Source organism: Candidatus Cybelea sp., assembly GCA_036489315.1.
GTDB lineage: Bacteria > Vulcanimicrobiota > Vulcanimicrobiia > Vulcanimicrobiales > Vulcanimicrobiaceae > Cybelea.
This window is the reverse complement of record DASXFZ010000048.1, coordinates 1-57,539: the sequence shown is the minus strand read 5'-3', so window position 1 is coordinate 57,539 and position 57,539 is coordinate 1. Positions and strand designations below refer to the sequence as shown.

53 protein-coding genes and 1 tRNA gene are annotated in these 57,539 nt (G+C 62.2%); 31 read left to right on the top strand and 23 right to left on the bottom strand.

Features of this window, described 5'->3' with window-relative positions; all coding sequences use genetic code 11:
• Nucleotides 1-127: 127 nt before the first annotated feature.
• Together VGG51_11110 and VGG51_11105 are read right to left on the bottom strand one after the other, a co-directional pair.
• Nucleotides 128-652, bottom strand: a complete 525-nt coding sequence (locus VGG51_11110; protein ID HEY1883577.1) for a hypothetical protein — start codon at nucleotides 650-652, stop codon at nucleotides 128-130.
• A 310-nt stretch (nucleotides 653-962) separates the two neighbouring features.
• On the bottom strand, nucleotides 963-1,538 hold the full coding sequence (locus VGG51_11105; GenBank protein HEY1883576.1) for a hypothetical protein: 576 nt from the start codon (nucleotides 1,536-1,538) through the stop codon (nucleotides 963-965).
• A 214-nt stretch (nucleotides 1,539-1,752) separates the two neighbouring features.
• On the opposite strand from VGG51_11105, the gene VGG51_11100 reads away from it, so the two are divergent.
• From VGG51_11100 to VGG51_11085, 4 genes are all read left to right on the top strand, one after another.
• Nucleotides 1,753-2,550 (top strand): hypothetical protein, encoded by a 798-nt coding sequence (locus VGG51_11100; protein HEY1883575.1) that lies wholly within the window; start codon nucleotides 1,753-1,755, stop codon nucleotides 2,548-2,550.
• A gap of 322 nt (nucleotides 2,551-2,872) precedes the next feature.
• Nucleotides 2,873-3,418, top strand: a complete 546-nt coding sequence (locus VGG51_11095) for a hypothetical protein (GenBank protein ID HEY1883574.1) — start codon at nucleotides 2,873-2,875, stop codon at nucleotides 3,416-3,418.
• A gap of 297 nt (nucleotides 3,419-3,715) precedes the next feature.
• Nucleotides 3,716-4,948, top strand: a complete 1,233-nt coding sequence (locus VGG51_11090) for a choice-of-anchor tandem repeat GloVer-containing protein (GenBank protein ID HEY1883573.1) — start codon at nucleotides 3,716-3,718, stop codon at nucleotides 4,946-4,948.
• A 95-nt stretch (nucleotides 4,949-5,043) separates the two neighbouring features.
• The gene (locus VGG51_11085; protein ID HEY1883572.1) at nucleotides 5,044-7,839 is read left to right on the top strand and encodes a tetratricopeptide repeat protein; all 2,796 of its coding nucleotides are present in this window, start codon (nucleotides 5,044-5,046) and stop codon (nucleotides 7,837-7,839) included.
• A 372-nt stretch (nucleotides 7,840-8,211) separates the two neighbouring features.
• On the opposite strand, the gene VGG51_11080 is transcribed toward VGG51_11085, so the two are convergent.
• Both VGG51_11080 and VGG51_11075 read right to left on the bottom strand, forming a co-directional pair.
• Entirely contained in the window at nucleotides 8,212-9,156 is a 945-nt protein-coding gene (locus VGG51_11080; protein HEY1883571.1) for a hypothetical protein, read from the bottom strand.
• Entirely contained in the window at nucleotides 9,153-10,187 is a 1,035-nt protein-coding gene (locus VGG51_11075) for a hypothetical protein (protein HEY1883570.1), read from the bottom strand. Before VGG51_11075 ends, VGG51_11080 begins: the two co-directional genes overlap by 4 nt.
• 102 nt (nucleotides 10,188-10,289) lie before the next feature.
• Here VGG51_11075 and VGG51_11070 point away from each other — a divergent pair, with 102 nt between their 5' ends.
• From VGG51_11070 to VGG51_11045, 6 genes are all read left to right on the top strand, one after another.
• On the top strand, nucleotides 10,290-12,950 hold the full coding sequence (locus tag VGG51_11070) for an AAA family ATPase (protein HEY1883569.1): 2,661 nt from the start codon (nucleotides 10,290-10,292) through the stop codon (nucleotides 12,948-12,950).
• A 164-nt stretch (nucleotides 12,951-13,114) separates the two neighbouring features.
• On the top strand, nucleotides 13,115-13,936 hold the full coding sequence (locus VGG51_11065) for a MerR family transcriptional regulator (GenBank protein ID HEY1883568.1): 822 nt from the start codon (nucleotides 13,115-13,117) through the stop codon (nucleotides 13,934-13,936).
• 160 nt (nucleotides 13,937-14,096) lie between these two features.
• On the top strand, nucleotides 14,097-14,507 hold the full coding sequence (locus VGG51_11060) for a nuclear transport factor 2 family protein (GenBank protein HEY1883567.1): 411 nt from the start codon (nucleotides 14,097-14,099) through the stop codon (nucleotides 14,505-14,507).
• A gap of 77 nt (nucleotides 14,508-14,584) precedes the next feature.
• Nucleotides 14,585-16,264 carry an amidohydrolase gene (locus VGG51_11055; protein ID HEY1883566.1) on the top strand — a complete coding sequence of 560 codons (1,680 nt, stop codon included), beginning with the start codon at nucleotides 14,585-14,587 and terminating at the stop codon, nucleotides 16,262-16,264.
• Between the two features lie 314 nt (nucleotides 16,265-16,578).
• A complete protein-coding gene (locus tag VGG51_11050) occupies nucleotides 16,579-18,165 on the top strand; it encodes an ABC transporter substrate-binding protein (protein ID HEY1883565.1) in 1,587 nt (528 codons plus the stop codon).
• 64 nt (nucleotides 18,166-18,229) lie between these two features.
• Nucleotides 18,230-18,889 carry a response regulator transcription factor gene (locus VGG51_11045; protein HEY1883564.1) on the top strand — a complete coding sequence of 220 codons (660 nt, stop codon included), beginning with the start codon at nucleotides 18,230-18,232 and terminating at the stop codon, nucleotides 18,887-18,889.
• Nucleotides 18,890-18,894: 5 nt separating this feature from the next.
• On the opposite strand, the gene VGG51_11040 is transcribed toward VGG51_11045, so the two are convergent.
• The gene (locus VGG51_11040; GenBank protein HEY1883563.1) at nucleotides 18,895-19,245 is read right to left on the bottom strand and encodes a UBP-type zinc finger domain-containing protein; all 351 of its coding nucleotides are present in this window, start codon (nucleotides 19,243-19,245) and stop codon (nucleotides 18,895-18,897) included.
• Between the two features lie 74 nt (nucleotides 19,246-19,319).
• Between VGG51_11040 and VGG51_11035 the strand changes: the two genes are divergently transcribed.
• Together VGG51_11035 and VGG51_11030 are read left to right on the top strand one after the other, a co-directional pair.
• Nucleotides 19,320-19,826 (top strand): nuclear transport factor 2 family protein, encoded by a 507-nt coding sequence (locus tag VGG51_11035; protein HEY1883562.1) that lies wholly within the window; start codon nucleotides 19,320-19,322, stop codon nucleotides 19,824-19,826.
• 30 nt (nucleotides 19,827-19,856) lie between these two features.
• A complete protein-coding gene (locus VGG51_11030; protein ID HEY1883561.1) occupies nucleotides 19,857-20,192 on the top strand; it encodes a hypothetical protein in 336 nt (111 codons plus the stop codon).
• 19 nt (nucleotides 20,193-20,211) lie between these two features.
• Here the strand turns inward: VGG51_11030 and VGG51_11025 are convergent, their stop codons facing one another.
• The gene (locus tag VGG51_11025; GenBank protein ID HEY1883560.1) at nucleotides 20,212-20,391 is read right to left on the bottom strand and encodes a hypothetical protein; all 180 of its coding nucleotides are present in this window, start codon (nucleotides 20,389-20,391) and stop codon (nucleotides 20,212-20,214) included.
• A gap of 150 nt (nucleotides 20,392-20,541) precedes the next feature.
• Here VGG51_11025 and VGG51_11020 point away from each other — a divergent pair, with 150 nt between their 5' ends.
• Entirely contained in the window at nucleotides 20,542-20,868 is a 327-nt protein-coding gene (locus VGG51_11020) for a hypothetical protein (GenBank protein HEY1883559.1), read from the top strand.
• A 3-nt stretch (nucleotides 20,869-20,871) separates the two neighbouring features.
• A complete protein-coding gene (locus tag VGG51_11015; GenBank protein HEY1883558.1) occupies nucleotides 20,872-21,945 on the top strand; it encodes an alkaline phosphatase family protein in 1,074 nt (357 codons plus the stop codon).
• Between the two features lie 12 nt (nucleotides 21,946-21,957).
• Here the strand turns inward: VGG51_11015 and VGG51_11010 are convergent, their stop codons facing one another.
• Both VGG51_11010 and VGG51_11005 read right to left on the bottom strand, forming a co-directional pair.
• A complete protein-coding gene (locus tag VGG51_11010) occupies nucleotides 21,958-22,998 on the bottom strand; it encodes a hypothetical protein (GenBank protein HEY1883557.1) in 1,041 nt (346 codons plus the stop codon).
• A 3-nt stretch (nucleotides 22,999-23,001) separates the two neighbouring features.
• On the bottom strand, nucleotides 23,002-24,900 hold the full coding sequence (locus tag VGG51_11005) for a hypothetical protein (GenBank protein ID HEY1883556.1): 1,899 nt from the start codon (nucleotides 24,898-24,900) through the stop codon (nucleotides 23,002-23,004).
• Nucleotides 24,901-25,053: 153 nt separating this feature from the next.
• Between VGG51_11005 and VGG51_11000 the strand changes: the two genes are divergently transcribed.
• The 5 genes from VGG51_11000 to VGG51_10980 all read left to right on the top strand — a co-directional run bounded on the left by VGG51_11000 (nucleotide 25,054) and on the right by VGG51_10980 (nucleotide 33,175).
• Nucleotides 25,054-25,830: an electron transfer flavoprotein subunit beta/FixA family protein gene (locus VGG51_11000; protein HEY1883555.1), complete on the top strand. Its 777-nt coding sequence runs from the start codon at nucleotides 25,054-25,056 to the stop codon at nucleotides 25,828-25,830.
• A 3-nt stretch (nucleotides 25,831-25,833) separates the two neighbouring features.
• On the top strand, nucleotides 25,834-26,817 hold the full coding sequence (locus tag VGG51_10995) for an electron transfer flavoprotein subunit alpha/FixB family protein (GenBank protein HEY1883554.1): 984 nt from the start codon (nucleotides 25,834-25,836) through the stop codon (nucleotides 26,815-26,817).
• Nucleotides 26,814-28,331: a tetratricopeptide repeat protein gene (locus VGG51_10990; GenBank protein HEY1883553.1), complete on the top strand. Its 1,518-nt coding sequence runs from the start codon at nucleotides 26,814-26,816 to the stop codon at nucleotides 28,329-28,331. Before VGG51_10995 ends, VGG51_10990 begins: the two co-directional genes overlap by 4 nt.
• Nucleotides 28,328-29,356, top strand: a complete 1,029-nt coding sequence (locus VGG51_10985; protein ID HEY1883552.1) for a histone deacetylase — start codon at nucleotides 28,328-28,330, stop codon at nucleotides 29,354-29,356. The genes VGG51_10990 and VGG51_10985 overlap by 4 nt, the downstream gene beginning before the upstream one ends.
• A gap of 72 nt (nucleotides 29,357-29,428) precedes the next feature.
• Nucleotides 29,429-33,175 (top strand): TonB-dependent receptor, encoded by a 3,747-nt coding sequence (locus VGG51_10980; protein HEY1883551.1) that lies wholly within the window; start codon nucleotides 29,429-29,431, stop codon nucleotides 33,173-33,175.
• 12 nt (nucleotides 33,176-33,187) lie between these two features.
• On the opposite strand, the gene VGG51_10975 is transcribed toward VGG51_10980, so the two are convergent.
• The 5 genes from VGG51_10975 to VGG51_10955 form a co-directional block, all read right to left on the bottom strand.
• Nucleotides 33,188-34,228: a hypothetical protein gene (locus VGG51_10975; GenBank protein ID HEY1883550.1), complete on the bottom strand. Its 1,041-nt coding sequence runs from the start codon at nucleotides 34,226-34,228 to the stop codon at nucleotides 33,188-33,190.
• A complete protein-coding gene (locus tag VGG51_10970; GenBank protein HEY1883549.1) occupies nucleotides 34,212-34,682 on the bottom strand; it encodes a zf-HC2 domain-containing protein in 471 nt (156 codons plus the stop codon). The genes VGG51_10975 and VGG51_10970 overlap by 17 nt, the downstream gene beginning before the upstream one ends.
• Nucleotides 34,679-35,194: a sigma-70 family RNA polymerase sigma factor gene (locus VGG51_10965; protein HEY1883548.1), complete on the bottom strand. Its 516-nt coding sequence runs from the start codon at nucleotides 35,192-35,194 to the stop codon at nucleotides 34,679-34,681. The genes VGG51_10970 and VGG51_10965 overlap by 4 nt, the downstream gene beginning before the upstream one ends.
• An 88-nt stretch (nucleotides 35,195-35,282) precedes the next feature.
• Nucleotides 35,283-36,233: an SCO family protein gene (locus VGG51_10960; GenBank protein ID HEY1883547.1), complete on the bottom strand. Its 951-nt coding sequence runs from the start codon at nucleotides 36,231-36,233 to the stop codon at nucleotides 35,283-35,285.
• Nucleotides 36,230-36,784, bottom strand: coding sequence for an SCO family protein (locus tag VGG51_10955; protein HEY1883546.1), 555 nt, complete (start codon nucleotides 36,782-36,784; stop codon nucleotides 36,230-36,232). The genes VGG51_10960 and VGG51_10955 overlap by 4 nt, the downstream gene beginning before the upstream one ends.
• A gap of 59 nt (nucleotides 36,785-36,843) precedes the next feature.
• On the opposite strand from VGG51_10955, the gene VGG51_10950 reads away from it, so the two are divergent.
• Nucleotides 36,844-37,281 carry a MauE/DoxX family redox-associated membrane protein gene (locus tag VGG51_10950; protein HEY1883545.1) on the top strand — a complete coding sequence of 146 codons (438 nt, stop codon included), beginning with the start codon at nucleotides 36,844-36,846 and terminating at the stop codon, nucleotides 37,279-37,281.
• Nucleotides 37,278-37,850, top strand: a complete 573-nt coding sequence (locus tag VGG51_10945; GenBank protein ID HEY1883544.1) for a TlpA family protein disulfide reductase — start codon at nucleotides 37,278-37,280, stop codon at nucleotides 37,848-37,850. Before VGG51_10950 ends, VGG51_10945 begins: the two co-directional genes overlap by 4 nt.
• A gap of 10 nt (nucleotides 37,851-37,860) precedes the next feature.
• Here VGG51_10945 and VGG51_10940 read toward each other — a convergent pair whose 3' ends face one another.
• The 4 genes from VGG51_10940 to VGG51_10925 form a co-directional block, all read right to left on the bottom strand.
• The gene (locus tag VGG51_10940; GenBank protein ID HEY1883543.1) at nucleotides 37,861-38,589 is read right to left on the bottom strand and encodes a hypothetical protein; all 729 of its coding nucleotides are present in this window, start codon (nucleotides 38,587-38,589) and stop codon (nucleotides 37,861-37,863) included.
• A 10-nt stretch (nucleotides 38,590-38,599) separates the two neighbouring features.
• Nucleotides 38,600-39,619: an ADP-glyceromanno-heptose 6-epimerase gene (gene rfaD / locus VGG51_10935; GenBank protein ID HEY1883542.1), complete on the bottom strand. Its 1,020-nt coding sequence runs from the start codon at nucleotides 39,617-39,619 to the stop codon at nucleotides 38,600-38,602.
• A 208-nt stretch (nucleotides 39,620-39,827) separates the two neighbouring features.
• Entirely contained in the window at nucleotides 39,828-42,242 is a 2,415-nt protein-coding gene (locus tag VGG51_10930; protein ID HEY1883541.1) for a TonB-dependent receptor, read from the bottom strand.
• A gap of 62 nt (nucleotides 42,243-42,304) precedes the next feature.
• Nucleotides 42,305-42,862, bottom strand: a complete 558-nt coding sequence (locus VGG51_10925) for a hypothetical protein (protein ID HEY1883540.1) — start codon at nucleotides 42,860-42,862, stop codon at nucleotides 42,305-42,307.
• A gap of 115 nt (nucleotides 42,863-42,977) precedes the next feature.
• Between VGG51_10925 and VGG51_10920 the strand changes: the two genes are divergently transcribed.
• From VGG51_10920 to VGG51_10905, 4 genes are read left to right on the top strand one after another with little or no spacing between them, the layout of a single operon-like run.
• On the top strand, nucleotides 42,978-43,529 hold the full coding sequence (locus VGG51_10920) for a hypothetical protein (protein HEY1883539.1): 552 nt from the start codon (nucleotides 42,978-42,980) through the stop codon (nucleotides 43,527-43,529).
• A gap of 11 nt (nucleotides 43,530-43,540) precedes the next feature.
• A complete protein-coding gene (locus tag VGG51_10915) occupies nucleotides 43,541-44,326 on the top strand; it encodes a TIGR00282 family metallophosphoesterase (protein HEY1883538.1) in 786 nt (261 codons plus the stop codon).
• A 29-nt stretch (nucleotides 44,327-44,355) separates the two neighbouring features.
• Nucleotides 44,356-44,646 (top strand): stage V sporulation protein S, encoded by a 291-nt coding sequence (locus VGG51_10910; GenBank protein HEY1883537.1) that lies wholly within the window; start codon nucleotides 44,356-44,358, stop codon nucleotides 44,644-44,646.
• The gene (locus VGG51_10905; GenBank protein ID HEY1883536.1) at nucleotides 44,636-45,448 is read left to right on the top strand and encodes a PHP domain-containing protein; all 813 of its coding nucleotides are present in this window, start codon (nucleotides 44,636-44,638) and stop codon (nucleotides 45,446-45,448) included. The genes VGG51_10910 and VGG51_10905 overlap by 11 nt, the downstream gene beginning before the upstream one ends.
• Nucleotides 45,449-45,624: 176 nt before the next feature.
• Here the strand turns inward: VGG51_10905 and VGG51_10900 are convergent, their stop codons facing one another.
• Complete coding sequence (locus VGG51_10900) at nucleotides 45,625-46,311, bottom strand: cyclodeaminase/cyclohydrolase family protein (GenBank protein ID HEY1883535.1); 687 nt, start codon at nucleotides 46,309-46,311, stop codon at nucleotides 45,625-45,627.
• A gap of 37 nt (nucleotides 46,312-46,348) precedes the next feature.
• Here VGG51_10900 and VGG51_10895 point away from each other — a divergent pair, with 37 nt between their 5' ends.
• From VGG51_10895 to VGG51_10885, 3 genes are read left to right on the top strand one after another with little or no spacing between them, the layout of a single operon-like run.
• Nucleotides 46,349-47,614 (top strand): adenosylhomocysteinase, encoded by a 1,266-nt coding sequence (locus tag VGG51_10895; GenBank protein ID HEY1883534.1) that lies wholly within the window; start codon nucleotides 46,349-46,351, stop codon nucleotides 47,612-47,614.
• On the top strand, nucleotides 47,611-48,837 hold the full coding sequence (gene metK / locus VGG51_10890) for a methionine adenosyltransferase (protein HEY1883533.1): 1,227 nt from the start codon (nucleotides 47,611-47,613) through the stop codon (nucleotides 48,835-48,837). Before VGG51_10895 ends, metK begins: the two co-directional genes overlap by 4 nt.
• Nucleotides 48,815-49,438, top strand: coding sequence for a hypothetical protein (locus VGG51_10885; GenBank protein HEY1883532.1), 624 nt, complete (start codon nucleotides 48,815-48,817; stop codon nucleotides 49,436-49,438). The genes metK and VGG51_10885 overlap by 23 nt, the downstream gene beginning before the upstream one ends.
• On the opposite strand, the gene VGG51_10880 is transcribed toward VGG51_10885, so the two are convergent.
• Both VGG51_10880 and ligD read right to left on the bottom strand, forming a co-directional pair.
• The gene (locus tag VGG51_10880) at nucleotides 49,413-50,441 is read right to left on the bottom strand and encodes an ATP-dependent DNA ligase (protein ID HEY1883531.1); all 1,029 of its coding nucleotides are present in this window, start codon (nucleotides 50,439-50,441) and stop codon (nucleotides 49,413-49,415) included. The genes VGG51_10885 and VGG51_10880 overlap by 26 nt on opposite strands.
• The gene (gene ligD / locus VGG51_10875) at nucleotides 50,428-51,402 is read right to left on the bottom strand and encodes a non-homologous end-joining DNA ligase (GenBank protein HEY1883530.1); all 975 of its coding nucleotides are present in this window, start codon (nucleotides 51,400-51,402) and stop codon (nucleotides 50,428-50,430) included. Before ligD ends, VGG51_10880 begins: the two co-directional genes overlap by 14 nt.
• A gap of 78 nt (nucleotides 51,403-51,480) precedes the next feature.
• On the opposite strand from ligD, the gene VGG51_10870 reads away from it, so the two are divergent.
• From VGG51_10870 to VGG51_10860, 3 genes are all read left to right on the top strand, one after another.
• A tRNA-Asn gene (locus tag VGG51_10870) sits at nucleotides 51,481-51,556 on the top strand.
• A 738-nt stretch (nucleotides 51,557-52,294) separates the two neighbouring features.
• Nucleotides 52,295-52,843, top strand: a complete 549-nt coding sequence (locus VGG51_10865; protein ID HEY1883529.1) for a hypothetical protein — start codon at nucleotides 52,295-52,297, stop codon at nucleotides 52,841-52,843.
• Nucleotides 52,844-53,019: 176 nt separating this feature from the next.
• The gene (locus VGG51_10860; protein HEY1883528.1) at nucleotides 53,020-53,502 is read left to right on the top strand and encodes a hypothetical protein; all 483 of its coding nucleotides are present in this window, start codon (nucleotides 53,020-53,022) and stop codon (nucleotides 53,500-53,502) included.
• On the opposite strand, the gene VGG51_10855 is transcribed toward VGG51_10860, so the two are convergent.
• From VGG51_10855 to VGG51_10845, 3 genes are all read right to left on the bottom strand, one after another.
• Nucleotides 53,471-54,502, bottom strand: coding sequence for a site-specific integrase (locus VGG51_10855; GenBank protein ID HEY1883527.1), 1,032 nt, complete (start codon nucleotides 54,500-54,502; stop codon nucleotides 53,471-53,473). The genes VGG51_10860 and VGG51_10855 overlap by 32 nt on opposite strands.
• A 323-nt stretch (nucleotides 54,503-54,825) precedes the next feature.
• A complete protein-coding gene (locus tag VGG51_10850) occupies nucleotides 54,826-55,221 on the bottom strand; it encodes a hypothetical protein (GenBank protein HEY1883526.1) in 396 nt (131 codons plus the stop codon).
• Between the two features lie 888 nt (nucleotides 55,222-56,109).
• Nucleotides 56,110-57,123 carry a hypothetical protein gene (locus VGG51_10845; GenBank protein HEY1883525.1) on the bottom strand — a complete coding sequence of 338 codons (1,014 nt, stop codon included), beginning with the start codon at nucleotides 57,121-57,123 and terminating at the stop codon, nucleotides 56,110-56,112.
• Nucleotides 57,124-57,539: the final 416 nt, after the last annotated feature.

Sequence of the window (57,539 nt, the reverse complement as noted above, 5' to 3'; positions counted from 1 at the left end):
TCCAGTTGTTCTCGCTCGTCGCGCGTAAGATTGAGGTCTCGCTTGGGTCGGCCACGAACGGTTTGCCTGGATTTCCTCACTTATCCAGTATACCAAAAGTCTCGTGTTATTGCAATGAACTTATAACTCACAACACTAGGTAGCCGTGCGAGTCGATGCTAATGCTGCCGTAGCCTTTGTTTTGATAGCCCGTAACCGCTTCGCCCGACCCGGTGCAACCCTTCCAGTACGTCATCGCCGGGGGATAGATGTAATAGCTACCAAATCTATCCGAGGTCAGCCAGCAATCGCCGTTCCCGGCCATCGCGACCCCGCCGGCGTATCCAACAACGTTGGGGTTCGTAAGCTCCTTCGTGCAGCCGGCTTTTAGCGAACAGATGGCGATGTTACCTGCGCTGCTCCCCTGTCCTACGATGTTGGCGACGGCGATCGTACCCGTAATCGCGTTCATACTGGCGGCATCGCTGGGCTGCCCGTAGGGGTCGCTAAAGGAGCCGCCTTCAGGTCCGCACATGTTCGGCCCACGGTAAACGGCGATCGATTCGGGGCCGCCAAGTGGAACGATCAGGCTGCCCTTAGGGTCGACGGCGATACCGTTGACGTAGGCGCCGTTCCCAGTAGAAACGGTACAACGCGGTCCTCTGCCCGCCATGCTGAAGCCTTCGACCTCGGTCCCGTCAAAGGAGCTGACGTAAATCCCTTTTCCGGCGCTCCCAGGCGCGAGGGTACGGTGGAACGATCGCTCGTCAGGCGTATGTAGCCATTCCGGCAGCGCTCGCACTGCGTTTGTCGGCGTCCCACCAGACTTTGGCATACCACTATCGGGAGGCCAGACGCTCGAAAGCGTTGCGCTCGAGCAGCCGACAAGCATTGCTGCGAGCGGCGACGCCGCGAGCCATAGTCCCGATCTTCGGATCAATTTCATTTCATTTCGCTCCGTTATAACGCTGTCTTGGCGAATACTATGGCTTTTTAAGGAGAACCCCGGTTGATATCTTAATATTCTTCGTAAGTGTCGCCTCAGGTGAGAATTGATCTGGAGCGTACTCGTAGAGCGCATCAGGATCGTGCCAATTTGCGACGACGACGGTGCCGGCGGCATCCTCCGATATCGCAAAAGGTTCCGTATATCCCTCACTCAACGTTTCACTCGGACTGGTCGCTCCCGGAGGGTAAACGTTGACAAATCCCTTCAGGTCGGCTACCCACAGATTACCCGACGAGTCGAATGCCACGTCTATAGGTTTCTTAAGTCCCTGCAAGTTAAGAGGGTTTACGTTGCTCGTTCCCTTCGGTATCTTAAAAATTTGGTCTGTAACATAATCTGCGACGTAAAGATTCTGCTTGGCATCGAGCGTTAGGCCCCATGGCGCGGTAAGGCCCTGTCCGCTAATGACCCTCGAAGGGGAAGTCGCACCAGCCGCATACTCTGAGATATTGGCAACACCTTTAACGTTCGAGACATACAACGTTAGAGCACTGTCGACTGCGAGGCCAGCGGGATAGTTGATCCCGTCCGTAATGCTGATGCTGTGCATTGTCTGACCCTTGGGATACTCGGTTACGCTGTACTTTGAGTAATTGCCGGCGCACTCATTTGCTACGAAGCGTCTCCAATTTCGCGTGCAGTGGTCCCACTAGCCCGCTGACCCCTCTTCATCATACGGCGGGATGAGTCGCGCGTCCACGTCACATCAAAAGCGGAGAACGAATGCAGGAGTTGCGGCGGGCGGCCGGGTTAGTAGTGTCACAATGGCCGCCTCGCGATTCTTCAGTTGCACGGTAATCTTCGCGCTAATACTCGCATCGACGCCGCTGAAAGCATCGGCTGATCCCGAAGCGGTGGCGAGCCCGTCGCCCGCACCGCAGTTACCGCCGACCTACGTTCAGGTGCAGGAAGAGATCTCTCCCGATTATACCGGCGATTCGGGATCCAGCACGCAGCTCAATTTCAGTGGCCAAATGCTCGTCCCCGGGAACCGCTATCTGTTGCGGCTAAAGCTGCCGGTCGTGACCTCCGCGCCCGCCGAGTCCGTGACCGGCGCGGGAGACCTGTCGCTAACGAGCCTTCGTTTCTTCGATACCGAAGCGACGCACTACTTCGCCGGCTTGACCGCTCGCATCCCAACGAGTCGAAACTCATCGCTAGGGTCGGGCAAGTATTCCCTCGGACCTGCATTCGGCTATCAATACCAGTCGGGACGGTGGCGGGTAGGCTTCTATACACAGAACTATTTTTCGATCATGGGACCCTCCTCGCGCGCCGCTGTAGGAAAGTCTAAGATCGAACCGATCGTTGACCTGTCGCTGCCCTACGGGTGGAGCGTCGGTTTTTCCACTATGAGTATTACGTACGATTGGGTGCTCAATAAGTGGATCGAAGTACCAATAGGAGGCCGTATCACGAAAGCATTTGGCCACTTCAGCAGGTTCGGCCCAATCGGGAACCTCTTGCCGCTGCAGGCGACGCTCGAAGCCGAACAAAATTTGTCGCGTGCTGTCGACACGCCAGGGTGGACGACTCGAATCTCGCTAAGGTGGATCCTGTAATCGGTTGCGATCTGCGCGACGCGCGCGTTCGACAGCGTCCCGTGTTTGGTATACGTCCAAATATCGCTCGGCCGTACTACGAATATCCGCGTGCCCAAGACGCTGGCTTACTACTTCGAGGGCCGCAAGAGGCCGCGCACATGTCATTCCTCCCGTCGATGCAGTAAGTCGACCTCAAAGAGACGGTCAGTCGAAGGAAAGCAAGCAGGTGGTCCATCGGAAGCCGGCAAATCTGCCGATAAGGAGGCGCTCGTAAAAAGCCGTTCAGCTGCGTGGCGTCCCGTTTGCTCAAATCTCTGAAGGCCAGAAAGGATATACCGGTATGTTTTTACGTCAAGCACTGGCTTTTGCATTTGCCGGGGCGATGTTAGCGGGTTGTGCCGCTAATGCCGTTCCAGGCGCTAATGCCGTTCCAGGCGCTAATGCCGTCTCAGGCGCTAATGCTATTTCGGGCGCCAGTACAATCTCGGCTTTACGGTTCATTGCACCAGATGCCCGTCCCGTTATCAAAAGCGTGACTCCAATCCAAGCGGAACAAACGCAGAAGATCGTCATAAGGGGTAAAGGCTTCGGGAAGATGAAGCCGTATGACGGCGACTCGTGCTGCATCGAAATTATCGTTACCAACCCTGAATGTGAATATTTCGGCTCTTACGATACTTGGAACGCCGGTTATGAAGGCAGCAATCCAAACGAAGTGACATTAAATGTTAAGAAGTGGAGCAAAAAAGAAATCATCATTACGGGCTTCACCGGTAACTACGGCCAGGGTTGCTGGACCCTCAACTCCGGCCAACCGATATCGGTTGATGTTTGGAACGCGCAACATATGGCAGGGCCTGCCACTTGGAACGGCACGATCAAATAATCGCAACCTCAAGGTAGTGTCCTTATAAAGACATCGAGAATCAGCGGATCGTTGGTTCGAATCAATACCCGAAGAGTGATAGATCCCTCGCAAAATAAGCGTTTTGCGAGGGGTCGCTCTTAGGGAATGGATCTATCCGCTTCGCGTTTCTGGGTTGTGCCTACGAGGAGTGCGAGGGTTTTTCGCATTTCGACTTTGCACGCTCGTCTGGGCAACGATGCGTGAATGGGACTCCTTGATTCGCGCTACACGGCACGGGACGCCTCGAGATCTGAGGCGAAAAGCGGGGCGCAAGGCATGAGAAATTACGCTTTCGGTCGCTGCGTAACAATCAGTGCCGCTCTGGCACTGCTGGCCGGATGCAGCGACTCGCAGCCGATCGGCACGCCGGACGTGATGCGGCAAACGCTGTCGCACGCGATCGCGCATCGTACCTCGACCGGCCCCTCCTACCACGTGCTCTACAGTTTTGCGGCCGCTTCCGACGGCAGTGCGCCTGAAGCCGCTTTGGTCGCGGTGAACAATACGCTCTATGGCACCACAACCAAAGGAGGTATAATAGGGGGTGTAGGCCGGGGAACGATCTTCAGCGTCAGCGCGAGCGGCAACGAGACCGTGCTGCACAGCTTCGGCTTACCCGGCCAACACGACGGCTGGGATCCAATGGCAAGCCTGATCGCCGTGAACGGCATGCTCTACGGCACCACGGAATTTGGCCGCAGGGGCGGCACGGTCTTCAAAATCGGCACTGCTGGCAAGAACGAACGCGTGTTGCACGGTTTCGTTCCCACCCGCGGCAGAAACCCCACCGCGAACTTGGTCGATGTCGATGGCACGCTCTACGGCACCACGACCACCGGCGGCCCCAGCAATGCCGGAACGGTATTCGGGATTACGATGAGCGGTAAGTGGCACAGGCTATACGCCTTCAGCGGCAGCCCCGACGGCTCAGAACCCTGGGCGGGCTTGATCGGCGTACATGGAGCGCTCTACGGAACGACATTCTTCGGCGGCGCGCACGGTTTTGGAACGGTCTTCAGCATCACGACGTCCGGAAAGGAACGGGTGCTGCACTCGTTCGCCGGCACCCCTGATGCATCGGAGCCCTATGCCAATTTGATCGAGGTCAAAGGAACGCTCTACGGCACAACGACCGGTGGAGGGAAGGCCGGGCACGGAACCGTCTTCAGCATCACGACGTCCGGGGAGGAAAAAGTGTTGTACTCGTTCCTCGGCACCCCAGATGCGGCGGTCCCGTATGGAGGCTTGATCGCCGTCAACAGTACCCTGTACGGCGTCACGACCCAGGGCGGCACGGGCTATCCCCCATTCGGAGCTGGCACCGTCTACAGCATCAGCACCAACGGCAAGAAGGAACGTGTGCTGCACTCGTTCGCAGACAGCCCCGATGGGGCTGTGCCTTATGGGAGCTTGATCGACCTGGATGCTACGCTTTACGGGACGACCTATCTGGGCGGCAATCCGTCGTGCGAGGGCGGTTGCGGAACGGTCTTTTCGTTGAACCTGTAGCCCTCGATCGGGAGCGAGAGCTAAGCGAGCCCGAGCCTCTTCTGACCGCTGAATGGTCGCAAGGCAAAGCCAACCTTGATTTTGAATCGTTTCAGATGGCGCTGACCGCTCCAATTCCGACCGGGACCGTAACGCTGCTCTTCACCGACATCGAGGGAAGCACGCGGCGTTGGGAAGAGTGGGCCGACGCGATGCCGCAGGCGTTGCGCCGCCACGACGAACTGCTGCGCGCCGCGATCGGAAGGCACGGCGGTCACGTGTTCAAAACGATTGGCGACGCCTTCTGCGCCGCGTTCTGGCGTGCGTCAGACGGCGTAGCGGCCGCAATAGATGCGCAGCGCGCACTCGCCGCCGAGGATTGGAACGCAATCGGCGGCCTGCACGTTCGCATGGCGCTGCATAGCGGTGCGACCGACGAGCGCGAGGGCGACTACTTCGGCCCCGTCGTGAACCGCGTGGCGCGGCTGTTGGCGACGGCGCATGGCGGCCAAGTCGTATTCTCCGGTGCAGCGGCCCTGCTGTTGCGGGGTCTGATGCCCGACGGAGCGGAGCTGCTCGATCTGGGTGAGCACAGGCTTGCGGACCTCGCCGAGGCGGAACAGGTTTGGCAGCTCGTCGCTCCGGGCTTAGCCCAAACGTTCCCAACCCTGCGTTCGCTCAAATCGATGCCGAACAACCTGCCGCGTCAGCTTACGCCGCTGATCGGCCGCGACGAGGTGCTGGCCGATGTGAAGCGGCTCCTAGACGATCATGCGTTGGTGACGCTCGTCGGCACCGGCGGCATCGGCAAGACGCGCGTCGCCCTGCAAGCCGGCGGGGATGTGCTCGATGGTACGCCCGACGGCGTATGGTTCGTGGATCTGGCGTCGATCGGTAATACGAGCGAGGTTGTGAGTACGATTACGGCGGCGCTAGGTTTGCGCGAACAGCCGCAGGTTCCCCTCCTCGAGACGCTGCTGCGCTATCTCAAGCACAAGCATGTGTTGCTGATACTCGACAACTGCGAGCATATGATCGAGGAAGTCGCAAGGATTGCCGACACGATCTTGCGAGGCTCTCCGGAGGTCCGGTTGCTGGCGACCAGCCGTGAGGCATTGCGCATCGGCGGCGAGTATGTCTATCGCATGCCGTCGCTAACGTTTCCACTTCACAGCGGCACGCTCGCGGCGGAAGAGGCGATGAGTTATGGCGCCGTCGCGCTTTTTGCGCAGCGCGCCGCGGCCTCGGATGCGAAGTTCGAGCTGACCGACGATAGCGCGCCGATCGTCGCGGAGATCTGCAGGCGGCTCGACGGCATCGCTCTGGCGATCGAACTGGCGGCTGCGCGGGTAAAAGTGTTGGCGGCGCGACACCTGGCGCAGAAGCTCGACGAGCGCTTTCGCGTGCTGACCGGCGGCAGCCGCGCGGCGCTCCCGCGTCAGCAGACGATGCGCGCGCTGATCGACTGGAGCTACGACCTGCTTTCGGCGAGGGAGCAGAGGTTATTCCGGTCGCTGGCGATCTTCGTGGGAGGGTTCACGCTCGAGATGACTGCCACCGTTTGCGCGGATGACGAAGCCGCGAAGGATGCGGTTGAGTCGTGGGAGGTCCTTGACCTGCTCGCATCGCTCGTCGACAAGTCGTTGGTGCATGCGGACCAAACGGAGGGCGGGGTGCGCTATCGGCTCCTGGAGTCGATCCGGCAGTATGGGCGCGAACGCCTTGCCGAGGCGGAAGAGGACGCTTTGGTTGCGCAAGCGCACGCTGTTGCTTTTCTTGCGTTGGGTGAAGAACTCCACGACGTCTTCGAAACGACCCCCGAACGTATCTGGCTGGCCCGAGCCGAGCCGGAGCTGGAGAACTTCCGCGCGGCGCTCACGTGGACGTTCGGAACGCACGGCGACGTGCTGCTTGGGCAACGCCTGACGGCCGCGCTACGACCGGTGTGGACGCGCTTTGCTGCCGCGGAAGGACAACGGCGGATCCAGGGGGCGCGCGATCAGTCGCCCGAGATGCCGCCCTCGACAGAGGCCGCACTCGACCTTGCGGAGGCGGCAATCGCTACCGCACTCTCTCAACCGAAGAAGGCCCGAGAGCGGGCGGAACGTGCGCTCGCGCTCTACAGCGAGCTTGGCGATCGCATGCGCGTTGCGCAGGCACGGCATCTTCTCGGCCGTGCATTCGTTGATTTGGGCGAGGCCGAGGAAGGAGGAGCGGTGCTAACCGAGGCGCTGAGTGAGGCCAGAGCAACGGGCTTGCGCTCCGTTATCGGAGACGTCTTGCAAAGCCTCGCAGTTGCGCGCGGTCACGCCGGCGACATGGCCGGAGCGCGGCCACTCTTTGCAGAGGCATTAGCAATGTTCAGATCGGTCGGCGCAGAGCGCGTGTGTTCACACGTCGCGGGAAATCTCGCCGAAGCGGAGTTCCACGAAGGCAATGCCGGCGAGGCGCTGCAGTTGGAGAACGAGGCGCTCACAATCTATCGCTCGTTCAATCACAAGCTCGGCGCAGCAATTTCGCTGTGCAACATTGCGGCATATCTCATCGCGCTCGGGCGCTACGAAGACGCCCGCGCTTCGGCTCGAGATGGGCTCGCCGCCGCACGCGATGCGCAATGGGAGGCCGGCGTGACATGGGGGCTACAGCATCTCGCAGCGATCGCCGCACTGCGACCGGCCGACGATGACGGCGATGCGCGCGGCGATCGACACCGCGCCGCGCGGCTTGTGGGCTACGTCGATGCGCGTTTAGATGCGATGGAAGCGTTGCGTCAGTACACCGAGCAGCAAGAGCAGGATAAGGTGCTTTTCGCACTGCGCGCCTCAGTTGGCGAGAGCCGGCTTTCGAAACTAATGGCTGAGGGGGCTACCTGGACCGAAGATCAAGCGTTCGGAGAAGCCCTGGCGATCTGAGCGCTTTCCGACGTGGAAGCGGAGCGCTAGAGTTCGACTCCCGGCGCGGTGGCAAGTTGATGGCGCACGTACGTCAACCGGAACGGGGTTCCATGGGCTGTCCCATGTTGCCCAAACCGAGAAAGCCTAGTGGTCGAATTCCGTTAGCGTAACGCGTTAGTCATTCCGACGCGATACCCACGTCACATTTTGTCGCGGACAGGTCGGAAACGGCCGGAATGCCCAAGCTTAGGTTCGACCCCCGGCCATCCCCAATTTCGTGTCACCCTGAGCTTGCCGTAGACCTCCACGCGTTGCTTCCGCTACCGAAGGGAACTGCCGCCTACCGGGGTTCACCGTTGCGGGTTTCAAGTTACGGCCAGTAGTTATCCACTAGGGCGCCACGGCAAGGCCGGTCGGAACGCCGACGTTGACGACGTCGCGCGGAATCAATTTTGGAAAGGTGAGGGTCAGCCAATCGTGGTCGTTCTCGGCACTGGCGTAGAACAGCTTTTTGCGCCCCGGCACGAAGACGATGCCCGTAACGATATCGAGCATTCCGGCGAGGTTGATCTTGCGCTTCGGGTGCGTCGCCCCCGGCGCGAAGACCGCGAGATACTTCGGCGGGTTATGCGTGAGCGGCTCGCAGGGCACGATCAGGTTCCCCGCGGGATCGAATGCAAGCACGTAGGCGGGGAAAGAGTTTGACGGCAGATCGAGGTTCAAGTTTTCGCCCGTGCCCGAGCCTTCGGTGGGATACTCATAAACGGCGACTTGATAGGTTGAGAACCCGAACCACGAGACGTAAAGGTGATTCTGCGCGTCGAGCGCGACGGCAAACGCGCTCTCTCCTGAAGTTTCGAGCGTGGTGCTCGGCGTGGTGCTGCCTTTCGGAAACTCCGTGACGCTGCCGCCGCCGCTAGGGCCGCCGGCCGCGTTGGCGACGTAGACCGTTCCGTCAGTGCCGACAGCGACGCCGAACGGCGTGTTGACGCCGCTCGTATAGGTGATGCTCGGGGTCATCGAATCGGGCGCATAAACCGTCACGGTGCTATTGCCGCTGTTGGCAACGTAAAGATTGCCACCGGCATCTACGGCCAGCGCTTGGGGCTCGGAGATGCCGTCCGTGATCACGCCAATCGGCGCCTGCGCTTGCCCCTTGCTGGAGTAGATATTCACCTCGCCCTCGCCGGTACTTTGGCTCGAGACGTAAACGAGATTCGCCGAACGTGCCGTTTTGAGCTGGGGCAGGTTCGGGCTGGGCCCGGTCGGGTTGGCTTGCGGGCTGCTGCACGCCGCGAGAATTGCGGCCAATGCCGCCGCGATGGCACGCTTCATCGTTTGCTCCCTTCGAGCTGAAGATTCGGTGCGGTGGCGACGCCGAACGTATCGGTGAGACCACTCGACGAGCCGATCGATTCGAACGCTTTCTTTCCCTTCGGCTTGAAGGCGTAGACGCCGACGCACGGAGCACTCGCGCAGTTGACCGGCACGTAAAGATTGCCGTCGGGGCCGACCTGGAGCTGGAGCGGCTCGTCCAAGAACGGCATCGTATCGATGACGCGAAACGCGTTGTGCGCATGGGGCCGGTATTCGAGCACATAGTTCGAACCGCTCGAGGTGGCCGACACGAAGATGTCGCCCGCGGAATCGAGGCTCACGCCGTTGCCGCCGCTGCCGGTATCGAGACCGTGCAGGTGCAAAGGCTTGGGAGTTGTCGAGCCGGCTCGAATTTCGAACACGTCGGCCGCAAAGGTTTCATCGTTCCAAGCGACGGCGTAGAGGTTATCTTTCGAGTCGACCGTGAGGCCGGCAAGGCCGTTAAAGTCCGACGACGTGATCCTCGAGGCGGGCGACGTGGCACCGGCAGGATAGACGAAGATCGCGGGCGTTTCGAGGCAGTACGCCCCGCAGCTCGAGACGTAAACCGTTCCCTTCGAGTCGACCGCGACGCCGATCGGATAAAAGAGTTCGCTCTGCCACGTCGTGCTGAGAACCTTCGGCGAGCCAGTATAGGGTGGAGCGAACTCCGAAACGTAATCGTCGTTCCCCGACGGTCCGTTGTTCACAACGAAGAGGTCGCCGGACTTATCGACGTCCATTCCGTCTTGAAATGCCGTCAGCCCCGTAATCTGTGCGACTGGGCCGCTCTGGCTCGGATTCGCCAGCGGATAGATGTCGATCGTACCGTTTTCCGTCGGCACGAAGAGCAACTGCGAGGGCAGCGTAGCGGCTCTTGCCTGACCGCGCGCGAGAGGAAGCACGTTTGCACTGCTGAGCATTCCGCCGCCTGGCGCCGCCGCGCCGGAGCAGCTCGCCAATGCGCCGGCGGCGCATGCCGCCATCATAGAGAGAAGTGAGCGTCGCATGACTTATTATCGCCGGGCGCGGGAAAATGCGCATAGGCAATTGCCTACACGATTGCGGGTCCGGCGGCGGGTTTGGCAAAGTCGGCGCTGGAAGCACTGCGCGTGTACCGCCAGCGCAGCTTTGACCCGGCGTACTGTGTCGGGCGGGAAGCCGAACTCTCCGCAGTGCGCAGCCTCGTAGCGGACGCCGCGCTTGGAAATGGCTGCGCGCTGGTATGGATCGGTGCAAGCGGCATCGGGAAAAGTCGGCTTCTTTCGGAATGCGAGCGCCTCAAGCTGCCGGCCACCACCCTGCGGGTGCGCTGCGGCGCCCCGGCGACCTACTCGCCCGACATCTGCGCCCAGATCGTCACGGCGCTTCGGCTTCCGCGGCGTAGTACGAAGGCCCGCGCCGCGCCAGCGGTACTCTCGGCGCTGACCGTACGGGCCAAGCGCCGCCCCGTGGCGATTTTTGTGGACAACCTGCATCTAGCCGGTGGTGCGGAGCGCTCGTTCGTCGAAGCGCTCGCGGCACGCGCGCGGCACCAGCGGCTCGTCATCGTCGCCTGCACGCGCCGCGATACGGCGCTACCGGCGCAGTTGATTCGCGAACTTCCTCCGCTCGACGACGCCGCGATGGAGCTCTTGATTCGCGGTCTCTCCGAAAAGCGCTCGCTGGACAATGAAGGCTTGCGAGCGATTCTCGCAACGGCGCAAGGCAATCCACGCCTAGCGATCGAGCTGGCGCAAAGCGACACCGCCGACGACGGCACGGTGACGCTCGTGCCGCCGAGCGCTCACGATCTCCTCAGGGAGTTTCGCGAAGCGCTGTCGCAAGACGACTACGACATCGTCGCGGCATGCAGCGTCGTCGGCGCGGAGTTCGACGGTGAGTGGATCTCGGAGGTGACCGGGCGGTCGCGTGCCGAAGTCGCCGACGCCCTGCAACGCGCGAGCGAAGCCGGCCTTCTCGGAAAGCCGGCGGGCTCGCCGAAATGGCTCGCGTTCCGCCAGATCGCCGTGCGCAACGCTATCTACGCGTCGATCATTGCAATCAAGCGCCAGATCATCCATGAGCGCATCGTCGAACGGCTCGTGAGAGAGCGCGGCGGAAGCGCAAAGATTGACGCATTGCTCGGCCTTCACGCCGAAGTCATCGCGAAGCACGAACTTGCCGCCGAGGCTTTTTCGCGAGCCGCGGATGGCTTCCGCGATGCCGGCGCCTTTGCCGCCGCGGCCGAATTGCACCTCCGCGCCGCCGCCAACGTGCCGCTTGGCGACGAGCGCTGGCTCGCGCTCATGCGTCAGGCAATGCGGTGCTATCGCAGCAGCAGCGATTGGAAGCGCGTGAACTCGCTCGCCGAGTCGGTGCTCGCGCATGCTGCAGCGGACGCAAACGTTGCCGCAGCGGCGCTCGAGGATCTGTTTTACGCACACCTCAACGACGGCAATCGCGAGGCCGCCGAAGGCGTCGCCGAACGGATTGCGGGCCTGGGCCTGCCCGCTAGCGGGACGCGTGGCCAAATCGCTCGGCTGATCCTCGCCTATGCGTTCTGCTATTCGGGGATGACCGCGAAGGCGCAGCGTCTCGTGGAGATGGTGGAAGCCCAGGGAATCGACGACCCCGAACTGCGGCTGCGCTATTTGATCGCAACGGTCGAAATCGAGGCGCTGGTTGCGCCGCTCGAGCGCACCCTGAAAGTTGTCGACGAAGCGGTCGAGATCGCGCGCGGCCTCGGTGTCCGCGGAACGGTCTTCGCGGCGGGAACGGGCGCCGAAATCGCTTGCCGTTACGGCGATTTGGCTCGGGCTCGCGAATACGTCGAACGCGCCGAGAGGATCGCGGAGCAGCGGCCCGGCTCGGCCAATGATCTGCTGCGCGGTGTCGTTAAAGAGCGCACGCGGATCGCCATGCTCGCCGGCGATCTGCCGGCGGCGCGCGAGCTCGTGCGGGCGAATATCGGCTGGCGCGCGACGGGGCGTCTCAACGAGTCGTTCGACGCGGGCATTGCCGTAAGCCTGGGAATGCGCATTGGCGATCTCGCCCTGGTGGACGCGTTTTTCGATCCACGGTTGCTGTACGACTCCGTCGCAGCCCAGGAAGCCGAAGCGTGCGGCTTGCTCCTACCCGGGTTCGCCGAGGTGATGCTGCTGCGCGGTATGGCAAAGGAACTCCGCGGGGCGCTTGAACGCTGCGTCGGTGACGCGCTGATCGATCCATACACGTCGATTCAACTCGCCGCGACGCGCCACGCGCCGCTGGAATGCAGCGCGGCTGCGGTCGAGCAGGTGGAGCGATACTTCGCGAACGCTATTGCGCCGTCAGCCGCGGCACACGTCGCGCTCGCGCGCGCCACGCTGTTGCGGCGCAGCGGTCGTCACATTGCCGCGGCAGAGCTGGCGGGTGCCGCTGCCGTGCGATTTCGGGCGCTGGGGTGGGCGCTTTACGAGGCGGCCGCGCTCGAGCTTGCCGGAAACCTGCGCTCGGCTTCCCGTCTCTACCGCGAGTGCGGCGCCGTCTCCGACGTCGCCCGTCTGGCCACCGGCGAGAAGCGCAAGCTGAGATACGCGGCGTTCGGGGCGCGTCTCTCGCCGCGCGAACGCGAGGTCGCGCGACTCGTCGCCGCAAAGCGTTCAAATCGGGATATCGCGCTGGCCCTGGACATCAGCGTGCGTACCGTCGATCATCACGTCGAGGCGGCGTTTAGCAAACTTGGCATCCGTAATCGCTGGCAGCTCGATGCGGATATGCTCGAACCGCGCCCGAATCGTAGACCGGCATAACGCGCGAAAGCGCTTCAATGCAGGTGCAGCATCGAGCGACTCCATAGGCCAGCGCGGGTTCGACCCAGCGACACCATGAAAACCCCGACCTTGGTGCTCTCAAACGTTTAGGTTCGGAGGGCTGGGTTTGACTCTCCCCTAACGGGATATCACAGAGTAAATTTATGGAATCTCGCATGGCAATCGGCGACTTCTCCCGGGCGACGCATCTGAGCGTGAAGGCATTGCGCCACTATCACGACGTGGATCTGCTCATGCCCCTAGACGTGGATCGGCAGACCGGATATCGTTTCTACGGCGTCGATCAGATCAAAGACGCACAGGTTATTCGGCATCTACGAAAGCTTGAGATGCCCGTCGATCAAGTCAAGGCGGTCCTGCGGGCCGGGGATCAGCCCGAGCGCAACGAGATTATCCTCGCACACCTTAAGCGTATGGAAGCTCAGCTTGAAAGCACGCGGCAAACCGTTTCGCTTCTCCGCGCAATGCTCGACGAAGCTGCTCCAGGCAAGATAGAACACCGCTTCCTCCCGCTCACCCTCGCCGCAGCCGTCACCGAAATCGTACGGTTGGACGCGATCGACGGCTGGTGGTCCGAGGCCTTCGCAGAGATCTATCGTGTGCTACGCGCAAGAGGACAGGAACCCGCCGGCCCGGGCGGAGGTCTTTATGCGACCGAACTGTTTACCGACGAGATCGGAGAGAGCACGATCTATGTACCAATTTCGAAACGGATCGAGCAGTGCGGCCGAGTTCGAGCGATCGAGGTTCCGGCAGCGGAACTCGCCGTTGCGGTACATCGCGGGGCGCTCGCCGGTGCCGGACCTTCGTACGCGGCCCTCGGCAGGCACGTCGCCGAGAATGCTTTGGGCGCGGACGGCCCGATTCGCGAACGCTACGTCGAAGTGTTTGGAAGCTCCACGAGCGACACGGTGCTCACGGAAATCTGCTGGCCGATCTCCAAAGCAAAGCGGGTTTTGCGCTAGCGTTCGCCGCGTTTCCGATGGCCTCGGCGGCCGAACTAGAAGCCCCCGTCTCACGGAACTCGACGGTGTGTAGCCGCTCCCGGGGGTTGACTCTCCCGTAACGGGATGCTGGAGAATCAGCATATCGAACTTCCAGTCAAGGATAACGTGGAGGCAAACAGTGCTGGAGAAGGACAGGCAAGCCATCGTTTCCATCGTCAAAGAAATGGCAGAATCCATGAGCGGTGCGCAAAGCACTCGACATTGGGCGTCAGACGCGCTCTGGTTCGACATTCCACCTTTCGCCTCGAAGGGCGTTGGACCGGCAAGAGCGATGTTCGACCGCGTATTTGCGGGCTTCGAGTCCTGTCACGTCGATATCCTCGACACCATTGTGACGCTAAACGGCGATATGGGCGTCGTGTGCACGGTGCAAAGGGTGAACATCGTCCTCAAAAACGGCACTGCCAAGCAAGTAATTGCGCGCGAAACGGACTGCTTCGAAAGGCGTGAAGGCGAGTGGCAGCTCGTTCATCAGCATGCCTCCGTCCCATCGGGCGGAGACTGGGATGGAACGATAACCGTGGCCTAAAGCGCTACAGAAACGTACCGCAGCGGCGTAAGTCGCGGCGAGAATGATCGCGTCGTAATTTTACGAAGCACGCGAAAATGAGCTCGCCCATCACTGTTTTTACCGCGAAGAAAATCGTAACGATGAACCCGGCGCAGCGCGAGGCTGCGGCGGTCGCCGTGCGCGACGGCTCCATCTTGGCGGTCGGATCACTGAACGACCTGCAGCCCTGGTTAGAAGGGCAGCGATACGATCTCGTGCGCGATTTCGAAGGGAAGGTGATGCTCCCGGGGTTGATCGATCCGCATCTTCATCCGTTCATGGCGGCGGCGATGATCATGACCGATATGATAACCGCGTTCGAATGGCGGCTTCCGTGGGTCACGATCAAACCGGTTCGCGGAAACGTAGCCTACATCGGCGAGCTTCATCGCATCGAGCAGGCAAAAAGCGACCCTGCCGAACCGCTCGTGAGCTGGGGGTACCATCCATTTTGGCACGGCGCCGTCGCCCGTGCCGATCTCGACGCCGTCTCCGAGTCGCGGCCGATCGTCGTGTGGCACCGCTCCGCACACGAGATGTTCTTCAATACGGCCGCACTTCGACACTGGGACCTTACCGAAGAGGAGGCGCGCTCCCACTCATGTGTCGACTATGCCACGGGGCACTATTGGGAATCCGGCATGGTTGAACTCGCCGCGGCAAAGCTTCCGCCGTACATGTTCGATCGGACGCGCTTTCTCGCCGGAATGGCCCGCGCGCGCGACGTCGTTCGCTTCGGTGGGATTACGACGATTGCCGAGATGTCGTTCGGCATCACCGACCCCGATCTCGAATGGCTGGGACCCCAAGCGGTGCTCGATCGCGACGACGTCCCGTTCAGAACGTTTTTCGTCGCCGACGCAAAGACGCCGACGATGAAGCTCGGCGCGGAGCAAGCTCTCGCGTGGGTCGATGGGCTGCCGCAGCGCAACACTCGCCGCTTGCGTTTTGGACGCCATATCAAGCTTTTCGCAGACGGCGCGTTCTATTCGCAGGGGATGAGAATCGGCTGCGCCGGCTACATCGACGGTCATCAGGGTGAGTGGATGACTCCCCTCCCGCTCTTCGAGCAGCTCGCGAGGACGTTTTGGCACGCCGGGTACCAGATTCACGTACATACCAACGGCGATGAGGGCCTGGCGATGGTTCTAAGCACGCTGCAACTGCTTCAGGATTCAAAACCTCGCGTGGACCATCGGTTTACGATCGAGCATTTTGGCTACGGCACCGATGACCAGGTTGTCAAGCTGGCGCGTTTGGGCGCGATCGTCTCGGCGAATCCATACTACATGTACGAGCTGGGTGACGAGTACCTCAACCGGAGCCTAGGGTGCGACCGGACCTCGCAGATGGTGCGGATCGGCAGCGTTGCCCGCGCCGGCGTTCCGCTCGCGTTGCACTCGGATTTCGCGATGGCGCCTGCCCAGCCGCTGCGCCTTGCGCAGATCGCGATCACTCGCCGCACCGCCGGCGGCGCGGAGCTGGCTGAAAACGAGCGACTGACGCTTGACCAAGCGCTTCGCGCGATAACTATAGACGCGGCCTTCGTACTCGGGCTCGAGGACGAAATCGGCAGCATAGCGTCGGGAAAGCGCGCCGACTTTACCGTCCTCGACGCGGATCCCTACAGCATAGATGTGGACTCTCTTGCCGACATCCCGATTACCGGCACGATATTCGAAGGGGAATTCTTTGCGCACCAATTCGCAAGCGCCGCATCAGGCTCGAATGCGTGATACGAAGAGGACGCCTACGGTCGCCGACAGCCAGCGTCGCACCCGGTTCCAGAAAGCGCCGTCGTACGGATGCCCAAAGCTGGCCCAAGCGTAAAACGCTTGCACGGGTCGGGGCGCCGCCGCTATCATCCGGACTCCGAACTGGCCGAACCTCTCCGAGTAAACGGCCTGGAGCAAAGAGATGACGACGACGAGCGCAAAGACGATAATGGTGAATGTCTTGGGTTCCACGGTGCCTCCCACGATCAATTACTACGCGAGCACGGGACATTCCTAAGCGCGGGCTTCTGCACCCGAACCCGAAGAAAGGCAGCATGAGGCGTATTCTTGCCGCGCTCGCCCTGATCGCGGTCGTCCCCGGGTGCACGCGCGGTGCCGGGCAGGCCGGCCCTGCGCATGTTCTGCGAATCGCTTACGCGGGTGACCCAAACTCGCTCGTTCCGTTCGTAGCGATCGACCAGGAAATTATCGCGCTCGATACGCTGTTCTGCCAGACCCTCGTCGGACTCTCTGCCGATAACCGCGACATCCCGATACTGGTAACGCGGATTCCCTCGCGCCAAAACGGCGACATCTCTGCCGACGGAACGGAAATCACCTACCACCTTCGGTCCGGCGTCCGCTTCGCCGACGGCGTGCCGTTGACGTCGGCCGACGTCGCGTTTACCTATCGCGCGATCTTCGATCCTCGCAATCGCGCAACATCGGTGGAACCCTATCGCCGTATCGTCTCGTTGACGGCGCCCGATCCACAGACCGTCGTGATTCGCTTGCGCGCGCCGTGGAACGCCGCCGTGCGCGTCCTCTTCGCGCAGGCTGACTACGTATACGGCATTCTCCCCAAGCACGCGTTTACCGATACGAAAGTCGTCGGAACGCCATGGGAAAATGAGCCGTTCGGCAGCGGTCCGTTCCGCGTGAAGACGTGGCTGCGCGGCGATCGAATCATCCTCGAGCCAAATCCGTACTTCCGGCCGCACCCGAAGCTCGCGCAGATCGTCCTGCAGATCGTCCCGAACCTCAACTCGAACTTTGTCTCCCTCCAGTCGGGCGCGGTGGATGTCGGGACGCTGACGCCCGACAACGTCGGCGAAGCGGACCGCACGCGTGGCCTCCGTGTGGCGAAGATCCCGGAGAACGCTACCGCTTTGCTCTACCTTCAAACGCAGGCCGGCCCGACTCGCGACCGGCGCGTTCGCCGCGCGATCGCGGCAGCGCTGGACTACCGCGCGCTTGCCGGCGCCTGGCGAAACGTCTACCCGGCCGCGACCTCGTTCTTTCCGCCGCCGATCGTCCAGTGGGAGGCCACACCGATCCCCGCTTACGCTCACGATCCCGCCGCGGCCGCCCGCGAGCTTGACGCGGCCGGCTGGCGGCTCGAACACGGCGTACGCTATAAGGACGGCAGGCCGTTCACCGGTCTGCTCGGGGTCAACTCGGAGAATCCGATCAACGTTCGCATCGCGACGCTTGTCCAAACCCAGCTCGCCGCGGCGGGCATGCAGCTAACGCTTAAGTCGAATCCCTCGCGGATCTGGTTTAGCCCTGAAGGGCTTCTGCGCAACGGAAAGGCGGCGATCGCCGGCGAGGTCTGGGTCGGCGGCAGCGACCCGGAAGAGTCGCTGAACCTGCGCTGCGTCCAGGCGGTGCCGGGCGACGATAACCACTCGTTCTACTGCTCGAAGCGCTTCGAGGCGCTCTTCAGCGACCAGTCCAGCACGCCGAGCCGGGATCAGCGGGAGCGCGACTTCAATGCCATCGCCCGCCTGATCCACCAAGACGTCCCGGTCATACCCCTTTACTATGAAGACCGCCTGATCGGGCTGCGCACGCGCGTCAGCGGCTACCGGCTCAACATGCTCTGGATTCCCGTCGACCCCGCAGATTGGGACGTGCGGTAGGCGGGACGATAACCCGTCAACGGACCGGTACGTTTTGGTACGCCGGGCCCGCTACCATGGGTCCATGACAGTCGTATCGAGCATTACCGCCTCCACGGACCGCGTCCGGGTATTGATCGTCGACGAGGAGCTCCTCTTCGGACGGGCACTCGCCTACGTACTAGCCGACGACCCCCACATCAGCGTTGTGGGCGTCGTTCCGGGCCGCCACGCGGTCCTCGCCCCCGCCGTAGACGTCGTCGTCATCGACATCGACACCGACGACGTAGGCGATATCGTCAACAGCTTCAAAAAAGACTCCGCCACGACGAAGATCTGCGCGCTTTCCGCACACACTCAAGGCGAGCTCATGCAGCACTGCCTCGCGATCGGGGTCGACGCCTATATCGTCAAGGATTCGTCGCTGCAGGAACTCCGCGCCGCAATCAAAGCCCTCGGTGCGGGATCGAGCTACGTCGATCCGCGCGTGGCCGCGTCGCTGCTGCGCCGGCGCGCGCCGTCGGGAGATCGCGGCAAACACGAGCTTTCGCCACGCGAGATCGAAGTCGTCCGTCTGCTGGCCAAGGGCCTCTCGAATCGCGAGATCGGCCGGCAGTTGGTCTTAGCCGAAAAAACGATCAAGAACCACGTCAGCAACGTCTTCGCAAAGCTGCACTGCTCGACGCGTTCGCAAGCCGCGGTGTACGCCGTTCGCAACGGTTTGGCCGGAAGTCCGCAGGCGTAGCCGCGCTACTCCAGCTGCGACTCCCAGTCCGCGGGAACTCTGCCCCGCGGGCCGGGGGTCGGCTGATCTTTCGGGTGCGAATGCGGGGGCGCCAAGTGCGGCCCGGACATAAACTCCTCGCTTGGATAATTGTAGAACCACGCTTCGCCCGGTTCGAAGCTGGCGATGACCGGGTGGCCGGTCGAACGGAAGTGTCCGGTGGCGTGCTTGCCCAACGATTGATCGCAGCAGCCGATGTGCCCGCACTGCGCGCAGCGGCGCAAGTGAAACCACCAGCTATCCTCCGCGAGGCACTCGACGCAGCCGGTGCCGGAGGGCGGAACGCTCGGATCGATGCCTTCTATCTTTTCGCTCACGGGCTTCTAGTTCGCTGGCGGCACGCAATCCGCTTCCGTGCGCTTTCGTACGCCTGCGGCGCTAGGATGGAGTCATGAAGATCTCGGCCGCACTCTCATTGGCGATCGTTTGCGCCTTTGGCTGCCTCCAGCCGGCGGCCGCGCACGGCGACGGCAGCCTGTTGCCGGCGCTGCAGGCGCGCTACAAGATTCTGCAAGCCGCCGTGAGCGCCGGCGACGCCGGGTCGCTCTCGACGATCCTTGCGCCGCATTTCGTCGGGATCGACGTTGCGGGCGAAACCGACGGCACGAAGGCGTTGCTCGGCGGCCTCGAGCTGGACCAGTCCGGGCCCGCTACCCTCGCGATGACGATCTCCTCGCCCAAAGAGCGCGGCGATTCGCTGACGGTTCGCCGGCAGCTCGAGATCAAGGCGCGCAATCCAGGCGTCTTCGAAGACGCGCGCAGCCTCGAGTTTATCGCGTATTCCATCGACACGTGGGTCAAAGTCGACGGAATCTGGCTGCTTGCGAAATCGACGGCCCAGCAGCTCGCCTACTACGTCGACGGCGAGCAGATCGCGCGCGACGTGCGCGCACAGTGACGTTCCGGGAGTAATCTCAAGGAGAATGAGATGCGTACTCTATTCCTGGCGGCAGCAATGTTGTTCGTGATGACCGGCTGTTCGAGTCAAGCCTCGAGCGATTCAAAGCATCCGGCCGCCGTAGTACCGGATTACCCCGGTGCGGCAACCGACTCGAGCGGCGTTCTCTTGACCGGCGACTCGTTCGATCGGGTCTACCGCTGGTATCGGAGGAACTTGCCCCTGGGCTCCGAGCGATCGCACACGAGCACGCCGATTCAATCGGCGGTCTTCGTAACCGGTACGCAAAGCTCGGGTGAGAAATCCATCACCCTCACACTGGAAGGCGATAAGACGATGATTATCGTCTCGACGTTCAATTCGTAGCGACCAGCGTTGCGCGCGGCTACTCTTTCTGCGGTTTTGGGAGATAGCGCAGGTCGTCGGGCCGATAGCGCTGCTCGATCGTCTCTCCGTCGGGTTTTTTATGCCGGACGACGACCGAACGGGTGTCGACCTCGATCACTTCGCCTTCCATCCCCAGATTTTCGATGAACACGCGGTCTCCGAAGCGTAATTCAGCCATTCGCGGCTAGTTCAGCCGCTTTCTATGGCTTCCTGGCCGAGCTGACGTGATAAAACGACCCGCCCTTACGTTAGGGTGAGGGGCCTGGTCCAATTTCGGCGGCTCCATCGCAAAGCACGAGCTTTGTTTACGAAAGGGAGCAAGTTAGGAATGCGGATCTCAAGCCAGTACAAATGGAGTCTCGGCCTTCTCGCCGGCGTCTCGCTCTTGACCGCGTGCGCGGGATCGCCGACGGCGGGCGGTATGGGTGCGACGGGAGCCTCCAATCCGCTGCTTCCGCAGGCGGCCGAACGCAGCGGCCGGCGCCCAATCGACTTGGGCAGCGTCGCAATATCGCACGTCGTCATTATCATTCAAGAGAACCGGAGCGTCGACGATCTCTTCAACGCCTTGCCCGGCGCCGACACCGCACACGCGGGCCGCAACGCCGCGAACCAAAGCGTCCCGCTCGCGCCCGAGCTGCTCACGGCGCCGTAGGATCTGAGCCACCGGCATACGGCCTGGAAGGTCGACTATGCCAACGGCAGCATGAACGGATTCAGCCGAGGGTCTTCAGAGTGCGATCGTCATTCAACCTGCCCGCGTCCCGACGTGCGTGCGTATGCCTACGTGCCGCAGGACGAGGTGCAGCCCTACTATACGATGGCGCAGGCCTACACGTTCGCCGATAGGATGTTCGAGACGAATCAGGGACCGAGTTTCCCGGCGCATCAGTACCTGATCAGCGGCACCTCCGCGATTGCCGACGGATCCGATCTCCGCGCCTCCGAGAATCCGCGGGCGAAAGGCGGCAAAGCCGCCGGCGGCTGCGACTCGCCGGCCGGCTCGACGGTTGCGGTGATCGATCCCAGCGGATCTGAAAACCAAAGCGTCTATCCGTGCTTCGCGCGCACGGCGCTGATGAACGAACTCGATACGGCCGGCCTCACGTGGCATTACTATCAGCAGAACCCCGGCCCAGGTCTGTGGAACGCGGTCGACGCGATCCATTCGATCTGGAACACACCCGACTATACCAACGTCATCCATCCGTCGGCGCAGGTATTGACTGACATCAACGAGGGACATCTCGCAAACGTTACTTGGATCACGCCGAGCGGCAAGTCATCGGATCACGCCGGCAAGACCAACGGAAGCGGTCCGTCGTGGGTCGCGTCCATCGTCAATGCGATCGGCTCCTCTCCGGACTGGAGGTCGACCGTCATCTTTGTAGTCTGGGATGACTGGGGCGGCTGGTACGATCACGTGAAGCCTCCACTCTACAATTCCTACGAACTCGGTTTTCGCGTTCCGCTGCTCGTGATCTCACCGTACGCGAAGGCGGGTTATATCTCGCACACGCAGCACGAATTCGGCAGCATCCTCCACTTCACCGAAGAGAACTTCGGCTTGCCGTCGATGGGAACGACCGATGCGCGCGCCGACGATCTCTCCGACTGTTTTAACTTCGCGCAAGCGCCCAAGCGGTTTGTGACGATCCCGGCCCCATTGCACGCCCAGTACTTCCGCAACGACCACGACTCCCCAAACGACGTGCCGGACACCGACGAGTAGCCGCTTTACCTGCTACCGCCAGCGATGGCGGCAGGCGCTAATGCCTGCCGCGATTCCATCGGCAACCGCTTTCGAGCTATTCGGCGTCTCGGTTTTTGTTTCGAAACCGCTGTCATCCCACGCGTACCACCCGATGTAGGCTGCACCGAACGCGCAGAAGGCGTTGGCCTGGTCGCGCATCTCCGCGCGCGTGAGCCCGGGCTGATAGTAGCGCTTCTCGTACGATCCGCCCCACGCCTGACCGATGCCGTACAGCGGCGTCTTCGCACTCTTCCAACCGTACTTCGTGAGGCTTCGCTGCATCGCCGGAAGTAACGCCTTCATGCTCCAGTCCAACCGCTTACCCAACGACGGATGCCGCCGGCCGAACGGCGAGTAGTTGTACCAGCCGACCACGTCGCAGCCGCCGTCGGAGTAGTTTGCGGCCGTACCCGGATCCCAGTCGACGCGCCCCGGCCGCGCGATGCCAGCGCCGAAGCCGCAGATCGCCGCGCGCCCGGGCGTTTTGACGACGATCAGCGCGTGAATCTTCCGCAACAGCTCGCGTCCGCTGCCTGGATCCCAACCCGGCCAGTCGTCGAGCACCCAGTAACCGGTGACGTAGTCGCGTCGCGCATCGGTGGCGAGCAGTGCGCCGGCGTCGCGCAGGACGACGGCCTCGTCTTTGATGCGCGGGTTCTCGTCGGTGCGGCAGTAGTCGTTGTACGCGTAGCTGCCCGGCGGGGGCTTGACGGTATGCGTTCGGTGGCACTCCCAATAGAACAGCAGCGACGAAATTGCGCCGTCGACCACATCGATCGAATGCGCCCGCAGCGCCGTCTCGAGCGCGCTGTGCCGCGATGGCGCGCCGCCGTAGAGGATCGTGGTGTTCACGCCTTCGCCGGCGGCCGTTGCCGCGCGTTTGGGGGTGTCTACGCTGAAGCCGATGATTGCGTGCGTGCGCAGACCCGGGTTCACCCTCTGCGCCTGCGGGACGAAAGTCGCGAGAGGGGCAACGCTCGGTGCCGCCGTGCAGCCGGCGAGTGCGAGGGTTAGCGCCGCCGCGCCACGCATCGCCTATTGCTTCGCGTGCGGTGCGACGATCGAAGCGAGCATATCTGGCGTTCCCGCGATTCGCTCGAGGTGGGGATACCGGATACCGTTGTGATAATCGAGCGAGAGCGTCTGGAACCAGCCGTTCTGCGAAGTGATCAGCGTGATCGCCGCCGTTTGGTTCTGCGTTTTTTTGAGGACGTACGAGAGCACCTCAGGTGAGAACGCTTGATTGTTGACGGCGAGCACGCGCATCCCGGGTGCGAGCCCGGAGCGCCAAGCCGGCGATCCTTCGCGGACGTCGCTGACGACTCCGGTCGCACTCAGATCCGCGCCGTAGGAATACCAGCCTTCGATTTCGTGGCTGTCGGCGCTCTCCGCTGTCAGGAAGTCGTTCGGTTTTGAGGTGTAGACCATCTTCCAGCCGGCGCGCGCGAGCTCGTCCGTGGGCGGGTGCGTCGTCGGATGGTAGACGTATTTTTCGAAGTAGCCGTGCCAATCGTACGGCTCGACTTGCTCCAGGAGAGCCTCGACCTGCGCGCGCGTGTACGTCTTTACGATCGGACCCGTTACCGCCGGGGCGGTGAAGAGATGCAGGAACGTGTCGAGCGAATGTGCTCCATGCGAGCGCTCGCGAATGATCGTATCGACGTCGAGCCAAACCAGCTCGCCCTCGGTATAAAAGTCGCCGGCGTGGCGACGAATTGCGCCGTACTGGCCGCGCGCGAGATAGAAGTACGGTGCGCCGGTCGTCAGGTCGATCAGCGGCGTAGTCGTTCTGCCGGTCTCGTAGTCCATCTCGGAATACACGGTCGCGAGATACTCCGGATAGAGCTTCGGCTCACGAATCCCGCTGCGAAATGAGAGAAGATCCCCGAGGTACTGGTTCATGCCTTCGTACACCCAAAGGAGATCGGTGCGCATCGGCACCTGAAAGTTGGGCGTCGTCAGGTCGTCCGGACGGCGGTACTTTCCGTTCCACGAATGGGAGAACTCGTGGGTGATCAAATCGCCGCCCGAAAGCGATTCGTCGCGGCTGGTCAAGAAATCGGCGGGCGCCCGATCGTCGCTCGACTGATGGTGTTCGATGCCCTGAAAGCCGATCTGGTCGCTCAGCGTCAGCAGCGCGTGGTAGTCGTCGAAGTGGCGCGATCCGTACATCGCGAAGGCTTCGGCAGGTACGCGCTGGTAGGCGTGCAGCAGGCGCGAGCTGATGTCGAGATCTTGCGGATGATCCGCGAACGCATCCATCTGCACGAACGCGCTGCCTTCACGCCACAAGTCCCACTTTTCGACGAATCGTCCCATATCGAGGGGCGAATCGACGAGCATGTTGAGCGGCGTCAGCGCGAAGTCGACGCGATTGCCGCTCTGCGATGCGCCGCGCAGCGCGGTTCCATACTCCCACCCCGGCGGCAGAATGATCGATGGCTTAATGAAATATTGATGAGAGTTGACGCCCTCTTGGTAGAGCAAGGAGCGATTCCAATTCACAATGGCAAGCGAATGCGTCGACATGTAATCACCCGGCGCGTTCATCAGGACGTCGAAGGCGACGTCGATCTCACGGACGCCCGCCGGAACGTCGACGTGGAAGGCGTACAGATCGACCGAGTCGCGGCGCCAGTCCAGCAGTGTCCCGCCGGCGGAGATCCGGAGCGCCGCCAGATCGTTCAGCGGGCCCGTCGGACCGTGCTCGCCGGGGATCCACTTCGGATAGACCACGGTAAACGGCCCCGGTGCGGCCGGGAGGCGCTCGCGGGTCTCCAAGAAGCCGTCTGAGGCTCGGGAGGCGTCGAGCACGAGCGTAGCGGGGTTCTGCTCGGTAGCATGGGACGGCTTCGCGACGAAGTCGGCGGCCGAGGCGGCCCCTGGCGCAAGGATGGCAAGTGCGAGAATAAGGAAGACGCGTGGTCGCAACATACGAACTCCGGTTCGCATGGCCGGTGAGAGGCCCTTCCTGCGATTTGGCGGCGGCGCGGCAGGTCCACTTGCCGCAGACCACCAAAAGGCTATCGCTTTCTGTAACTCCCTTTCCTTATTCGAACGGAGGTCGCTCTCCACGTGAAGATCGTGGTGACGGTTAAGCTTGTTCCGAACCCGAACGCCGAAAAGCGCATCGATCCGCAAAACAAACGGCTCGTTCGCACGGGCGTGGAAACCGTCCTCAATCCCTACGACGAGTACGCGCTCGAAGCCGCGCTGCAGCTCAAAGAACGCATCGGCGGCGACACGACGGTGACGATTTTTTCTATGGCTCCCGACTCGCTCAAAGAGGGACTCCGCCGCGCGTTGGCGATGGGCGCCGACGACGCCGTCGTTCTCAGCGACGCGGGCCTCGAAGGAAGCGACGTTTGGGCCACCGCCGCGGCGATGGCCGCCGCGCTTCGAACGCTGCCGTTCGACCTGCTCATCGTCGGCGGCTTGACCGACGACAGCAGTACGGGCGCGGTGCCCGGCGCGCTCGCCGAGCACCTCGGGCTGCCGTGCATTACCAACGCCCGCAAGATCGAGATCGCAGCAGGCGCGATCGAAGTCGAGCGCGAGACCGACACCGGCTATCAGACGGTCCGCGGGCCGCTGCCGGCGCTCATGACCACGGCGCTGACGTTCGCCGAGCCGCGCTACGCATCGCTCAAGGGCATCATGGGCGCCAAGAAAAAGACGATCGCCACGAAGACGCTGCAGGATCTGTCGCTCGACGTCCCGGTCGGCGAGGCCGGCTCGAAAACCGAGTTGCGAAGCTTTGCGCCGCCGCCGGCGCGCGGCAAGGGCAAAACGATCGAAGCCGCCGACGGGGCCGCCGGCGCTCGCGCGATCTTCGATTTCCTCGCCGAAAAGAGGCTCGTGTAAAGCGTGAAAAACGTCATCGTTTACGCGGAGAACCGGCGCGGGCAGAGCCGAAAGGTTACTTTCGAGCTCGCGAGCGAAGCCGCAAAGATCGCCGCCGCGATGGGCGGCGTGGCGCATGCGGTCGTCCTCGGTCCGGAGTCCGCGCGTTTGGCCGAGCAGTTGAAGAGCTATCCGCTCGAAAGCATTCTTCTCAGCGAAGATCCCGACGTCGAGAGCTTTCTGCTCGATCCGATCGTCGATTATCTGACGGCCGCCGCGCAGCGCATCGGGCCATCGCTGATTTTGATTCCCAACACGCTCTCCGGGCGCGACGTCGCAGGCCGGCTAATGGTGCGGTTGGCGGCCGGGATGGTGGCCGACGTCGTCGACTTACAGCTCGACGGCGATGCGGTCGTCTGCACCTCGCCGAAGCTCGGCGGTGCGCTCGTGACGCGGTGTGCGCTGCGGCCTGGAGAGTACGGCGTGGTGACGATTCGGCCCAACGCCTTCGCGGTGCAGACGTCCGGCGACGGCGCGCGGATCGAACCGCTCGAGCGGCCGGCAAAGAGCTACGCAGCCAAGATCGAGACCGATGTCGAGGAAGGCTCGAGCGAGCTCGCGCTCGAGGAAGCTCCGGTCGTCATTGCCGGCGGCCGCGGACTTGGTGGTCCGGAACCGTTCGATACCTTGCTCAAGCCGTTGGCGCAGGCGCTCGGCGGCGCGGTCGGTGCCTCCCGCGCCGCAGCCGATGCGGGCTGGGTGCCGTATAATCTACAGATCGGACAGACTGGAAAAACGGTGACCCCTGCACTCTATATTGCCGTCGGCATCTCCGGCGCGATCCAGCACAAGGTCGGCATGCGCGCCTCCGGCACGATCGTTGCCATCAATAAAGACGCTGCTGCGCCGATCGGCGAATTCTCCAATCTCCTGGTAGTAGGGGATGCCTTCCGCATCGTCCCCGAGCTGACAAAACTCATCGAAACCGCTAAAGGACAGCATTCTTGAAACGATACTCACTCATTGCACTGATCGCTCTGGCCTTCGCCGTTGCGATGGCGATAACGGCCCCGTCCGCGCAGGCCAAGAGGTCGAGCGCGACGCCGAGCCCGTCGCCGTCGCCCTCGGCGCTGCCCACTGCGAGTCCGGAGCCGCCCTCGGTCGCGATTCCCCGGCTGGTCGCAAAGCTCAAGGCGAATCCGACCGATCAGCTCGCAATGACGCAGCTTGCCGCCGAATATCTCCAGGTCAGCCGCCCCGACATTACCGTTCAGTATACGCAGCACTTGCTGCAGCTCGGTGACAAATCGGCACAGGTTTTCTACTACGACGGTCTCGCGCAGGTGCAGCTTGGCAACGGGGCCGCGGCGACCTACGATCTCGAACAAGCGGCTAATCTCGATCCGACGAATCTGCAGATTCTTGCCGCGCTCGCCGATATCTATCTGCGGCAAAATCGTGCCTCCGACGCCGAACGCGTGGCAAAACGGGCGGTGACGTTCAACAAGAACGACTCCGGTGCGCTTATGACGCTTGGCAGCGTCTACGCCTCCGAGCAGCACTTCGACGATGCGCGCGCAGAGTTCGAGGCGGCTCTCGCGCTCAGTCCGAAGGATCCGGCGCCGCTCTTCCAGGTCGCGACGACCTACGCTCAGCAAGACAATATTCCGATGGCGCTCCAGACCGTAGCCCGTGCGCTCGCGATCGATCCGCGGAACATTCAGGCGCTCGTCTTCAAGGCCGATCTCTACGCGCGCCAGCACGACGATGCCCACACGAGCGAAGCCTACGACGATGCGGTCGTAGCCGCCCCGACCGACGACGAAAAAGTCGCGATCCTAGTTCGTAAGGCGAGCTATTTCATCACGGAGAAGAAAGATTCGCAAGGCGTCGCGATCTTCCAGCAGGTTACCCAGCAGTTCCCGAAGGTCCCCGCCGGCTTCTCGGCATTCGGCGACTACTACGCCTCAGTGCGCCAGTATCCGCAAGCGATGGCGCAGTGGCAGGCGGCGCTGGCCATCGATCCCAACACCTCCGGCGCGCTGCTCGGAATGGGTGAGATCTCGCTGCTCGGCGGCAAGGTCGGCGATAGCGTCTCGTATCTGAAGAAGTACACGCAGATCTCGCCGGACGCGCAGGGTTTTGCGCTGCTGGGCCAAGCGTACTCGCGCCTTCACGACTACACGAGCGCCCGCGATGCCTGCGGCAAGAGCTTCGAGATCCAGCGCTCGCCGGCGACGCTGGGCTGCGTTGCCGGCGCCGACTTCGAGCTGAAGAACTACAAGGAGGCGGCCCAGATCTTCGACGCGATGGATAAGGCCTCGAAGAACTACCTCGATGGGGATCCGCAGATGCTCTTCATCGCCGCGAAGTCGTACGCAGCGGCGAATCAATGCTCGAAGGCTACAGCTGCATATAAACGGCTGCTCGCCATACCGGGGCTGAAGAAGGACACGAAGGCGTATAAGCAAGTGCACGAAGCCGCCGCCGATCCGTGCAAGCCGGTTAAGCACTCGGGCTGAAGTTCGTCGTCGATCCCCTCTGTGGGGATCACCTCCGCCAGGCCGTCCACCCGGAACGCCCCGAGCGAGTTGAGGCCGTGCAGGCGCGCTTGCGCGCCGACGGCCTTCTCGCGCAGACGCGCAACGCGCGCGACGCGAGCGACGAGGAGCTGCAGCGCGTGCATGCGCCAGGATATCTCGAGCTCCTCCGCCGTGAAACGGAGCAGCTCGTCGGTGCCCGCTATCTCTCCACCGGCGATACCCTGGTCGACGCAACCTCGCTGCGCGCGGCGCGCCGCGCCGCCGGCGGCGCGATCGTTGCGGTGCAGGCGAGTGTCGCGCTCGGCGAGGCGGTCTTCGCGCTCGTTCGCCCGCCGGGCCACCACGCCGAGCCGGCGCGCGGCATGGGCTTCTGCCTCTTCAACAACGTCGTCGTCGCGGCGCGCGCCTATCAGGCGCAGCACGGCGGCGAGCCTCGCGTGCTGATCGCCGATTTCGATTATCACCACGGCAACGGCACGGAGGCCGAGGCGGGGGCGGGCCTTTCCTATATCTCGACCCACGCGTTCCCGGCCTATCCGGGCACCGGCTCGCAGAGCTACGCTCGCGGCGGCGACCTGATCGTGAACGTCCCGCTGCCCGCGGGCGGCGTTTCCACCGAGACGTTCGTCGCCGTCTGGCAGCACGCGCTGCCGCACCTCGCGCGCCTCGTTCGTCCGGATCTGCTGATCGTCAGCGCGGGCTTCGACTACGTGGCCGGCGATTGCGTTGGCGATCTCGGCGTCGGCGTCGAGGCGGCCACGCCGATCGCTGCGGTCATCCGCGACGTCGCCCGCGAATACTGTAACGGCGCCGTCACCTACGTGTTGGAAGGCGGCTACAGCATCGACGCGCTGACCGAGTCGATCGCCGCGATCGCATCGATTTGCGACGGCGCCCAGCCGCGGAGCGGCGCCGCCGACGCGAAATCAATACCTTTCAACCTCCTTCGACCGCTCGACAACTTTCTCGGCTCCCAGGAAACCTTCAGAAAACTTGAGAATTAAGGTCCCTTAAACAGGGGAGCGCCCCTTGACCGATTGTTGCTCGGTTACTTGGAGGGTTAAAAGATGCGATCGATGCGCCTCGCCACCTCTCTGGTTCTCTTCCTCACCTTCATTGCTCAAGGCCCGTCGGCAGTCGCCGGCGTCACCGGTGGTATCACCGGGACCGTCGTCGATAGCGATAGCGGGGCTCCGATTGCCGGTGCCCGCGTAACGGCTAGCAGTCCGTCGCAAACTGCGACCTCGACGACCGACGCGTCCGGCCACTTCGGGTTTTTGACGCTCGCGCCGGACACGTACACGATCACCGCCGATAAAAGCCAGTATCAATCCGAAAGCGTGCCGGGTCAGATCGTTTTTGCCGACACGGTCCAGACGGTTCGCGTGAGCCTGCCAAAGGCGTTGAAAACGATCGGCCGCGTAACCGCCGCTGCGGCGGGCTCGCTGGTGAAATCCGGAACAACCGCCGACATCTACTCGATCAACGCGTCGACACAGCACGCGGCATCCGCCCTCGGCGGCGGTGGTAACCTCAACTCGGCCTACTCGGCAATCTCGACCGTACCGGGAGCCTATGTCGTCCCGAACCAAAGCGGATACTACGACACCGTTCACATTCGCGGCGGCGACTTCGACCAAGTAGGTTATGAATTCGACGGCGTTCCCGTCAACCGCTCGTTCGACAATTATCCATCGGGCGCGGCCTCGTCGCTCGGAAACGCCGAAGTTCAGGTTTACACCGGCGCGAACCCGGCGAACTCCGAAGGCCAAGGCCTCGCGGGGTACATCAACCAGGTCATCCGCACCGGTACCTTCCCCGGCTCGGCTGACGGACAGCTGGGCATCGGCACGCCGACGTTCTACCATCGGGCGATGATCGAAGCCGGCGGCGCGACGCCCGACCGGAACCTTTCGTACTACTTCGGCGTCGCCGGGTACAACCAGGCCTTCCGCTACGTCAACGATCAGAACGGCTCCAACTACGACAACTGGCTTGGTGCGCCGCTCGCTCCGCTGAACACGCCCAACGCCGGCCAGTACGCGGAAGGCGGCTACTTCTTAGGGCCGTTCAACTGGATGAACTTCGCGCAGATCGCCTCGCGCGACGTCGTCGCCAACATTCACATCGGCATCCCGCATAAAAACGACGCGGGCCGCGACGACGTGCAGATCCTTTGGGACAGCTCCTATCTTTCGAACTCGTTCTATAGCTCGAACAACGACATTGCCTCGCCGCAATGCTCGTCGAACCTTACCGGTGCGCAGTGCTGGGGCGCGATCAACCCGATCACGACCCTTGGTCTTGCACCGAACCTGCACGCCGGCGAGACACCGCCGTGGATTGACGGCCTTTCCTGGAACTGTATGACGCAGGTCGGGAAGACGTTCAGCCAATCCGGATTGACGGGGATCGGACCGTCGTGCACCTCGAAGTACTTCTATCCGTTCAGCAGTCAGAACCGTCCGTGGTCGGATTTCGCGACCGGCAGCTCGTACGGATTCGTCCCCGACTCCAACCGCGATTCTTCGCAGAACCAGCAAGAGATCGTGAAGCTGCAGTACACGAAGAACTTCGGCTCGACGGCGTTCTTCCGTATCTACGGCTACACGTACTACAGCACGTGGGATCTCGTCGGCCCTCAGTGTACCTCGTTCTTCTATCTCTGTCCGACCGCACCGGACTACGAGCTCAGCTCGCACACGCGCGGCATCAGCGCGGAGTTTCAGGATCAGCTCAACGAACAGAACCTTCTGACGATCCAGGGTTCGTACGTTACGGCGAGCACGATCCGCGACAACAACACGCAGATGTTCAACAACTTCCCGGCCTTCGGCGGTCCGAACCGCACGAACGCTGCGGTCGTGGTCAACGCCGCCGATCCATATGGCGGTTACTGCTACGGGCCGGCGCCGAAGACGGGCCCAAACGAGCCGGTTACCTGTAATCCGGGCGAAGGGCAGGCTCAAGTCGTTACCTGGGATCAACTCTACGAGCCCAACGTGAAGAACAACGCGCCGGGGGCGCTACCGTCGAACTGCGTCGACCCGCGCGTTCCCGGGAAGACGGCCTGCACGTACCTTATGGCAGAGAACGGACAGTATGCGACGTATAACAACGTGCAGCCGAAGTTCGGCTCGGCCTCGCTGACCGATCAGTTCCGTCCCAACGACAAGGTCTTGATCAACCTCGGCCTCCGCTTAGACAGCTTTACCTTCGACGGGCTCAACGGCGACATCAACGGCAACGGCGGCATCGCGCGACAGTTCTGGTACAACGCCTACAATCGCGACACGTGCGTAAGCGCTCTGACGGGTGTTCCGGAGGACAAGGCCGATTTGGGGCTCGCCCCGACCTCGGCTTGCCCGAGCGGATTCCACGCCGCGGCGCTCGTAAACCAAGCCTACCAAAGCTTTACCTTTAACGAGTGGCAGCCGCGTTTCAGCGGTACCTATACGGTCAGTCCAAACACGGTGATCCGCGCCTCGTTCGGCCGCTATACGGAAGCTCCGAACACGGCATACGAGATCTACAACACCCTGCAGAACGATCTGCCCTTCACGCTGCTCGGCCCGAACCTGTATCCCTACGGACGCACGTCGCCGGGCCTCCCGGTGGAGCCGCCCACCTCGCTGAACTATGACGTCTCGCTCGAGCAGCATCTCAAGGGCACCGACTGGTCCTTTAAAATCACGCCGTTTTTGCGCCAGACGCAGGACCAGGTACAGAACTTCTTCTTAAATCAGCAGACCGGATTCATCTCCGGCCTCAATGTCGGCAGCCAGCGCAGCGAAGGCTTCGAATTCCAGGCGCAAAAAGGTGACTTCTCGCGCAACGGCATTTCGGGACTGCTCTCCTTCGCCTACACGAACTCGTACACGAAGTACGGCGTCCTTTCCAACGGAACGACGATCATCTCGCCGATCAACGCGACGATCTCGAATTACAATGCCTACACAAAGGCCTGCGCCAAGGGTGGTTCCTTCACCGGCCGCTCGCAGTTCGGCATCCCGCTGTGTGGAACGATCGGCTCGGGCGGCATCCCCGCCGCGAAGTGCTATTTTATGGGTAGCCCCTCGCCGTGCAACAAACCCGGCGCGGTCATCAATCCGTACTGGAATGCACCGGCCCAAAACTTCCTCGATCCGGGCCAGAACTTCGCACCCTACGACATCTTCCCGGCCGGCATCGGCTCCTCGGTGAACGCGTTTAACTCACCGTACGTCGGGAGCTTGGTGCTCAACTACCGCCACGATAAGTTCGCGGTGACGCCCTCGCTGCAGTTCCAGGGCGGCGGCAAGTACGGCGCGCCGGAGACGACGCCCGGCATCGATCCCGCCGATGCCGGCTGCTCACCGCTGGTCGGCAGCCATCGCTACGACGCATCTACCTGCCCGGCCGCACTCGTGATTCCCGATCCGTTTACCGGGGTCTTCGACGACCTCGGCTCGTTCACGCAGCCCAACGAGTTCATGTTCAACTTCCAAGCGGAGTACGACGTCTCGCCGCGGATCACGCTGACCGCGGTCCTGGCGAACATCGTCAACACGTGTTGGGGCGGCACGAGCAAACAGTGGACCTACACCGACAGCAACATCTGCTCGTACGGCGTCGTCGGCGGCGGCCTGATTCCGCCGGTCGGCAACGCGTTCAACCCTCCGGGCAGCGTCTCGGCTACGAACGGAAAGAACGCCGCGACGAAGATCCAGCAGTTTCTGCTCTACCCGTACGAACCGAACCTTGGACCATATTTGGTTTCGGGCCTCAACAACTCGGTTAAGGCTCCGTTCCAAGCCTACTTCATGGCGAACATCAAGCTCTAAGAGCCGCAGGGGTTAGGGCGTAATCGTCCCTGCGATATTGGCGAGCTCGGTCATTCCGAGCTCGCCAACGAGCGTGTAGTACAGCGTTCCGTCACTCCACGTCAGCAAGTCCATGCTGCCGTCTTCTGCGTATTGCCCGGTGCGGCCGCCGAGGGTCACCGACTGGGGATGAAACGGCGCCACGTTGGGAGCAACGGCGGTCGCGCTCTCGAAGAGCGAGACGGTGCGCAGGCCGTCGGAGTAGAGGAGCTGAACGGTGCGCGCCCCGTGCATATCGACGACGTCGCCGGAAAGCGGTGCGAAGCCCTCAGGAAGCGTGCCGGGTTTGCGCGCCGCAAAGCCGGCATCGTGAATCAAACGATCGGCGTCGCTCGAAACCTCCTGCAGCTTCGGACCGCCAACGACTGCGTAGCCTTTCGGCAGCGAGAAATCGGTGGCGGGGACGGGCCCGTAGCGCACTTGTTCTAGACGGACCTCGCTGACGAGCGCACCCTTCGGGCCGAACTCTTGCTTGTCGAGCACGATCTTTGTCTCGCGGTCGACGCGCACGAACATCGTGGTGCGATTGGTGTACTTATTGACCAGCAGCTCGTCGACGACCGGACGTCCGTCGAAGCTTTCCGTCCCGACGCGGGCCGGCCGGTAGTTCGCGCGGATCAGCGCCTCATTGTCGCCGATGGAGCGGCGGTCTTCGAGCGTCGCCGCGTTCTTGGCCTCGACGATGCGGTGGTGTTTGGCGTCGATCGAAAACTTGAGGTTCCCCTTTGCGATCTCCGAATCGCCGAAGAGCTCCGGGGGCGCGCTAAAAACTTTGCGCGTCATCTCGGGAGCGCGATGTTCGACTCGGTAGACCGACGCCTCCGAGCCGTGGCTGCCGATGCGCACCGACTCGACGACGCCGGTGTACGAGATCTTCGACGGAGCCGAGAGAACGTCGGAGAGCAGCGCGAACGGCGCCGAAGCGGGCGTCTTCGCCGTCCCGGCACCCGCCGGCGCAAGGCTTCCGATCGCCAGCGCAAGCGCGAGGGCGCCTGGCTTAATGCGATTGATCATCGTCCCTCAATGCCCCCGGGATGGGTTCGTCTTGAGAGAGCGGCGTCGTGCTGCTGAGCGCCGCGTGGCTCTCGACGTAGTACGACGCATCGATCGTCGACGCGGCCGCGGGCCCGTGCGCGAGCCTAAAGCCGAAATAGATGAAGGCGGCGATCGCGATCGCAACCGGAACGGCGACGGCCGGCCGGAAGACCGCGCTCAACTGCTCCCAGAGCGAGGGGCGCTTATCGTGCACCGTGCTGCGAATCGTTGCGACGATGCCAGCGGGGAGCTCGCGCTCGTCGGCGAGTGCGTATGCCTTCAGCATCTCGGTGAGCGACAGCTCGGAATCGCGAATCTCGGAACAGTCGGCGCAGCCGGCGAGATGCGCGTAAATCGCAGCATCGCGCGCCGGCGAAAGCTCCCCGTGCAGGTAATCGACGATCTCTTCAGGCGTCGGGTGAAGCTGATTCATGATGGCGACTTCATATGACGGGTTACGAGTTTGCGGAGCTGTCCGCGGGCACGGTGCAGACGCGATCGCACGGTACCGACGGTACAGCCCACAATGTCGGCAATCTCCTGGTAGCTGTATTCCTCGATGTCGGCGAGCCACACGATCTGCCGCTGATCGCTGCCGAGCTCTTCAAGCGCCTTCGACAGCGGCTCGCTGAGCTGTGAGTCGACGTACTCATCGATCGGCGCGACGGCCAGGGGGCGGGAACCGGAAAACTCTTGAAGCTCATTGTCATCGGGAATCTCCTCTTGATAACGTCCCTTGTGACGGCGAAGTTCGTCGCGGTGCAGATTCGTTACGATTCGATAGATCCACGAGCGGAAGGACGTGCCGGGCTTGAAGCTTTTCCAGGCCTTGTAAACGCGGACAAATGCCTCTTGCGTGAGGTCGCGGGCGTCGGCTTCATTGCTAGTCAACCGATAGGCGAAATTATAGGTCGCCTTGCCGTGCTGCTCGATTGCGCGCTCCAAGAATGCCGCTTGGTCCGGCGCGGGGTCCTGGAGCGACGAGGCGGCTGCCATGGACGGCTAGCCTTCTTGTTTTGGTTGAAAGCTCCGCTCAGGTACGCGAGGGCCAGATAACTCGCGCCACCGCCCACATCCCCACGAACGAGACGACCGTTAAAAAGGTGAAGAGCGTGAGCTCCAGCAGCGCGATGCCGGCGAATTGGCTGCCCCCGCAGATCGCGACCGCGTCGGCGATTAGCGCGAGCTTGAAGCGCTCGAATGGGTTGTTCGCGAAGCCCGCAATCGATCGGGCCTGAGCGATCACGGAGCTCGGGTCCCAGCTCGCCGTTTCAACGACCGATGCGACGCGGCCGTTGGGCGCGACGATGAAGAGTTTGTCATCGTGGAGGAAGTTGTCGGTGCTCAGCCGCATCGAGCTGATCCGAAACTCGTCAAGCAGACGCTGGATCGTCGAGCCGGTTCCCGTTAGCAGCGTCCAGCTCTCGCTGCGAGCACCATAGCCGGCAGCGTACGCTCGCAAGACTGCAGGCGAATCGTATGGCGGATCGAGCGTGATCTCGGCAAGAGCGAAGTTCTTGGGGTCGAGCCGGCCCTGGAGATACGCGTATTTTCCGCTGATCGCGGGGCAGAGCGTACGATCCGGACAGCGCGTAAAGACAAACGAAAGCAGCAGTGTCTTTCCGGCGAAGGCGCGATTGAGCGTGACGCGCCGGCCCTGCGAATCGATCAGCGTCGCCGCCGGGAGGATACTGCCGATCTCGATCGGCACGACGCGCCCGGGGTCGGGCAGGCCGGGGGCGAAAACGCCCGCCGGCAGCGCGTCGCGCAGCCTCGGCGGGTGCGTCGACTCGTCGAGAAGCGCATCGATGCTGGTGCCGGAGCGCAGACGCACCGCCGGGTCGAGCGAATAGAGGCGAATTTGCGAGGGCAGCATCTGCGGCACGGCATCGGTACGGACGATTGCGGCGCCCGTGCCGCGCGCGTCGAGAACGACGCCGTGAATCGGCACGAGCGCGATCAAGGCGACGAGCACGGGAATCATCCGAGCGCCTTCTGCAGCGCGGCGACGACGGTGCCTTCGTTATCCTCGTCGTCGAGCACGTCGTGGAATCGGCCGCTTGGATCGATGACAAAGATCGCGGCCGAATGCGCGACGTCGTACCCGCCTTTATGTGCGTGCAGCTTTGCCGACCAAACGTGATAGGCAGTTTCGGCCGCGGCAATCTGCGACGGCGTCCCGGTCAAGCCGACGATGTCGACGCCCGGCTGCGCGAAACGATTGACGAAGCGATGCAGCACCGGCGCCGTGTCGCGCGACGGATCGACCGTGACGAAGGCGATCTCGACGCTGCCGGCGCGCGCGCCGAGGGCCGCCGTCGCGCGTACCAAACGCGCCAGGATCATCGGACAGGTGTCGGCGCAGTGCGTAAAACCAAAGGTCAGGAGCACGGCCTTGCCGCGCTGTGCGGTGAGTTGCCACGGCGTGGAGCGATCGCTCTGGAGCGCGAAATCGGGGGCGCTCCGTCCGCCGCTGCAGGCGACCGGACCGAGCGTCACCGCCAACAGCAGCGTGAGCGCGAGAATGCGGACCATGCGTTCATTGTACTCCCGAGGACAGGGGTTCGCTGCGACAGAGCCCAACGAAGGGACCGGTGAACGCTGCGGTTCTGGTGCTCCGCCTGCTTGTGGGCGGAATGCTGCTCGCTGCCGGGCTGCTGAAGGTCGGTCACGCTGCGAATCTGGCGGCCAGCATCGCGGGCTTTCGCCTGCTGCCTGCGGGTGTCGTGGGGCCGCTCGCGCTGGCCTTGCCTTTTATCGAGATCCTGCTCGGCGCCTATTTGGTCGCCGGGCTCTTTACCCGTGTCACCGCCTGGATCGTCGCGGCTCAGTTCTTCGTTTACGCGGCCGCGGTCGCGTCGGCCGTTCTCCGTCACCTTCCGGCGAACTGCGGCTGCTTTGGGCCCGGCGATGCTGCGGTTGCGGATTGGCCGCACGTCGCGTTCGATTGCCTGTTCGGCGCGGCGGCGATCTTCATCGCCTTCGGCGCGCCCGGTCCGCTTGCGCTCGATCGAAAGCTGCGCGCCGCATGACGCGCCGTCCGATTCTTCTGGCGACCGCGGCGATCGTCGTCGTGATCGCCGTCGCGGCGCTGCTCGTCTACAACGCCGGATCGTCGCACGGATCGGTCCAGACGGCCTCGCAGGCCCCGATTGTCGGCAAGGCAGCGCTCAACCAGACGGCCCCGCCATTCGAAGTGTCGACGACCGCCGGCCTCTTCGACCTGAGAAAAACGCAAAAACCGGTCTTTCTCGAAGTCTTCGCGACCTGGTGCCCGCACTGCCAGCGGATGACGTCGGTCGTCGACCGTCTTTATGCCGCCTACCACAAGCGTGTCGACTTCGTCGCCGTCTCCGGCAGCGATACTGCGATGGACGGTACCTCGTCGTCCTCGCAGCGCGACGTGCTCGATTGGGTGAAGCGCTTCGACGTCAAGTATCCGGTCGGCTACGATCCGATCCTTAACGTCGCAAACCTCTATCTCCAGGGCGGCTTCCCAACGTTCGCAGTCATCGGCTCCGACAAAAAAATACGATATCTCGCCGACGGCGAGATATCGTACAACGATCTGCAGAACGGGCTAAAAAAGGTGCTGCGCTAAACTCCGGCCACTAGTCGTTCGGGGGGAACGCGTAGTTCGGCGGCGGAACCGGCGCGCCGACTTCGAGCACGACCTGCTGGTGCGCCGCCAGCGGAATGTCTTTTAAGTCCCCGTCGTACTTCTGTCCGTTGACGTAGGCCGTCACCGTACCCTTGAACCCGGCTACGTCATCGGGCTGCAGCGGCTGACCCCAGATGTCGAACAGCATCCCCAGCGTGTAGCGTCCGCCCTGCGGCGGCGCGATGTCGGGCGCTTCGAGGTGGATGATGCCGTCGGCTGCGTGTGTGTGAATCCAGTAGAGGCACGGTCCGGCGGGATTGGGTGAGAAACCGATCAGCGCCGGCACCTGAATCTGCTTGCCGTTATTGAAGATGGCGAGGTGAGTGTGCACGTGAAGCGTCGCGTACTCCATCGCACCGCAGCTGACGCCGTCGACGATTTGACCGTGACCGCCGATCGGCGTGTTCGGGAACTTCCCCTTGAAGTACGGAATCCCGAGCTTCTCACCGTCGCTGATTTGAATCGGCTTCGTCGTCGGGCCGGCAGCAGGGGTCGGCGTCGCGTACGCCTGCTGCACCAGCCGCTTCTGCCACCAGTTGTAGCCTAGAAAGAAAACGATCAATGCGACGATCGCGATGCCGACGGCAATGTAGACCGGACGCATAGGGTCGCGGCGCGGCGGAGGCGCGGAGGCCCCGCGCCCTTGACGGCGGCGTTCGGGACGGCTGGGTTGCGGCATGGGTTCCCTTCTACGATGGAGCTTTGAGCGGTGCGGCGACCGGCGCGTCGGAGATTTCCAGCGGCCGCCCCTTGACGAGATAGTTGGTAACGTAATCGGTCACCGCGTCGGCAAGCGGCGTCACCGGCCGGTCGTAGCCGGTCGCGCGCAGACGCTCAACGTTCGCGCACGTGTAGTATTGATACTTGCCGCGCAGATGCTGGGGCATCTCGATGAACTCGATCCGCTCGGGCAGTTCGAGCGCATGGAAGATCGGGCGCACCAGGTGCAGCCACGTGTGCGGCGTTCCGGAGCCGACGTTGTACAGTCCGGCGGCGTCGGCTTCCGCCAGATGCAGCGTCATGTCGACCACATCTTTAACGTAGATGAAGTCGCGCTGCTGCTCGCCGTCGCGATACTCGGGACGGTGGCTCTTGAAGAGCCGGACGCTGCCGGCCGCCTGGATCTGCTCGTACGCCTTCTGAACGATGCTGCGCATCTCGCCCTTGTGGTCTTCGTTGGGGCCGAAGACGTTGAAGTACTTCAGGCCGCAGATGCGATCGGCTAGATGCGTGCGCTGCGCGTAGAGGTCGAAGAGGTGCTTCGAATAGCCGTAGGCGTTGAGCGGACGAAGCGTGTGCAGATCGGCTTCGTCGGAAAGGAGCGCCTCGACGCTGCCGTACGTTGCGGCCGACGAGGCGTAGACGAAGCGCGCGCGGTTCTCCACCGCCCAATGCGCCAGGTTCTTCGTGTACTCGTAGTTGTTACGCAGCAGGTAGCCGGCGTCGCTCTCGGTTGTCGAGGAACAGGCCCCGAGGTGGAAGACCGCCCCGACGTCGCCAAACGACTGGGCCGCCGCAATCCGGTCGGCAAAATCGTCCGCGTCGAGATAATCGGCGAAGCGCAGCGGCACCAGGTGCTTCCACTTCTCCGAAGAGTCGAGGCGATCGACGACCAGAATATCCTCGATACCGCGACGATTGAGCGCCCAAATCAAGGCGCTCCCAATTAGACCGGCGCCGCCCGTGACGACGATTCTTGATTGCTCCAAATCAGACATCGCTTGTTGAGGGCCCTGTATCCCTCAGGATTAAGACGGAGTCCTCCCGGCGCTCGGCCACCCTGCGGCCGTACGGGTGCCCGGTCTAAACGCCGGCGGGGAATTTTGCGGCGGTCGAGTTTCCCGGGAGCCGGTACGCGGCCTTTGCAGCGCGTGCGCGGGTTAGGCACGCGCTGCAAAGGCATACTGCGAGGGCCCGCTAGAACGGCGCGGAGAGCCGGACGATGTAAGAGCGGCTGTTGGCGATCTGCGTCGTGTTGAACCCGTTTGCGACCTTGATCACGTATTGATCGTTGAGCACGTTATCGATGATCAGCTGGATGCCGAGCCCCGTATCCTGCCCCGAGCGGCCGGGGGTTAGGTAGCGGCCCGCGGCGAGGTCGAAGGTCGTGTGAGCCGGCAGACGTCCGCTCAGGTTTTCGTTGGCATTCTCGAACGCTACCGGGAAGCCGCTGCCGTAGTTTCCTTGCAGCGTCGTAAACCAGCCGCGGTTGTTGCCGAAACGCCAAGTGTACGCTGCACTCGAGACCACCGTCTCGTCGTGATCTTCGGGTGAAAGCTGCGCGGCGCAGGGAACGCCCGGCTCGTTTGTGCCCGGCGGAAAGAGGAAGGTCGAGCCCGAAACGCAGGCCGCGTACGAGCCGGAGTAGGTCATCGTGAACCACCAGAGGTTCTCGTTGGGCAAGTGCTCTTGCAGACGCAGTTCCGCGCCGTTGTCGATACCGATGGCATTGTTGAAGACGGCGAAAAGCGGCGTGTTGAGGAGCTGGGTGGTATCGAGAATGTTCACGACGGTTTTTCGGAAGAGATTGATCGAGCCGGTAAACTGCGGCTTGAAAGCATAGCTCCAGCCCGCCTCTAAATAGGCGTCCCGTTCGGGCTGAAGGTCGTAGACCGGCTGGCCGGTGCAGCCCTGAAGGAGGACGCAGTCTTGGCGGACGTCTTCAAGCAGGGGAGCCGCGTAAAAGCGCCCATAAAACGCGTGGAACGTATTCTTATGCCCATCCCACAGCGTGATGCCGATTCGCGGGCTGAACATGTTGCCGCTGGTGTAACCCGTCGAGTGATCGTAGCGCACGCCGTAGTCGAGGCGCGTGTAATCCGAGAGATTCCAGGTGTCTTGTGCGTAGATACCGGTCTGCGACCCGGCTTGTGCCTGCTGGGGCGGGGCGACGAGATAATACGATTGATCGTGCGTCCCGGAGGTGGCCCCGCAACCCTCCTGATAGAAGCACGCGAAGGCTTGGCTTGCCACGAGATTCTCGCGATTCACGTCGAACCCAACTTTCCATGCGTGCTTCTTGGTTGCGCGGAAGTCCGAAGCTCGCAAGCCGGTATACGATGCGTAAGTGTTGGAGAGCAGACCGACGTTGTGCAGCTCCCCCGACGGGTCGTCCGGCTGAGGACACTCCATGCACGGCGGCGTGTCGGCGCTGAAGTTTGGAGTGACGCCGAGAACGTCGTTGGGGAGATCGCCGTCGTAGTTAATTCGCGTCGAGCGCCACCACGGAATCACTTGGACGATTCCGTTGCCGTCTTTAGACGTAGTCGTCCAGTTTAGGTTGGAGAACCGATCGTACTCGCGCTGAACGTCGTCGGTGCCGGCCGGCGTGGTGATCGGGTCGTAGGGATTGTTTGGATCGGTATTGATCGGAATCTGAAACTGCGCCAGCTGGTTCGAATAGTCGAAGGCAAGGGTGCTGCGCGGTGTCAACTGCGTGATGTAGCGAAAGAACTGATCGGCCTGTGAGGAGTTATCGTGAATCGGCGTAAGCGTCGGCGCGTCGAGGCCCCGCGCCGTCGATTGGAGGTTCGCGTCGAAGAAGATTTCGCTCGATCCGAACCGGGCGGCCGTGTCGAGTTCGCCGACGCCCTGCGACTGATTTCCGATCCCGCCCGTGACCGTACCGTAAACCCCTTCCGGAACGTCGGTCGGACGATTCGTGATGATGTTGACGACACCGCCCATGCGGTCGCCGCCGTATTCGGCGGGAATCGCACCGGTGTAGAGCTCGAGCGAGTCGATGATCTTCGGATCGACGATCTCGGCAAAGTTTGAGGTGGTGGCCAGCGGCAGCGGCGCGCCGTCGATATTATAGGTAACGCCGTGAAATCCGTTGATGACCGGTTCGTTGTAGGAGAACGGGACGACGCCCGGCAGGGTCGCCAGCGTCTGGTCGAGGCTGTTCTGCACCGGCGAAGTTTGAATCTGTGAGCGCAGGATCTGGTTGACCGATGGTGGGTTGTTCGAGAGGCCGGCGTGAGCCGTCACAGCGGTCTGCGCGATCTGCTGCAGCGTCGAGAACGGCAGATTGACGGTGGCAACGCTGCCGCTGGAGACCGTAACCTCGACGTGCAGTTCGGGAACGCCCTTGAGCGTCGCCGTAATCCGGTACTGCCCGAACGGCACCTGCGAAAAGACGTACTCGCCGCGGGCTCCCGACTGCGTGGTGAACTTCGACCCTTCGCCTTGCAGGGCAACGGTCGCGTGAGCTATCGGCTTTCCGTCGAGCGTGACGGTGCCGCGCACCAATCCGGTGACGGCCGCGGCGGCTGGAAGCGCATAACAAAAAATCGCGAGAACGGCGACGAGCGCCGTGATGAATCTGGACATGGGGCTCCTTCGATCGGAAAGAGTGCAGCTGTTTTGGAGCTAGGAGAGAATCGGCGCGCGCGTTAAGCGCAGCAGCCGAATCCGATCGGAGGGGGGCGGGCGAAGCGCCGGCGCACCCAGAGCACGGGGCGCACGGGAGTTGTTTGAGCGGTGAAGCGCGACCACGTCGGCGTCCGCGGCGCGAAACTCGTTCCGGCGATCGCCACGATCGCGCCGGCGAGCACTGCCAGCCCGAAGCGGCCGAGGCGTTGGAGGAACCACGACGCCGCCGCTAGCGCGAAGGGAATCGCAATCCAGGGAATGCCCGCGTGATGCTGCCCCTCGACGATTTCCGCTACCGCGTACCATGCGGTCGCCGAGACGAGCAGCGTGCCGAAGCCGGGAAAACGGCTTGCAAGGCGCGCGGCAAGCACGCTCCCATTGACCGCCGCGCGCGCTCCCTCCCAGGCGAGCAGACCGTAAAAGACCGCAAGGCTCAGGGCGCCGGCAAGGGCGAGCTGAATGAGCAGGGCGTGGTAGTCGCCACCCATGGCGTGCCCGCCGCCATAGAGGCAGCCATGGGCAAGCAGAGAGGCAAGCAAGCCTAGTGTGAGCGCACCCGGAACCTTCCGCAGGGCCACGGGGGTCTTTTCTAGGTGCGACTGCGGGGAGACCTGGGGACCGCGTCGTATGGACCCTGCCCCTTGGGCTGCGTCGATCCGGTGGGATTGGAGAATCGAAGAACAGCTTATCGTTATGAGCATGCGAGCACACGTCGAGAACGCCGATACCGTCAGCTTGGTTTGCGCACTGCTGGTGCGCTTTCCGGAGTTGGCTTCAATTCGCTCTGGTCCGACGGACCGGACGTTGCGTTTGACCTTCGCCGTGCGTCAGCGCTTCGATCGCGCCGCGCAAACGCGGCTCGCCGAGGCGATCGACGAGCACGTTCGCAGCTTTCTGGCGCTGGGCAAAGAGGCGCCTGCGACGCTTCGGGTCGAGTGCGAGGGTGACCGCACGCTAACATTCGTCCACGTGACGCGCGACCTCGAGAGCTTCTCGAAGGAAGAGCTCGAGCTGCAGGTTGGTTTTCTCTGCGACCGTTGCGGCGATGCGCTCGTCCGTACTCCTCCCCCCGACGATCACTTCGAGGGCGACCCCGCTGCTGAAGACGAAGCCGCGCTCTACGCCGTAGAAGCGCTGCGCGACCCCGCGCAATCGAAGAGTTTGGTTGGCTTTAGAGAAGAGAAGCGGGTACTGGTTTACTTTTTAAAATCTCAGAAGAAAGCGAAGGCTTCGGCTCGCCGGTAAATAGCCCGGGCTTGAACCTCCTGATCGTCGGGGACGTCGTAGGATCTCCGGGACGAGAGGCCCTCAAGCGTTGCATCTCGTTGCTTCGAGAGCAGCACCAAATCCATGCCTGTATCGCCAACGGCGAAAACGCCGCGGGCGGTTTTGGCTTGACCGCGCAGACGGCCGAGGAGATGTTCGAGAGCGGTGTCGACTTCATAACCGGAGGAAACCACATATTTGACAAGCGCGACTTCGGCGAGTATTTGGAGACCAGTAAGCGCGTGCTCCGGCCGGCCAACTATCCGCCGACCGCACCCGGTCGCGGTGCTGGGACCTTCGAGGCAAATGGGGTCACCGTCGGCGTCCTCAATTTAATGGGGCGCACGTTTATGCCGCCGGTCGACGACCCGTTTCGCTGCGCCGACGCGCTCGTGGCCGACCTTCGCAAACGCACGCCCGTCATCGTCGTCGACCTGCACGCCGAGGCAACCTCGGAGAAGGTCGCCATGGGACGGTACCTGGACGGCCGCGTATCGTGCGTCTTCGGGACGCATACCCACGTACAGACCGCGGACGAGTGTGTGCTAGCGGGCGGAACGGCCTACATCAGCGACCTGGGAATGACCGGTCCGACCGAGGGCGTCATTGGGATGGATGCCGGGCCCGTGCTCGATCGCTTCCTTACCGGCTTTTCGGATCGCTTTAGCGTACAGAAGACCGGCATGCGACAGCTCTGCGCCGCGGTCGTTGCCATCGACTCCGTTACGGGCAAGGCCGAGGGGATCAAGCGCGTCTTTCTACGAGGGATCGCGTGAGCAGCACCTCCGGCAGCGGCGGTGGGGCTGTGACGCTCAAGGTTTCCGCCAAAAGTAATCCAAACTCGGTTGCCGGGGCGCTCGCCGCCGTGCTGCGCGAACGCGACACCGCGGAAGTGCAAGCCGTCGGCGCCGGGGCGATCAATCAAGCGATCAAGGCCGTCGCCATCGCGCGCAGCTATTTAAAGGGAGCGAAGCTCGACATCGTCTGCACCCCGTCGTTCGTCTTGGTGTCGATCGACGAGAGCGAACGAACCGCGATCTCGCTCAAAGTCGAACGCCGTAAGCTCGAAGAGAAGGTAGAAGACGTTGAGAGTTGACCTCCATTCGCACTCGACGATGAGCGATGGAACCCTCACCCCCCAGGAGCTCTCCGATTTCATGGGCGAGCGCGGGGTGGAGATCTTTTCGATATCCGATCACGACACGACCGCGGCGTACGGCAACTTTACGCCGCCGCCCGGGGCGCGGGTGATCGTCGGCATCGAGATCAACACGACCTGGAAAGAGAATGAGGTCCACGTCCTCGGGTACGGCGTGCCGCTAGGGCCGTCGCCGATTAACGAACTGCTGGAGTATAACCAAGATCAGCGCCGCGTCCGCGCCGAGACGATGGTCGACCAGCTGCGCAAGGCCGGCTACGGCATCACGCTCGACGACGTTTTAGCCGAATCGGGCGACGCGCTTTCGATCGGGCGCCCGCACGTGGCCAAGGCTCTCGTGCGCCTGGGGATCGTCAGCAGCGTCGACGAGGCCTTCAAACAGGCAATCGGCGCCGGCCGGCCGGGTTACGTTCCGCAGCTCTACACGACTCCCGAGCATGCCATCGAGAAGATCGCGGAGGCCGGAGGGCTCCCCGTGCTCGCCCATCCGGGTCGCTTGAAGGATCGAGTGCTGATCGACGAGCTTGCGCCTCGCGGGCTGCGCGGTTTAGAAGTTTTCTACCCGCTGCACAACGCCGCCGACGTCGCCGAGTTTCGCGAAGCGGCGCGCCGCTACAATTTAGTGATGACGGCCGGCATGGACTTCCACGACATCCGCTATCACACCAAAGGTGTCGGCATGGAGGTGGCGGCCGAGGATCTCGAGCCGTTCTTCGATCTGGTGGCGGCGGTTGCGTAGGTTTTGCGTTTTGATGCGGGGCAGCTACATTCCGGCTCGGACACATTCGTCGCGCCACATCCGTGTGGCGCTCCTATCGACTGCCTCGCGCCTTCCGCATCCTGCTCCGGCGCTCGGTCAGACGGTCCTCGCCGGAACGTAGCCGTCCCGCATCAAAACGCAAAACCGAAGCGAAATTAGTTCGTTAGGTCCTGGGAGATTTGGGTGCGGATCTGGTGGAGCAATTGGTGGGCGGCGGCCTCGTGCGTTCGCAAGCGCGCTTCCTGGCGCGCGATCGTCGCAGTCTCCTTCATATATTTGTGGTTGACGCGCACGTTGTACGCGCAAGCCGCAACCGCGGCGTAAGCGAACTCAGCCGCGCAGCCGATATCGCTGACCAGCGCGTTGGTTTCGAGCTCCAGCAGCTGCGCGGCGAGTTCGAGCACCCGTAGGCAGAGTGCGCTAGCCCGTAGCGGCGCCTCCGCGGCGCGTTCGAGCGCGAACTCGAGAGCCTCACGCCGCGCCTGTGCTTCGGCGGGCGTCGCCTTGGGAAGCGCTTGCGCGGAGACCACCCGCTGGAAGGCCTTCTCGTCGTGCTCTTGCGCGGTTTTGAGCTCGGCGCGCAACTCTTCGCTCCGGGTGACGATCTCGGCAAGCGTCGCGGCTGCATCGGGCGGCTTGGGCCTGCGTCCAGCGATCCGCCCGACCATCGCGGTTAGGGCGGCGCCGATCGCGGCGACGAGCGTTGCGGCGCTGCCGCCGCCGGGGACGGGGGAGTCGGAAGCAAGGCGTTCCAGATACGCGTCGAGCCGGTCCACGCTGCGTGGGTTGGCCCGGGCGAGGGAGCGGGCCTGCGTGCCGGCGGCGACGAAACGTTTGCCCACCTTTTTTGCTTGGAAGTCAGGAGTCTACTTGTCTATTTTGGATTCAGCCCCAGCTGGTTCGGTCCGGGATCTCGGACGAGCGGAGGCGGGGCGGGCGCGGATCGGCTGGGCCGCGTCTTACATGCCGGTGCTCAAACAGATCCACGATCGCTTCGAGCTGGAGAAACCGCTCACCGGGATCCGGATCGGCGCCTGTCTGCACGTCACGACTGAAACCGCAAACCTCATGCTTGCCCTACAGGCCGGAGGCGCTGAGATCGCGCTGTGCGCGAGCAATCCGCTCTCGACGCAAGATGACGTGGCCGCCGCGCTCTGCGAGTACGGCATCGCGACGTATGCGATCAAGGGTGAAGATAACGATACCTATTACTCGCACATCGAATCGGTGATCGCGACCAAGCCGCAGATCTCGATGGATGACGGCTGCGATCTGGTCACGACGATCTACACTAAGCACCGCGAGCAGCTCACCGGGATGATCGGCGGCTGCGAAGAGACGACGACGGGCATCATCCGCCTGCGCGCCATGCAGCGCGACGGCGTCCTTCCCTATCCGGTGATCGCCGTGAACAACGCACTAACCAAGCACATGTTCGACAACCGCTACGGCACCGGCCAGTCGACGCTCGACGGGATCATTCGCGCGACCAATGTTTTGCTCGCCGGACGGACGCTGGTCGTCGTCGGTTACGGCTGGTGCGGGCGCGGCATCGCCTCGCGGGCCGCGGGCATGGGGGCGCACGTTGTCGTCACCGAAGTCGATCCGCGGAAGGCGATCGAAGCGGTGATGGACGGCTATCGCGTCATGCCGATGACCGAAGCCGCCAAGATCGGCGACATCTTCGTCACGGTTACCGGCAACTATCACGTGATTCGCGAAGAGCACTATAAGCTGATGAAGGACGGCGCGATCGTCTCCAACTCGGGGCATTTCAACGACGAGCTCGATCTCGATTCGATCCGCAGAATGGCGATCCGCAAACTTGAGCCGCGTGAATTCGTCGAGCAGTACGAGCTCCAAGACGGCCGCATGATCTGCATTCTGGCCGATGGCCGCCTTGTGAACCTGGCCGCGGCCGAAGGCCACCCGGCGGCGGTGATGGATATGTCGTTTGCGAATCAAGCGCTCGCGACGTCGTACCTCGTCAAGCATTATAAAGAGCTCGAAAAGCGCGTCTACGACGTGCCGCTGGAAATCGACGAAGAAGTCGCGCTCCTCAAGCTTGCCTCGATGAGCGTCGATATCGACACCCTCACGCCCGAGCAGGTCAAGTACATCGCGTCGTGGAGCGAAGGAACCTGATGGCGTATAAGCGGCTCTTTACCAGTGAGTCGGTGACCGAGGGACACCCCGACAAACTCGCCGATCAGATCTCCGACGCGGTGCTCGACGCGCTGCTCAAGGACGATCCCTACTCTCGCGTAGCCGTCGAAACGTTTGCAATCACCGGGCAGATTCACATCGCCGGCGAGGTGACTACGAAAACCTACGTCGACATCCCGAAGCTCGCGCGAGAGGTCGTGCGCGACGTCGGCTATACGCGGTCGGCGATCGGGTTCGATGCCGAGACGTGCGGCGTCAGCGTCTCGATCGACGAGCAGTCCCCCGACATCGCGATGGGCGTGGATCGTTCGTGGGAGGCTCGTTCCGGGGACGACGACGAGTTCGAGCGCATCGGCGCCGGCGATCAGGGCATGATGTTCGGTTACGCCTGCCAGGAAACCGAGGAGCTGATGCCGCTGCCGATCGTCCTCGCGCACAACCTCACCCGCCACCTCTCGGCAATGCGCAAGAACGGCGACATCCCCTATCTTCGCCCCGACGGCAAGTCGCAGGTTACGATCGAGTACGATGGCGACCGTCCGGTACGCGTCGAGGCCGTCGTGCTCTCGACGCAGCACGATCCCGAGATTCCGCTCGAAGAGATTCGCCGCGAGGTCCGCGAGCGCGTGATCGATCACGTGATTCCGAAAACGATGTTCGACGAGCACACGCGCGTCTACGTCAATCCGACCGGCCGGTTTGTCATCGGCGGCCCAAAGGGTGACGCGGGGTTGACCGGCCGTAAGATCATCGCCGATACCTACGGCGGCATGGCGCGCCACGGCGGCGGCGCTTTCTCCGGCAAGGATCCCACCAAGGTCGACCGCTCGGCGGCGTACGCCGCGCGCTGGGTCGCCAAGAACGTCGTCGCGGCCGGGCTCGCCGACCGCTGCGAAGTGCAGGTGGCCTACGCAATCGGCGTCGCGCATCCGGTGAGCGTCTTAGTCGAAACCTTCGGCACCGGCAAGCTGCCCGACGAACAGATCGCGGCCGCGGTCCTGAAAGTGTTCGATCTGCGCCCCGCGGCGATTATCCATAATCTCGATCTCCGGCGCCCGATCTACAAGCAAACCGCGGCGTACGGTCACTTCGGCCGCCCCGATCTCGACCTGCCATGGGAACGCGTCGACCGTGCCGACGCGCTCCGCACTGCTACTTCATTCAGTGGAGAACAGCTACGTGTACCAAACTTTGCGCACTAAAGCGGCCGTAGCGGCCGGAGCGTTCGTGCTGCTTTGCGGCTCGCTGGCGCCGGCCGGCGCGACGACGTTTACCTCATCGCAAACGTTGAAGTCGGGAACGCGGATCGCGTGCGTGCTCGACGAGCACATGGATTCGTCCAAGCTCAAGTACGGCGACAAGTTCACGCTGCGGGTCACCGATACGTCGCACCCGGTTCTCGCCGGCTCGGAGATCATCGGCTACATCACAGAGGTCCGTCAGCCCGGGGGCGCCAACCGCGCGCGCGTGGGCTTCATGCTGACGGCGATCAAGCTTTCGAACGGAAAGAAGAAGAGCATCAGCGCGACCGTCATCAGCAAGCGCGTGGTGCCGATCAATCCCGGCGCGCAGTCGGCATCGCGCCAGCAGCTCTCGCCGATGGCCGGCGTTCCGTACGGAACCGCGACGCCCGGCCCAATCGCGTGGCAGATGAATATCGGCAGCGGTCCTTCGAACGTCAATACGAGCTCCTCGCCAAATCTCGGCGGCTACGTCTACGCGATGAACTCGAACGAGCCGATCGTCGTTAACGCGGGCACGCCGGTTACGGTCGAACTCACCGAGAGCCTGACCGTTCCGTAGGGTTCAGGAGCTGGTCCATCGTGCATTGACGCGGCGCTTTATCGGGGCGCCAGCGTAAGAGACGGGCGGCGTGGCGAAAGCGTCGCGCCGTCGTGTGGTCGAAGGCAACCTCCACCACGATCTCCGGGCGAACCGGAAACCATTGCGCGTCGGCCGCACGCCGCCAGCGGCTCGGACCGCCGGGTGCATTGCCGGTAAATCCGGGAGGCTCAACGATCGGTTTGAGCAGGTCCGCCGCGCGTTTGCGATCCGGTACGCCCATCGAACCGACGAACCCGATGTGATCGAGCAGCCCCTCTTCGTCGTACAGCCCGAGCAGCAGTGAAGCGATTGCGCCGCCCGAGCTTGTCCGGAAACCGCCGATGACGCAGTCGGCGCCGTAGCTGCGCTTCACCTTCACCGCCGCATCGCGCCCGCCGAACGCGTACGGCACGTTTTTCTTCGCGATGATTCCGTCGAACCGAGCCAGACTGCCGGCAAGCCATTGTTTTCCGAGGGCGGGATCGTCGGTTGCGGGCGAAATCGCCACGGTCGCATTTTTAGCAAAGTTGCGGTGCATGAAGTCTTCGAGGTGTTCGCGCCGCTCGCGTAGTGCACGCTCGAAGAGCGCGTCGCGACCGCTCACCAGCAGATCGAAGAGCACGTACGTTGCGGGCGCCTCGACGGCGAGCTTGCGTACGCGGCTCTCGGCCGGGTGGATGCGCTGAAGCAGCGCGTCGAAATCCGAGCCGTCGCCGGCGGGGACGATCAGCTCGCCGTCGGTGACGAAGCGGCTCTCCTTTGCGCTTTGGAGGGCCGCGACGATTTCGGGAAAGTAGCGCGTCAGCGTTTCGCCGGATTTCGACTGGAGCTCGACGTCGTGGCGATCGCGAAACGCGATGCAGCGAAAGCCGTCCCACTTCGGTTCGTAGCTCCACTCCTCACCTTCGGGAATGCGCGCCACTTGCCGCGTCTCCATCGGCTCGATCGGCGGCGGGAGAGCAAGCTCCTCAAAGCGCCGCACGGGTGTCCTTTCCCTTCAAGCCGCCGAGATCGAAGCGGCCGCGACTCTGCAGCAGCGGCTTCCAGAGGTCGCCGATCTTCGCGACGCGGCCGGGCACGTTAAAGACGGTGAAATCGGTCAGCTCGCAGCCGGCCTCGATCTCTTCCCACGTCACCGGCGTCGAGACGGCCGCCGCCTCGTTCGGACGCACCGAGTAAATTGAAGCTAGCGTCTTTCCGAAGGCGTTCTGGTTGTAATCGACGAGCACTCGCGACTTCGGACGGTCCGCGACGCGGTAGATTGCCGTGAGGACGTCGGGGTGGGCTTTGGCGATCTGCACGCCGATAGCTTTTGAGACCTCCCAGACTTCGTGCTGAGTGAACTCTTTGCGGATCGCCACGTAGACGTGCACGCCGCGGCTGCCGGTCGTCTTCACGAAGGGCGTCATGCCGATCCCGGTCAGCACGTCGCGCACGATCAGCGCGGCTTCGCGCACGGTCTCAAATCGCGTTTCGGGTGTCGGATCGAGGTCGAAGTGAATGTAGAGCGGATAGTTCGGCTCGTCGCAGAGCGAGTACCAAGGGTTGAGATCGATGCACCCGAGGTTGATGAGCCACATCAATGACGGGCGGTCGTTGATGATCGGAAAGTCGATGACGTTGCCCGAGCGGTGCTCGACGGCGCAGGTGACGATCCACTCCGGCCGCGGGTTCGGCGCGCGCTTCATATAGAAGAAGTCGCCGGTCACCCCGTGCGGGTAGCGCTTCATCACCATCGCTCGGCCGGCGACGTGCGGGAGCAGCGCGTCGGAGACGCTCAGGTAGTAGCGGAGCAGGTCGCCCTTCGTCAGGCCCAACTTCGGGAAGTAGACCTTCCTCAGGTTGGTCAGCGCCACACGGCACCCGTCAACCTCAATGGTTACGTCGTCTACGTCGGCGGGTATCTCAACCGTCGGGCGGGCCTGCTTCGCGTTCTCCGGCACGAGGTGCGATATACCCGAAGGGGAGTCGAGCCTCCCTCGTGGAACCCCCGTCCGCCGGCCACTCCGCCGCCCGACCGTTCCCGGTTAGCTCAGTTGGTAGAGCAGCTGACTGTTAATCAGCGGGTCGTTGGTTCGAGTCCAACACCGGGAGCCACTCCAAAATGCCCCCGCAAAATCAGCGTTTCTTGTGGGGGACTCCTTTTTGTCTGGCTCACTTTGGGAACTAGGATGGCTTGAACGCGGCTAGCCGCATCACGCTGCATAGTCGGCGAGACGTGTGAATACGTGTCGGCGGTAATTGCGATCGAGGCGTTCTGAGACGCTCGCCTGCCATCTTGAGGTTTACGCCGGGCTTCGAGCATCAGTGTAGCGCTTTGCTGGCGCAGATCGTGGAAGCGAACTGGCGCGTCAATCTTCTTCGAAAGGCCGGGACCATAAAGGGTTGAGCGCTTGGGGACAAAGCGCTAGCATGGAAGTATGGTCTACGCACCGGCATTCGTGGGTTCGCTAATCACCCATGAGCCTTTCGATCCCAGATACTGCCCACCACATGCAATCGGATACCTCCGTCCAACAGCGGCACCCTCAAGTGAGCAAGTCGTTGCGGGAGGCAACGCAAAGTGGACCGATGACTATACGTGGGTCGCATGGTTTCCAGAAAAACATCCCGTGGTCACGCTTACTTACAACGCCGAGTCTTTCAAGGTGAAGGGTCCGGGCTCATATCGGTTTTACCACGGTGTGTATTGATTTTTGGGGGCTCAAACGTTTGCGTTGATCCCAGAGTCAGCCTAATGGGCGTCATTATGGTCATGGCAAGCGGCGAGTCTTACGTCCGCCCAGGTTGCCGAAGCAAATATCTGTGAAGCCTCCCTGAAGCTGGAGCAAAGACATGTTACGTCGCCTGGTTTGTAGTTTAATAGCCAGCGCGCTGTTGCTGCCGGTCGCGGCGGCAGCGCAAGTCAAGGAATTGAACTTTCCCGTCCGTCCCAATGCAATAGCCGTGCGGCTTGAATCGGATAAGCCTGTTTACCGCGTGGGAGAGCCGATCGAGCTCAGGCTAATACTGATCAATCGAACCTCTCAAGCGATTATTTATGCAAATGCTCCGCCGCCCTACGCGGTAAGTAAGCTCACGGTCGTGAACGCTGCCGGAAATACTGTGCCTACGACGGCGCCTCACGGCCCGCAGTACGGATTTGAGAGTTCTATGGATCCCACTGAGCTAGAGCCCGGCAAGCCTTTTGTTATGGAATACAGCGATGCAGAAACCAATGGCGCGACGGGCGATTGGGTGGACATCAAGCACTGGAACTACGACATTGGGCCCGGTACCTATAGAATCACTGCCTCCATCGAGATCGGGGCCTTTGGCAAAAATGCGGCACAGTTCACAGCAGCTGCGCGATCGAATGAAGTTAAAATAACGGTACTAAAATAGCACCTTACGGCTTAGGGGGTGTGGCCGCGACCGCCCCAATTAAGCAAGTTTCCCGGCTGTCGCGTCAACCCGAGATTTGGGCGTCGGCAAACCAGGAGCCGCCTGCCCCCTGGGTAAAGGAACCAGGAGATGCGGAACGGGCTTACCCTCGCCGCGGTTATCGTTTTGCTGGCGCTATGGTGCCGGCCGGATCGCTTGCGGAGACGACGCTGCGCACGGAAGTGGTGACCTCGGGGGCTTCGCCGGTTCGGGTCGATTCGTGCCGCGCTGCGCTTAGCGATAGCCGTCTCTACATCGCCGCCGCGGTCGACTTCACGAACATCAGCCCGCAGCCCGTCAACGCAGTGCGGTTCGTCTTTGACGTCCAGGACACGTTCAGCGCGATCACGCAATCGATGGGCCTTGATTGGCTCGGGACCTTCGCGCCCGGCGTGCCGATACTAGCCCGTAGGAACCTCGCTGGCACGGTTGGAGCAGTCGGCCAGGAGAATACAGCCTCGAGCCCCGTCAACGTCATCTGCCGCGTTCAATACGTCCGCTATGCCGACGGCCGAGTGTGGAAAGACGGCGATCGCACTGCGCCCGTTGCGCCGGGCCTCTACTATCCGCCGACTCCTGCGCCGAGCGCTACTCCTCAAACTCGTAGGAGCCTGGATTGACCCTTTGCATTGCGGCCCTATGCCAAGACAAAGACCAGCCAATGGTCGTGCTGTCTTTTGATTCACGCATTGAAACCTCGATCGGCGCGCTTGACGCCTTTTTACGCGCACCCTGAGCGCCTTTTATTACTTTTTTGTCGTCAAAAGTGAGGAGTTTTCCCATCTTGCGCGCGACGTCGCGCTGCATATCCGTACTCACGCGCTGGTAGAAGTCGCCGGTGATCGCGATGTTGGCGTGGCCAAGGCGTTCGCTTGCGATCTTTAGATTCACGCCAGCGGCGAGCATCAGCGTTGCGGATGTATGCCGGAGATGATCGTGGAAGCGTATCGTCTCGCTAATCCCTGCCTTTTTTAGAAGCGGTTTGAAGCTACGCCTCTGAAGTTCGACGGCCGCAAGTGGCCGCCGTATCGATCGACAAAGACGAGCGGCCCGGTATAGCCGGCCGCAGCTTGCCGCGCCTTTGTGGGGCTCGAGCATGGCTAGCGCTCTGGCGTCGAGGACGATCGCATGTTTGCCGGCGCGTGTTTTAGGTTCTGGGGCCTTAAACGTGTGCGGATCGAGCGCGCGATTCACACGGATCGTACCGTTGACGATATCTTCCCAGCGTAGAGCAAGCAGCTCGCTCTGCCGCATCCCGGTATTCAACGCGAGAAAATAAGCGTGAAAAAGCGGATCGTTCTTTGCGAATGTTAGGAAGCGCTGAACCTCCTCGGGAGAAAGCGGATGCCGCTCTTGTCGCGGGATCGCCGCGCCTTTCGCCGGGTTGGAATCGATAAGTTGCCATTGAACGGCGCGATCGAGCGCGCGGCGCAGGACGATCAATGTTAGCGCCTGCGTGCGCGTCGCAGCTTTGTTCTCGGTGACGAAAAGGTGCTGTATCTGCGCCTCGTCGATATCGCGCAGGCCCGTATTGGCGATCCGGCACGTCTTGAGGTGCTTCTCGAAATCGATGTTGTAACTGCGGTAGGTCGTGGTGCGCATCGACGGCTTGACGACCATCGAGAGCCATCGTTCCAAAAACTCAGCGAGACGGATGCCGGGGTCGCGGGCCGATTCCCGTCGCGCCCAATAAGGCTCTGCGCGCCCTGGTGTGCGTTCCGTTCAGCGGTCCCCTCGAGTTCGAGCAAGGCGACGAGCTCACGACGCGCTGCGTCCGGCGTACAAAGCACTCGAGGAGCGAATGCTATCGCTGGACCTTGGCAAAGCGCTGAAGGGGCTCGATTCGGCTGTTAAGTTTGGCTACCGCCGGCGCGTCAGGAGCGAGAGCTCACAGCGCGCCGTCGCTGCGATCGCTGGCTAGAGATCGACTGAACCCTCAGAAATTAGAGGTTCCCGTTTGAACGTCGCAGATCCCATAACCCGAGCGCCGAGAGGATAGCGGAAAAAACGGAGGTCACGGCGAGCGCGAGCAGAGTCCAAACGAAGAAGAACGCTCCGCTGGACTGAGCGACAATGCCGGCCGACAGCCCTCCTGCTCTGCTCACGTGGACGCTGAAAACTACCATGCCCGCGACGGATCCGAGGAGTATGATCGCGTACCCTGACCGCCGCTCGGCGAGCATCAGCGTCCCGTATAGCCAGATGACGAGCACAGCGATTACCACGACGTTTGACGCCGGGGACTTATCGGTCCCATAGACGATATCATCCGTCAAGTGAAATGAGAGGAGTATGATCGAGAGCAGGGACACGATGGTTAAGACATTCGTCCGCTTCATAAGAACCTACTGACGGTGCCTTGCTTCCCAGAAAATCGCGATGAGTACGCATAGCAGAACGGTGACGCAGACTATGGCGGTAGCGACGACTATGGCGGTCGGCAAGCTCATCTAGGCTTCTCCCTTTCTGGCCTACCCTGGTTACGGATCGGGAGCGGTTAAGTTTCGGCATGTTATGCTAGGTTTACCAAACGCCGCCGGACCCCCGATCCAAACTGAATCAGTACCGGCAGACCTCATTGACGTACTGCGAAACCGCCTTATTGCGTAATGCAAAATGCGCGTTGATCACCAACTGACTAGTCCGTTGCTGCTACCGCGACGAAAATGGAGTTGGCGGGGACGCGCGTAAGTGCCGCTTATCGTGGCTAAAGAGACACCGAAAAGACGCACCGTGAAGCGGACTCCGCTCACCTCGCTCGATGGTCTCGGCGATGACCGCGCTTTCAACGCGCACTATGTCGGCGGCACGACCGTCGTCTATAACTGAGCGTGCTGGATTCAAGCGCCGTACCGGCGAACCCGGGGGCCTTTGACAGCCATCGGAAAGGGCACGCGGGTAAAATACCGTGGCGAACACTGGCATGTTCGGAGGCCCCCACAATCGCATCCCTCGGGAATATCTACGAACTATCGAAGACGCCGCCAAATGTCCGCGTCGTCGATCGTGAGTTTGAAATCGACGAAGAGATCCAGCAGAGCCCGGGACTGGCTACGCGTAAGCCCTAAATCGAACCCCGACGGGCGATCAGATGTCGGCGCGTTCACGAGGTAGCGCAGGTTTTAGTCCAACACCGGGAGCCATTTCCAAAAGGCCTTGCGAGGGCGAGGGGTCGCTGTTGCGGATTCGGTGTTCGGCTAAAGCAAAGGGCCCCGGCACCAGGCGCCTCACTTGCGCTTTGTTATTAAGTCGTTTGTTAAGCGACCGTGAAAACCGGACGGAGCCGGAAGTACCGCGAAGGTGTGAATGTAGTCGTCCGCCAGACTCTTAAAAACGTCGTACGGCTTCCCGCCTTTCGGATACTTGTAGTAGCCCATATAGCGTTCCGTCTTAGCATTGCCGAATCGTCCCGATAAGGCAATTGCTCCTTGTATCCAAATGCCGCCTTTCGCTCCCTTTAGTTTTGTAGTGCCCACAACGCTCACGCCGGAATCGGCGACCGCGAGACGGTAGATTTCATTAGGGGGGTTGTTGTGACGCCGGCCTCGGGTTTCAGCAGTGACATATTTGCCGTCCCACTGCAGAGAGGTAACCCAGGCGTTTAGGGTTAGGGAAAAGCTTTTAAATGACTGACTGGTCGCCGTGAACTCGGCTAGCACTTCTTGCTCGGGCTTAATCTCACTCAGAAAGAAAAGGTTGCCTTGATTGTCGTAGGTACAAGCTCCGTAGGCCAACAGGTCGGGGTCGTTGTAGATCTGCGGCTGGCTCGAACCTGGCGGATAGATGGCTACGTAGCCATCGGCAGCGCTTCCGGCCTTATTCACTGTTACGGCAAGGTTTCCGGTGGTCGAGTCCGCGCTACAGGCTGAAACTTCGTAGCCCTGCGGCGGCGAAATGGTCGCGTTCGCAGATGTTGCGCCGTAGGGAAACTGCAGTAGTACTAACTGGCCGGAAATGTTTGTAGTAAAGTAAATATTCCCAGTCACGGCATCCGGGCAGCCCTGCCCATATCCCCCCGTTTGCGGTGTCAGCGTCCCGAGTTCTTTCACTGCGGGGTATGAGTACATCGTCTCGACGCGGCCACCTACGTACAACAAGTCGGAGTATGTCCCTGACGTTCGTGCGGCCTGAACGCTCGAAGCGCTTCCCGGAATCGTGCCGACGCTTTGTCCGCCGCATCCGGATAACGCGAAAAGCACAATAGCTAGCCAGGCGTTGCCGATAAAATAATTGCGGTTCATCCCTTGCTCCTTATTCGCTTCATTCGCTCCGGAGGTACCTTGAGGGCGGGACGGAGATCGCTATGCCCCATAGCCTTGCATTCGCTTCTGTTTTCCGGTGTCGCCTCTGGAAGCGGGCTGTATCGCTTTTTCATTCGAACGCTCGAGGTGATCTGCGGAGACATGGACGTAGACCCGCCGCAACCAGTAAAAGTGCATAATATATTTCGGCTCCAAGCGAGTTACCTTGAGGCCGCCACGGAAACGATAACGCTGTAAACGTGGGAATTGGTTTTGATTCGCTTTCCTATCCTATGGCCACCAGCAGGATATGCCCAAGACGCTATACCGTAGCGGTTCTCCGTGGCATTCATTGTGGGTGATATGAACGTGCTCCCTTGCAGCCAACCGCCGATGAAGCCACCTATGTACTTAGG

Bases quoted from the DNA above. Each gene is read 5' to 3' on its own strand.
- VGG51_11110 (HEY1883577.1), bottom strand. From the start codon at position 652: ATGGCGGGCAGAGGACCGCGTTGTACCGTTTCTACTGGGAACGGCGCC.
- VGG51_11105 (HEY1883576.1), bottom strand. From the start codon at position 1,538: ATGCACAGCATCAGCATTACGGACGGGATCAACTATCCCGCTGGCCTC.
- VGG51_11100 (HEY1883575.1), top strand. From the start codon at position 1,753: ATGGCCGCCTCGCGATTCTTCAGTTGCACGGTAATCTTCGCGCTAATA.
- VGG51_11095 (HEY1883574.1), top strand. From the start codon at position 2,873: ATGTTTTTACGTCAAGCACTGGCTTTTGCATTTGCCGGGGCGATGTTA.
- VGG51_11090 (HEY1883573.1), top strand. From the start codon at position 3,716: ATGAGAAATTACGCTTTCGGTCGCTGCGTAACAATCAGTGCCGCTCTG.
- VGG51_11085 (HEY1883572.1), top strand. From the start codon at position 5,044: ATGGCGCTGACCGCTCCAATTCCGACCGGGACCGTAACGCTGCTCTTC.
- VGG51_11080 (HEY1883571.1), bottom strand. From the start codon at position 9,156: ATGAAGCGTGCCATCGCGGCGGCATTGGCCGCAATTCTCGCGGCGTGC.
- VGG51_11075 (HEY1883570.1), bottom strand. From the start codon at position 10,187: ATGCGACGCTCACTTCTCTCTATGATGGCGGCATGCGCCGCCGGCGCA.
- VGG51_11065 (HEY1883568.1), top strand. From the start codon at position 13,115: ATGGAATCTCGCATGGCAATCGGCGACTTCTCCCGGGCGACGCATCTG.
- VGG51_11055 (HEY1883566.1), top strand. From the start codon at position 14,585: ATGAGCTCGCCCATCACTGTTTTTACCGCGAAGAAAATCGTAACGATG.
- VGG51_11050 (HEY1883565.1), top strand. From the start codon at position 16,579: ATGAGGCGTATTCTTGCCGCGCTCGCCCTGATCGCGGTCGTCCCCGGG.
- VGG51_11045 (HEY1883564.1), top strand. From the start codon at position 18,230: ATGACAGTCGTATCGAGCATTACCGCCTCCACGGACCGCGTCCGGGTA.
- VGG51_11035 (HEY1883562.1), top strand. From the start codon at position 19,320: ATGAAGATCTCGGCCGCACTCTCATTGGCGATCGTTTGCGCCTTTGGC.
- VGG51_11030 (HEY1883561.1), top strand. From the start codon at position 19,857: ATGCGTACTCTATTCCTGGCGGCAGCAATGTTGTTCGTGATGACCGGC.
- VGG51_11025 (HEY1883560.1), bottom strand. From the start codon at position 20,391: ATGGCTGAATTACGCTTCGGAGACCGCGTGTTCATCGAAAATCTGGGG.
- VGG51_11020 (HEY1883559.1), top strand. From the start codon at position 20,542: ATGCGGATCTCAAGCCAGTACAAATGGAGTCTCGGCCTTCTCGCCGGC.
- VGG51_11010 (HEY1883557.1), bottom strand. From the start codon at position 22,998: ATGCGTGGCGCGGCGGCGCTAACCCTCGCACTCGCCGGCTGCACGGCG.
- VGG51_11005 (HEY1883556.1), bottom strand. From the start codon at position 24,900: ATGTTGCGACCACGCGTCTTCCTTATTCTCGCACTTGCCATCCTTGCG.
- VGG51_10980 (HEY1883551.1), top strand. From the start codon at position 29,429: ATGCGCCTCGCCACCTCTCTGGTTCTCTTCCTCACCTTCATTGCTCAA.
- VGG51_10975 (HEY1883550.1), bottom strand. From the start codon at position 34,228: ATGATCAATCGCATTAAGCCAGGCGCCCTCGCGCTTGCGCTGGCGATC.
- VGG51_10970 (HEY1883549.1), bottom strand. From the start codon at position 34,682: ATGAATCAGCTTCACCCGACGCCTGAAGAGATCGTCGATTACCTGCAC.
- VGG51_10960 (HEY1883547.1), bottom strand. From the start codon at position 36,233: ATGATTCCCGTGCTCGTCGCCTTGATCGCGCTCGTGCCGATTCACGGC.
- VGG51_10955 (HEY1883546.1), bottom strand. From the start codon at position 36,784: ATGGTCCGCATTCTCGCGCTCACGCTGCTGTTGGCGGTGACGCTCGGT.
- VGG51_10945 (HEY1883544.1), top strand. From the start codon at position 37,278: ATGACGCGCCGTCCGATTCTTCTGGCGACCGCGGCGATCGTCGTCGTG.
- VGG51_10940 (HEY1883543.1), bottom strand. From the start codon at position 38,589: ATGCCGCAACCCAGCCGTCCCGAACGCCGCCGTCAAGGGCGCGGGGCC.
- VGG51_10930 (HEY1883541.1), bottom strand. From the start codon at position 42,242: ATGTCCAGATTCATCACGGCGCTCGTCGCCGTTCTCGCGATTTTTTGT.
- VGG51_10920 (HEY1883539.1), top strand. From the start codon at position 42,978: ATGAGCATGCGAGCACACGTCGAGAACGCCGATACCGTCAGCTTGGTT.
- VGG51_10865 (HEY1883529.1), top strand. From the start codon at position 52,295: ATGTTACGTCGCCTGGTTTGTAGTTTAATAGCCAGCGCGCTGTTGCTG.
- VGG51_10860 (HEY1883528.1), top strand. From the start codon at position 53,020: ATGGTGCCGGCCGGATCGCTTGCGGAGACGACGCTGCGCACGGAAGTG.
- VGG51_10855 (HEY1883527.1), bottom strand. From the start codon at position 54,502: ATGGTCGTCAAGCCGTCGATGCGCACCACGACCTACCGCAGTTACAAC.
- VGG51_10850 (HEY1883526.1), bottom strand. From the start codon at position 55,221: ATGAAGCGGACGAATGTCTTAACCATCGTGTCCCTGCTCTCGATCATA.
- VGG51_10845 (HEY1883525.1), bottom strand. From the start codon at position 57,123: ATGAACCGCAATTATTTTATCGGCAACGCCTGGCTAGCTATTGTGCTT.